The organism is Thermococcus sp. 2319x1 (assembly GCF_001484685.1).
In the GTDB taxonomy this organism is placed as follows: domain Archaea; phylum Methanobacteriota_B; class Thermococci; order Thermococcales; family Thermococcaceae; genus Thermococcus_A.
Window position 1 is genome coordinate 1,557,281 of record NZ_CP012200.1, and the last position, 57,671, is coordinate 1,614,951.

57 protein-coding genes, 1 other RNA gene and 1 pseudogene (2 of these 59 running past the window's edge) are annotated in these 57,671 nt (G+C 43.5%); 25 read left to right on the top strand and 34 right to left on the bottom strand.

Annotated elements, in window-relative coordinates; all coding sequences use genetic code 11:
- From ADU37_RS08715 to ADU37_RS08730, 4 genes and pseudogenes are all read right to left on the bottom strand, one after another.
- Window positions 1–227, bottom strand: a pseudogene (locus ADU37_RS08715) (M24 family metallopeptidase); it reaches 847 nt to the left of the window's first position.
- Between the two features lie 39 nt (window positions 228–266).
- Window positions 267–578, bottom strand: a complete 312-nt coding sequence (locus ADU37_RS08720; protein WP_058947218.1) for a cupin domain-containing protein — start codon at window positions 576–578, stop codon at window positions 267–269.
- Between the two features lies 1 nt (window position 579).
- Entirely contained in the window at window positions 580–1,914 is a 1,335-nt protein-coding gene (locus ADU37_RS08725) for a DUF438 domain-containing protein (RefSeq protein WP_058947219.1), read from the bottom strand.
- A gap of 1 nt (window position 1,915) precedes the next feature.
- Window positions 1,916–3,091: an FprA family A-type flavoprotein gene (locus ADU37_RS08730; RefSeq protein WP_058947220.1), complete on the bottom strand. Its 1,176-nt coding sequence runs from the start codon at window positions 3,089–3,091 to the stop codon at window positions 1,916–1,918.
- Window positions 3,092–3,201: 110 nt separating this feature from the next.
- Here ADU37_RS08730 and ADU37_RS08735 point away from each other — a divergent pair, with 110 nt between their 5' ends.
- Window positions 3,202–3,669: a DUF1858 domain-containing protein gene (locus tag ADU37_RS08735; RefSeq protein WP_058947221.1), complete on the top strand. Its 468-nt coding sequence runs from the start codon at window positions 3,202–3,204 to the stop codon at window positions 3,667–3,669.
- 123 nt (window positions 3,670–3,792) lie between these two features.
- Here ADU37_RS08735 and ADU37_RS08740 read toward each other — a convergent pair whose 3' ends face one another.
- The 8 genes from ADU37_RS08740 to hcp all read right to left on the bottom strand — a co-directional run bounded on the left by ADU37_RS08740 (window position 3,793) and on the right by hcp (window position 9,592).
- Entirely contained in the window at window positions 3,793–4,587 is a 795-nt protein-coding gene (locus ADU37_RS08740; RefSeq protein WP_042699773.1) for a hypothetical protein, read from the bottom strand.
- A 50-nt stretch (window positions 4,588–4,637) separates the two neighbouring features.
- On the bottom strand, window positions 4,638–5,000 hold the full coding sequence (locus ADU37_RS08745; protein ID WP_042699777.1) for a hypothetical protein: 363 nt from the start codon (window positions 4,998–5,000) through the stop codon (window positions 4,638–4,640).
- Window positions 5,001–5,004: 4 nt separating this feature from the next.
- Window positions 5,005–5,811: a hypothetical protein gene (locus tag ADU37_RS08750; RefSeq protein WP_232054796.1), complete on the bottom strand. Its 807-nt coding sequence runs from the start codon at window positions 5,809–5,811 to the stop codon at window positions 5,005–5,007.
- A gap of 64 nt (window positions 5,812–5,875) precedes the next feature.
- Window positions 5,876–6,121, bottom strand: coding sequence for a hypothetical protein (locus tag ADU37_RS08755; protein ID WP_042699782.1), 246 nt, complete (start codon window positions 6,119–6,121; stop codon window positions 5,876–5,878).
- A 167-nt stretch (window positions 6,122–6,288) separates the two neighbouring features.
- Window positions 6,289–7,026 carry a hypothetical protein gene (locus ADU37_RS08760; RefSeq protein WP_042699785.1) on the bottom strand — a complete coding sequence of 246 codons (738 nt, stop codon included), beginning with the start codon at window positions 7,024–7,026 and terminating at the stop codon, window positions 6,289–6,291.
- Window positions 7,027–7,056: 30 nt separating this feature from the next.
- Window positions 7,057–7,692 carry a hypothetical protein gene (locus ADU37_RS08765; protein WP_058947222.1) on the bottom strand — a complete coding sequence of 212 codons (636 nt, stop codon included), beginning with the start codon at window positions 7,690–7,692 and terminating at the stop codon, window positions 7,057–7,059.
- Window positions 7,676–8,041: a hypothetical protein gene (locus tag ADU37_RS08770; protein ID WP_144433246.1), complete on the bottom strand. Its 366-nt coding sequence runs from the start codon at window positions 8,039–8,041 to the stop codon at window positions 7,676–7,678. The genes ADU37_RS08765 and ADU37_RS08770 overlap by 17 nt, the downstream gene beginning before the upstream one ends.
- Before the next feature lie 180 nt (window positions 8,042–8,221).
- Complete coding sequence (gene hcp / locus ADU37_RS08775) at window positions 8,222–9,592, bottom strand: hydroxylamine reductase (protein WP_058947224.1); 1,371 nt, start codon at window positions 9,590–9,592, stop codon at window positions 8,222–8,224.
- 173 nt (window positions 9,593–9,765) lie between these two features.
- Here hcp and ADU37_RS08780 point away from each other — a divergent pair, with 173 nt between their 5' ends.
- Window positions 9,766–10,152 (top strand): transcriptional regulator, encoded by a 387-nt coding sequence (locus ADU37_RS08780; protein WP_058947225.1) that lies wholly within the window; start codon window positions 9,766–9,768, stop codon window positions 10,150–10,152.
- A 2-nt stretch (window positions 10,153–10,154) separates the two neighbouring features.
- Here the strand turns inward: ADU37_RS08780 and ADU37_RS08785 are convergent, their stop codons facing one another.
- Window positions 10,155–10,595: a DUF998 domain-containing protein gene (locus ADU37_RS08785; RefSeq protein WP_238981956.1), complete on the bottom strand. Its 441-nt coding sequence runs from the start codon at window positions 10,593–10,595 to the stop codon at window positions 10,155–10,157.
- 130 nt (window positions 10,596–10,725) lie between these two features.
- Between ADU37_RS08785 and ADU37_RS08790 the strand changes: the two genes are divergently transcribed.
- The gene (locus tag ADU37_RS08790) at window positions 10,726–11,073 is read left to right on the top strand and encodes a thioredoxin family protein (protein WP_058947226.1); all 348 of its coding nucleotides are present in this window, start codon (window positions 10,726–10,728) and stop codon (window positions 11,071–11,073) included.
- A 31-nt stretch (window positions 11,074–11,104) separates the two neighbouring features.
- Window positions 11,105–11,698 (top strand): hypothetical protein, encoded by a 594-nt coding sequence (locus tag ADU37_RS08795; RefSeq protein ID WP_058947227.1) that lies wholly within the window; start codon window positions 11,105–11,107, stop codon window positions 11,696–11,698.
- Window positions 11,699–11,709: 11 nt separating this feature from the next.
- Here the strand turns inward: ADU37_RS08795 and thsB are convergent, their stop codons facing one another.
- The gene (gene thsB / locus ADU37_RS08800) at window positions 11,710–13,347 is read right to left on the bottom strand and encodes a thermosome subunit beta (RefSeq protein ID WP_058947228.1); all 1,638 of its coding nucleotides are present in this window, start codon (window positions 13,345–13,347) and stop codon (window positions 11,710–11,712) included.
- A gap of 153 nt (window positions 13,348–13,500) precedes the next feature.
- Between thsB and ADU37_RS08805 the strand changes: the two genes are divergently transcribed.
- Window positions 13,501–14,520, top strand: coding sequence for a lipopolysaccharide assembly protein LapB (locus tag ADU37_RS08805; RefSeq protein WP_058947229.1), 1,020 nt, complete (start codon window positions 13,501–13,503; stop codon window positions 14,518–14,520).
- A gap of 53 nt (window positions 14,521–14,573) precedes the next feature.
- On the opposite strand, the gene ADU37_RS08810 is transcribed toward ADU37_RS08805, so the two are convergent.
- From ADU37_RS08810 to ADU37_RS08820, 3 genes are all read right to left on the bottom strand, one after another.
- Window positions 14,574–14,861 (bottom strand): elongation factor 1-beta, encoded by a 288-nt coding sequence (locus tag ADU37_RS08810; protein ID WP_058947230.1) that lies wholly within the window; start codon window positions 14,859–14,861, stop codon window positions 14,574–14,576.
- A gap of 10 nt (window positions 14,862–14,871) precedes the next feature.
- Window positions 14,872–15,045 (bottom strand): zinc finger domain-containing protein, encoded by a 174-nt coding sequence (locus tag ADU37_RS08815; RefSeq protein ID WP_042699814.1) that lies wholly within the window; start codon window positions 15,043–15,045, stop codon window positions 14,872–14,874.
- A gap of 160 nt (window positions 15,046–15,205) precedes the next feature.
- On the bottom strand, window positions 15,206–15,421 hold the full coding sequence (locus ADU37_RS08820) for a hypothetical protein (protein WP_238981957.1): 216 nt from the start codon (window positions 15,419–15,421) through the stop codon (window positions 15,206–15,208).
- 610 nt (window positions 15,422–16,031) lie between these two features.
- Here ADU37_RS08820 and ADU37_RS08825 point away from each other — a divergent pair.
- The 8 genes from ADU37_RS08825 (at window position 16,032) to ADU37_RS08860 (ending at window position 25,655) form a co-directional block, all read left to right on the top strand.
- Window positions 16,032–18,746, top strand: a complete 2,715-nt coding sequence (locus ADU37_RS08825; protein ID WP_238981958.1) for an ABC transporter substrate-binding protein — start codon at window positions 16,032–16,034, stop codon at window positions 18,744–18,746.
- 245 nt (window positions 18,747–18,991) lie between these two features.
- A complete protein-coding gene (locus tag ADU37_RS08830; protein WP_058947233.1) occupies window positions 18,992–20,053 on the top strand; it encodes an ABC transporter permease in 1,062 nt (353 codons plus the stop codon).
- 11 nt (window positions 20,054–20,064) lie between these two features.
- Window positions 20,065–21,507, top strand: a complete 1,443-nt coding sequence (locus tag ADU37_RS08835; RefSeq protein WP_058947234.1) for an ABC transporter permease — start codon at window positions 20,065–20,067, stop codon at window positions 21,505–21,507.
- Window positions 21,508–21,517: 10 nt separating this feature from the next.
- A complete protein-coding gene (locus ADU37_RS08840) occupies window positions 21,518–22,477 on the top strand; it encodes an ABC transporter ATP-binding protein (RefSeq protein WP_058947235.1) in 960 nt (319 codons plus the stop codon).
- 10 nt (window positions 22,478–22,487) lie between these two features.
- A complete protein-coding gene (locus ADU37_RS08845; RefSeq protein WP_058947236.1) occupies window positions 22,488–23,495 on the top strand; it encodes an ABC transporter ATP-binding protein in 1,008 nt (335 codons plus the stop codon).
- A 57-nt stretch (window positions 23,496–23,552) separates the two neighbouring features.
- Entirely contained in the window at window positions 23,553–24,023 is a 471-nt protein-coding gene (locus ADU37_RS08850) for a hypothetical protein (protein WP_058947237.1), read from the top strand.
- A 3-nt stretch (window positions 24,024–24,026) separates the two neighbouring features.
- Entirely contained in the window at window positions 24,027–24,791 is a 765-nt protein-coding gene (locus ADU37_RS08855) for an NAD+ synthase (protein WP_058947238.1), read from the top strand.
- A gap of 12 nt (window positions 24,792–24,803) precedes the next feature.
- Complete coding sequence (locus ADU37_RS08860) at window positions 24,804–25,655, top strand: DMT family transporter (RefSeq protein WP_058947239.1); 852 nt, start codon at window positions 24,804–24,806, stop codon at window positions 25,653–25,655.
- Here the strand turns inward: ADU37_RS08860 and glnA are convergent.
- Complete coding sequence (gene glnA / locus ADU37_RS08865) at window positions 25,646–26,968, bottom strand: type I glutamate--ammonia ligase (protein ID WP_058947240.1); 1,323 nt, start codon at window positions 26,966–26,968, stop codon at window positions 25,646–25,648. The two genes, ADU37_RS08860 and glnA, sit on opposite strands and share 10 nt — an antisense overlap.
- Before the next feature lie 222 nt (window positions 26,969–27,190).
- Here glnA and ADU37_RS08870 point away from each other — a divergent pair, with 222 nt between their 5' ends.
- The 4 genes from ADU37_RS08870 (at window position 27,191) to rnpB (ending at window position 29,934) form a co-directional block, all read left to right on the top strand.
- Complete coding sequence (locus tag ADU37_RS08870) at window positions 27,191–27,598, top strand: DUF61 family protein (protein WP_058947241.1); 408 nt, start codon at window positions 27,191–27,193, stop codon at window positions 27,596–27,598.
- Between the two features lie 13 nt (window positions 27,599–27,611).
- The gene (locus ADU37_RS08875) at window positions 27,612–27,878 is read left to right on the top strand and encodes a hypothetical protein (RefSeq protein WP_058947242.1); all 267 of its coding nucleotides are present in this window, start codon (window positions 27,612–27,614) and stop codon (window positions 27,876–27,878) included.
- Window positions 27,879–27,921: 43 nt separating this feature from the next.
- Window positions 27,922–29,574, top strand: coding sequence for a hypothetical protein (locus ADU37_RS08880; protein ID WP_058947243.1), 1,653 nt, complete (start codon window positions 27,922–27,924; stop codon window positions 29,572–29,574).
- Between the two features lie 37 nt (window positions 29,575–29,611).
- Window positions 29,612–29,934, top strand: an RNA gene (gene rnpB, locus ADU37_RS10860) — RNase P RNA component.
- Here the strand turns inward: rnpB and ADU37_RS08885 are convergent.
- Genes ADU37_RS08885 through priL form a run of 3 tightly spaced genes read right to left on the bottom strand, consistent with a single transcriptional unit; the run spans window position 29,931 to window position 32,999 of the window.
- Entirely contained in the window at window positions 29,931–30,788 is an 858-nt protein-coding gene (locus ADU37_RS08885) for a DMT family transporter (protein WP_058947244.1), read from the bottom strand. The two genes, rnpB and ADU37_RS08885, sit on opposite strands and share 4 nt — an antisense overlap.
- On the bottom strand, window positions 30,785–31,819 hold the full coding sequence (priS, locus tag ADU37_RS08890; protein WP_058947245.1) for a DNA primase catalytic subunit PriS: 1,035 nt from the start codon (window positions 31,817–31,819) through the stop codon (window positions 30,785–30,787). The genes ADU37_RS08885 and priS overlap by 4 nt, the downstream gene beginning before the upstream one ends.
- Window positions 31,803–32,999 carry a DNA primase large subunit PriL gene (gene priL, locus ADU37_RS08895; RefSeq protein WP_058947246.1) on the bottom strand — a complete coding sequence of 399 codons (1,197 nt, stop codon included), beginning with the start codon at window positions 32,997–32,999 and terminating at the stop codon, window positions 31,803–31,805. Before priL ends, priS begins: the two co-directional genes overlap by 17 nt.
- A 201-nt stretch (window positions 33,000–33,200) precedes the next feature.
- On the opposite strand from priL, the gene ADU37_RS08900 reads away from it, so the two are divergent.
- From ADU37_RS08900 to ADU37_RS08915, 4 genes are all read left to right on the top strand, one after another.
- Window positions 33,201–33,950 (top strand): ATPase domain-containing protein, encoded by a 750-nt coding sequence (locus ADU37_RS08900; RefSeq protein ID WP_058947247.1) that lies wholly within the window; start codon window positions 33,201–33,203, stop codon window positions 33,948–33,950.
- A gap of 13 nt (window positions 33,951–33,963) precedes the next feature.
- The gene (locus tag ADU37_RS08905; RefSeq protein ID WP_058947248.1) at window positions 33,964–34,752 is read left to right on the top strand and encodes an RAD55 family ATPase; all 789 of its coding nucleotides are present in this window, start codon (window positions 33,964–33,966) and stop codon (window positions 34,750–34,752) included.
- Window positions 34,753–34,813: 61 nt separating this feature from the next.
- Window positions 34,814–36,016, top strand: coding sequence for a hypothetical protein (locus ADU37_RS08910; protein ID WP_058947667.1), 1,203 nt, complete (start codon window positions 34,814–34,816; stop codon window positions 36,014–36,016).
- Window positions 35,995–37,146 carry a tripartite tricarboxylate transporter permease gene (locus ADU37_RS08915; protein ID WP_058947249.1) on the top strand — a complete coding sequence of 384 codons (1,152 nt, stop codon included), beginning with the start codon at window positions 35,995–35,997 and terminating at the stop codon, window positions 37,144–37,146. The genes ADU37_RS08910 and ADU37_RS08915 overlap by 22 nt, the downstream gene beginning before the upstream one ends.
- 20 nt (window positions 37,147–37,166) lie before the next feature.
- On the opposite strand, the gene ADU37_RS08920 is transcribed toward ADU37_RS08915, so the two are convergent.
- Window positions 37,167–37,481, bottom strand: a complete 315-nt coding sequence (locus ADU37_RS08920) for a DUF5748 family protein (RefSeq protein ID WP_058947250.1) — start codon at window positions 37,479–37,481, stop codon at window positions 37,167–37,169.
- Between the two features lie 74 nt (window positions 37,482–37,555).
- Between ADU37_RS08920 and ADU37_RS08925 the strand changes: the two genes are divergently transcribed.
- Entirely contained in the window at window positions 37,556–38,746 is a 1,191-nt protein-coding gene (locus ADU37_RS08925) for a class I SAM-dependent rRNA methyltransferase (protein WP_058947251.1), read from the top strand.
- 187 nt (window positions 38,747–38,933) lie between these two features.
- Here ADU37_RS08925 and ADU37_RS08930 read toward each other — a convergent pair whose 3' ends face one another.
- The 4 genes from ADU37_RS08930 to ADU37_RS08940 all read right to left on the bottom strand — a co-directional run bounded on the left by ADU37_RS08930 (window position 38,934) and on the right by ADU37_RS08940 (window position 43,082).
- A complete protein-coding gene (locus tag ADU37_RS08930) occupies window positions 38,934–39,680 on the bottom strand; it encodes an RlmF-related methyltransferase (RefSeq protein WP_058947252.1) in 747 nt (248 codons plus the stop codon).
- Window positions 39,681–39,710: 30 nt separating this feature from the next.
- Complete coding sequence (locus ADU37_RS11355; RefSeq protein ID WP_238981959.1) at window positions 39,711–39,827, bottom strand: serpin family protein; 117 nt, start codon at window positions 39,825–39,827, stop codon at window positions 39,711–39,713.
- Between the two features lie 26 nt (window positions 39,828–39,853).
- On the bottom strand, window positions 39,854–41,116 hold the full coding sequence (locus ADU37_RS08935) for a M20 family metallo-hydrolase (protein WP_394325712.1): 1,263 nt from the start codon (window positions 41,114–41,116) through the stop codon (window positions 39,854–39,856).
- A 79-nt stretch (window positions 41,117–41,195) separates the two neighbouring features.
- The gene (locus ADU37_RS08940; RefSeq protein WP_058947253.1) at window positions 41,196–43,082 is read right to left on the bottom strand and encodes an OPT family oligopeptide transporter; all 1,887 of its coding nucleotides are present in this window, start codon (window positions 43,080–43,082) and stop codon (window positions 41,196–41,198) included.
- 230 nt (window positions 43,083–43,312) lie between these two features.
- Here ADU37_RS08940 and ADU37_RS08945 point away from each other — a divergent pair, with 230 nt between their 5' ends.
- Window positions 43,313–44,128 carry an MBL fold metallo-hydrolase gene (locus ADU37_RS08945; protein WP_058947254.1) on the top strand — a complete coding sequence of 272 codons (816 nt, stop codon included), beginning with the start codon at window positions 43,313–43,315 and terminating at the stop codon, window positions 44,126–44,128.
- On the opposite strand, the gene glmM is transcribed toward ADU37_RS08945, so the two are convergent.
- The 8 genes from glmM to ADU37_RS08985 form a co-directional block, all read right to left on the bottom strand.
- The gene (gene glmM, locus ADU37_RS08950; protein ID WP_058947255.1) at window positions 44,096–45,466 is read right to left on the bottom strand and encodes a phosphoglucosamine mutase; all 1,371 of its coding nucleotides are present in this window, start codon (window positions 45,464–45,466) and stop codon (window positions 44,096–44,098) included. The genes ADU37_RS08945 and glmM overlap by 33 nt on opposite strands.
- 30 nt (window positions 45,467–45,496) lie before the next feature.
- Complete coding sequence (locus ADU37_RS08955; protein ID WP_058947669.1) at window positions 45,497–45,913, bottom strand: UPF0146 family protein; 417 nt, start codon at window positions 45,911–45,913, stop codon at window positions 45,497–45,499.
- Between the two features lie 35 nt (window positions 45,914–45,948).
- Window positions 45,949–47,067, bottom strand: coding sequence for an ABC transporter ATP-binding protein (locus tag ADU37_RS08960; RefSeq protein WP_144433250.1), 1,119 nt, complete (start codon window positions 47,065–47,067; stop codon window positions 45,949–45,951).
- Between the two features lie 57 nt (window positions 47,068–47,124).
- A complete protein-coding gene (locus ADU37_RS08965) occupies window positions 47,125–50,433 on the bottom strand; it encodes a glucodextranase DOMON-like domain-containing protein (RefSeq protein ID WP_058947257.1) in 3,309 nt (1,102 codons plus the stop codon).
- A gap of 10 nt (window positions 50,434–50,443) precedes the next feature.
- On the bottom strand, window positions 50,444–51,784 hold the full coding sequence (locus ADU37_RS08970) for an ABC transporter permease subunit (RefSeq protein WP_058947258.1): 1,341 nt from the start codon (window positions 51,782–51,784) through the stop codon (window positions 50,444–50,446).
- A complete protein-coding gene (locus ADU37_RS08975) occupies window positions 51,781–52,683 on the bottom strand; it encodes a carbohydrate ABC transporter permease (protein ID WP_058947259.1) in 903 nt (300 codons plus the stop codon). The genes ADU37_RS08970 and ADU37_RS08975 overlap by 4 nt, the downstream gene beginning before the upstream one ends.
- 46 nt (window positions 52,684–52,729) lie before the next feature.
- Window positions 52,730–54,013, bottom strand: a complete 1,284-nt coding sequence (locus ADU37_RS08980) for an extracellular solute-binding protein (RefSeq protein WP_058947260.1) — start codon at window positions 54,011–54,013, stop codon at window positions 52,730–52,732.
- Between the two features lie 124 nt (window positions 54,014–54,137).
- Window positions 54,138–56,105, bottom strand: a complete 1,968-nt coding sequence (locus ADU37_RS08985; RefSeq protein WP_058947261.1) for an alpha amylase N-terminal ig-like domain-containing protein — start codon at window positions 56,103–56,105, stop codon at window positions 54,138–54,140.
- An 84-nt stretch (window positions 56,106–56,189) separates the two neighbouring features.
- Here ADU37_RS08985 and trmBL1 point away from each other — a divergent pair, with 84 nt between their 5' ends.
- Window positions 56,190–57,215: an HTH-type sugar sensing transcriptional regulator TrmBL1 gene (gene trmBL1 / locus ADU37_RS08990; protein ID WP_058947262.1), complete on the top strand. Its 1,026-nt coding sequence runs from the start codon at window positions 56,190–56,192 to the stop codon at window positions 57,213–57,215.
- 16 nt (window positions 57,216–57,231) lie between these two features.
- A protein-coding gene (locus tag ADU37_RS08995) for a glycogen synthase (protein WP_058947263.1) crosses the window boundary here: on the top strand, window positions 57,232–57,671 show its 5' end (the start). The gene runs 928 nt beyond the window's last position; only the first 440 of its 1,368 coding nucleotides appear in the window; the start codon lies at window positions 57,232–57,234; its stop codon lies beyond the right edge, outside the window.

Genomic DNA, 57,671 nt, shown 5'->3' on the forward strand with positions numbered 1-57,671 from the left:
ACAACGTTCTCAATCCAGCTTCTCTGTTTAAAGAGCCCGGCTTCTCCTTTGGCCACTATGACGGTAGGCTCACCATCCTGAGGAACCAAAAGGGCTGGCCTGAGCCACTTCGTGCCGGTGAAGTAGACAAAAGTCGAGAGGGTTCTTATTACGGCACCATCGATGCCTTCTCTTCTCAAGAGCTCTTGGAATCTCTCCACCCGTCTCTCAAAAATTCTTCTTTCCATAAAATCACCACCTATCCACAGTTAAAGAGTCAAAAAAATTTAACCGAGCTTGACGACCAGAAACTTCAGGGGCAAGTTCCCTGAGTTTCTGACGGCGTGCGGAATATCCTTGGGCAGGAAGACGAGGGTGTCCTTCCTCACTTCCTCGCCCTCTTCCCCAACCTCCACGAGGGCTTTCCCCTTTATGACGTAGATGAAGGCATCAGCTGATGCCGTGTGTCTCTCTAAAGCTTCCCCCGGGTTTAAAGTGACAAGCATTACCTTTGCATTTTCCCTCTTGAGCAGGGCTCTGACGTCGACCCCGTAGGGGTTCTCCATCTTCTCGGCTTCTTCGGCTTTAGCCACAAACATCTCAATCCCTCCAGTCGAGGAGTCTCTTCTCGCCCTCTATTTTTTTATAAGGCGCGATGTCCATCGTCATCTCAAGGGTCCCGATGTAGTCACCCTTTTCGTTGAACAGGGGAACGTACTTGATGTAGACGTACTTTCCCCCAAGCTTAAGCCAGAAAGTTGCTTCTTTCTTCCTTCCCTCCTTGAAGGCCCTGAGGATTTTGTTAACAACGTAAACGCTCTTCGGCGGGTGGCAGAGCTGAACGGGCCTTCCGAGCACCGATGGTGTTCTCGCGAAAATCCTCTCGCCGGGGGAGAAGAACCTCAGGCGGTCGTCCCTGTCTATGAAGGTGATGTCAACGGGTAAAGCCTCGAAGATGGCCTTGAGCTCCTCAACGCTTACGTAGCCCGTTCCGAGGTCTATGTCCCCCTCCCTCCTCAGCTCGCTCTTATCAAACTCCAGAGGCTGGCCCTTTAGAGCTTGCTGGACTTCCTTGGGGAGCCCTAAAAGCTGTTCAACGCTCAGCTCGGGGTTTATTTCCCATGGGTGGAGCGGCTTAACCTCCGGATTCCAGGCCGGCGGGTTTACCTTGTAGTAGCCCATTTCACCTTCCTGCATCCTTATGGCCTTCCACTCGCCCTCGCTTAAGAGGGCCCTGAGCGTTGGGTAAAAGATGTTGTTCTCCCTGAAAACCATGTCGCTCAAAGCGAAGGCCGCTTCACCGGCTTTGGCCTTAAAGCGCTCCACGAACTCTTCCCATGGCATCTCATCCCTCTTCCCCAAAAGCTCTGCAAGTTGCTTTATCATAGCCCTTATCTCGTCGTGCTTCGTCCAGAGGACTGTGGCCATGGCAGTCAGGCCTCTCCTCTCGATGTAAGGAAAGATCAGCATCTCCTCGCGGTTGTAGTGGGTGAAGCCGACCATTCTGAGGCTGCTCACTATCTCCTCCAGAACTCCGAGGATTTCCTCCCTCATGCGCTCGTCCTTTGTTGTTGCCAAAGTTCTCGCGTAGAGGTTGAGCATTTCGGCATCCTTCATTATCTCCTTGTTCTCCTGATAGAGGGTCTTGAGCGGATGACCATCGGGTAAATCCCTCTCTTCAAGCTCCTCCGTGCCCTTAACTGCCTCACGGAACAGCTCGACGTGGAGGTCGCACATCTTGGCTATATCTCTGGCGGAAATTCCCTCCTTCACGAGCTCCTGCTCGATGAGGGGTATCTCAAGCGGAGAGATGTTGCTCAAAACTGCTCTAAACTCTTCCTTGAGCTTCTCAACACTCTCTCCTTCGTGTATCCTTAGGAGGAGCTTCTTGAGCTGTTCCTTCTTGTACTCGCGGGTGTTCAAAAGTTCGGTCATTTCACTCACCCCTAACCTTTTTCGCCAGGAGGTCGGCCAAGCTGTGGAGGGCTTTGTAGTCCTCTTCCTTCGGCCTCGCGTGGACATCTATCGTCCCGAGCAGTTCAAGGCTTGCACCTTTCAGAATCTCCAGTATTGCGTCTATGCTCCTCCCGTGCCACCCGTGGGAGCCTATTAAGACGGCATATTTCGCTGGGGGCCTCAGGGCCTTCACGAGGTAGGCGGCATAAACGGCGAGCGGATGGGCGCTCCCGAGCACTGTAGGAGCCGCCAGAACTATGGCCCTTGAGTCAACGAGGTCCTTTGCAAGCTCCCCGATGTCGGCGCTCACGAGGTCGTGAACCTTAACGTCAATCCCTTTGGCCACAAGTAAATCAGCCAGCTCCTTCGCCATCTCCCTGTTGGAGCCCCACATGCTCACATAAGCTACAAGCACCTTCTCCCTAGTCTCTCCCTTCACCCAGCTTTCGTAGGCTTTTAGAATCCTCTCCGGGTTTCTGTAGATGGGACCGTGGCTCGGGGCTATCATTTTGATCTCCAGCCCTTTGAGCTTTTCCATGGCTCTTTTGGCCATGCCTGCGAAGGGCATCATGATCTCACCGAAGTACCTCTGGGCGTACTCGATTATGGAGGGAACCTCGTCATCGTAAAGGCCGTGGGCAGTGTGAGCACCGAAGAAGTCACATGGGAACAGCACTTTGTCCTCAACGAGATATGTGAACATCGTCTCCGGCCAGTGGAGCCATGGAGCTTCTATAAAGCGGAGCGTTTTGCCTCCGAGGTCTACCTCATCCCCGTCCTTTACGACCATTATCCTCTCATCGGGGACATTGTAGTATGCTTTTGCGAGCTCTTTTCCCTTTTCCGTTGTGATGAGGAGGGCCTTCCCGTTACGCTCCATTATGTAGGGTATTGCACCCGCGTGATCAGGCTCAGCGTGGTTCATGACCACGTAGTCTATCTCCTCAAAAGGGAGTATCTCACTGACCTTTTCCTCAAGTTCTCTCTCGAAACCCGGGTTCACCGTGTCTATGAGGGCGCTCTTTTCGTTGCCGACCACGAGGTAGGCGTTGTAAGAGGTCCCTTCCGGGAGGGGGATCAGGGAGTCAAATATCCTCCTGCTCCAGTCCTTAACACCGACCCAGTAGACTCCATCCAAGAGTTTCACACTTTTCATATTACCACCTTCATGACATCTGTCATATCAAATGCTTTTAAGCCTTTCTGGACATAGTTGTCCAACAAAGTTTATATGCCAAATGTCATAAATGGGGGCGGTGATGGAAAATGATGCTGGATGTGAGGGGTTTGAAACCTCCACAGCCTGCCCTCATGATACTGGAAAACCTTGAGAGGCTCAAAACCGGGGAGACCCTTGAGGTACTTGGCGACAAACCCTTTGTAGATATAATACCCAAGCTTGAGGAAGCGGGCTATCAAGTGGAGCTGAACAAAGTGGGAGAGTTCTTCGTGCTGAAGGTCACAAAGACAGAGGGGTCAAAAGAGCTGAAAATGGAGGTTGAAGAGTGCGATGAGGAGCTGAAGGAGATAACGGAAGACACCAACGTGGCGAAACTCCTCAAAGCTTACCCTGAATCCCTCGATATACTCGTCAAGTACGGCTTTTCACCGCTCCAGAACCCTGTGCTCAGAAAAACCCTCGCAAGGACGGTAACGCTGAGACAGGCCAAGAAGCTCATCGGCATGAGCGATGAGAAGTTCAAAGAGATGATGGAAGAACTGAAAAGGCTGTAAGAAGGTAGATAGTTCAGTTCAAAACATTTCCATTGAGGTTTGTTTTTAGTAATCTCAACCTACGAGGGATTTATTTTTGTTAATCATTAAAGCCACCGAACTTTGGCGGGGGCCATCACCCGCTCAATATAGTTCAGCCCCTGTTTGAGCTTTAAAGTATTCCTCGGCCCTCTTGATTAAGAATTCGTTTTTAATTTTCTTTCCAATACGCTTGAAGATCAACGTGGTTATGTCTCCGCTGAGCCATGTTTTGTCTTCAATTAGCTCTCGGTAGCTCTCTTCATCAGTTAAATCGCTTTCTCTTACTGAAACAAGTATTTTATAACTATCCAATCTCTTGATTAGGACATAATCTTCCTCCTCCCGTCCGGGTCTTTCAATCAGCTCGTAGAGACCGTCCTCCAAGTCTAAGAGTTCTTTCTTCACTATGGTAACGCCCGAAGGAACGATTTCAAGCTTTTTCCTTTTCACAGTCTCAACTAACCATTCGTAGAAAAGAAACTGGTTGTTTTCTTCAAAGCCTGCATCTCTGAGGTCGTGATCGTCCGTGTAACCACAGATGAGGACCGCCCCAACCCCCATCAGCTTTCCGAGGAACTTCATAAGTTCGGGACTCAGGACGAACAGCCACCTGCCGGTGGAGACTCCAATCTGGAGGAGCGTCATGTTCTCCTTTGAGTACGTTTCAACCTCAAGCCAGTCAAAGGAATCTTCCTCGGTGGTTTTCAGCTCGTAGTGCAGTTCTCCCACTGCAACCAGCCTAAATCCCCTCATATCAAAGATGAACTTCAGGTGCTCTTCTCGTCTTTCCCGCTGGTACGCGAGTTCGCGAGTGTACTTGAACTCGCGCGAGAGCTTCTCAAGCACTTCTCCCCAAGGCTTATCAAACACGGCGACAACATAATACGTGGTTCCCATACCACTCCCCCCCAGGATTCATTACATAATTGAGAAATAAAGAAACATGTTCAGTCGAATTCTGAAGCTAGGTAACGCACTTCAACGTCCACACCAAACCTGGACTTTATCTCCTTTGGCAGGTACTGGGTGTAGTAATAGTAGCCCCTTATGTTCTCAATGCCTCCAGCATAGTACACCTCAATCTTTCTGATTCCCTTATTGATGGCGTACTCAGCGTACTTTGCAAGCTGTTCCTCGCTTATTTTATGTGCGTTTCTCTTGCACTCTATCACCACTCTCTCAGAACCTTTCCTGGCAATTGTGCCAATTTCTGTTTTCATCCCGTGTTTGATGGCAATGGTCAGGGTATCCGCAGGCACCTCACCCCTGAGAGCCTCCTCAAAGCCAAAGAAGATAAAGGAGAAGGACATGAGCTCACCTCCCAGATAGCTTTACCCTTTTAAGTTCCTTTTCTGCATCTTTGATGGCCTCATCGATGGCCCTCAGGAGAGCGTTCTTTGGGACTTTGACTGCCATACCGGAATACAGGACGAATGCCAGCAAAAATTCTCCCTTTCCAGAGTCTGCCGCATAGAGAACTTCAAAGGGGTCATAGGTTGAAAGGGTAAAGCGAACGAAAGGAGGAGCCGCTCCTGCTGAGAGCTTTTTAAGGCCCGCCAGTTCGCGGAGAAGGCCCCTATCCTCCGGCTTTTTTACCCCTTTGGAAGACAGCCTCTTGATTTCACCATCAACGTTCCACTTTACCCGCCACTCCTCCGCAGGCAGTTTGCCATCCGCCACAAACGCCCTGAGAAGTTTAAGCTCCTCAACGTACCCCTCGAGATTAACAAACGCCTCCAGTACGTACGTGCTCCCGTAAACTTGAACTTCGTACTCGTCCATGATATCCTCAGGTTCACTGAACATCTCAAGAACTTCATGCGAAGGCGGCTTTAGTTTGAACCTGAGCCACTCCATCCGCACGGGTTTATTATTGAGAACCGCTTTCAGGTTCTGGATGGAAGTTCGGATTGCCTCGATGAAGTTGTCACGGGTGAGCTGTACTTCCCCACCATCCCAAAGGGTCAGGTGAACCCATCCACCCTCAGCCATTATCTTCAAGTCCCAGAGCTTTTTCGGGAGAGCATCCATCGAGTGGAGTGCCTTTAGGGAGCTTATGAATTCATCCAGCGTCACTGGGTCTTCACTGATGAAAACTGGCCCCTCTTCGAGCACCAGCACTGGAAATCCCCTATCTCCATCTCGAGGGGAAAATGAAAAGGCAAAGATTGAAATCACCTCCCTGTCAATATCTCCTTGAAGATGGTGGGAATGCCGTAACTATCCGGTACATCCCCCATTTGATTCTCTCAATCACTACCACCACTTTCTTTCCCAGCTTTGGGGAATATTTAACAAGTACTATTCTCTGTTTTCCATTGACAATGTCTCCGCATTCAATTTTGTCTGGGTTTTCTATAACCTTGCCCATTTCGTTTAAAAGATCCACGGCGGAAATGTGAGTGAACTGATCTTTTCCAGGCTTTTTCATGAGGTGGTTAAAAATAATATGTTTTGCCCCTTTTGCATCAATGATAACATCTCCTCCTTCGAATACTCCACAATCAAGGTTTGCCCCATTGAAGTGTGCCCTGAAACCCCTGTACCCCTCGTCAAAATCCTCTGCAAGCTTTTTAGCATCGTTGGCATCCCAGCCGTTTAAGTACGCTTGCCTCTTACCAGACTAAGACTAAACTTTCTGAAAGTGTTAAGAACTTCAATGTATTCCGCCAATGGCTCTTTCCACGCTCCCGGAGGTAGCAGTTCACCTAGTTCAACTAGACTCTTTAAAGTCTCTTCTCCCATTTTCAGGAAAGCTCTCGACAATGAGCCAGCATCACCCTCTATCACTACCCTTTTGGGGTTAAGGATGTTGCCTTTATCCGCAAAGTAAAGTTCCGAGCATATAAACACTTTTTCTCCTTTGAGTTTAAACACCACCGGGCTCAAAATCTTTCCGAATGTAACGTCAAAAACGTATCCTTTAACATCTGGACACTCTAACAAGTATTCTCGTCTTAGTTCTTCTATAGGAACCTCTCTTAGCCGTGGATCTGGAATTCTTCTGATTTCAGGAGGATAAACGTATTTTCGTAAAAATTCAACAAACCAGGTCTTTGTAGCAATCTCTTGGTTAAACTTCTCTAAAGCTCCCCGGAGATAGATGCTCACAAGAAACGCATCCTGGGGAACGCTGGGGAAGTATATCGCTTCACCGGAATCATCTGCAAGCACTTCTTTTCCCAATATTTTTAATGAGTACCTCCCTGCGGGCAAACGAAACAACTTCAATATTGTTGAAAGCTGCATGGGAGTTTTACCTTGAGTTGTTATCTCCTCAATTTCCAGATTTTTTCTCAAATACTCAACATCAAAGTACCAAGTTATCAAGTTCATCACCCCTGATAAACTAAAGAAAAATTAAAATTAACTCTCTGGGAATGCCGTCCATACTTTCCATTTTCCTTTTATCTTCTTTATCACGACCCTATACCATATCCCACCCTTATTTTTCTTAAGTACTGCCGTTTTTCCATTATCATAACAACGTGATGCGCTTTTGTCAAACGATTCAATTACTTCTTTTATAATGTTAGCAACGTCTTCACCGGAGTTAACCTGCCACTGACTATTTTCCAATTTCTTCCAGTTAGCTGCTTCCATTGTTATGTGGGCCTCGATAATGTGTTCTCTCCGCTCTGGATCCATCGTAACATCTCCCGCTTTACACATGTTGAGTCCTTTAAATTCTGCATGGAAATTCTGAGTCGCTTTTCTAAATTCTCGGGCTATTGTATAAGCATCCTTTGCGTTCCATCCGTTTAAGTATGCTTTTGCAAGTACTCTCCCAAGGTCTTTAGGGCTAAATAGATCCTCCACAGCTTTAACTTCGTCCCTGTTTATCTTTATTACGGACTTTACAATCACTGCTTCCTTTTTAAGTCCGCCCCATTCCTTTTTGACATAACCATAACCAATCTCTACCTCCGTCCCCCAGAAGTTCGTCTTAACGCCCTTTGCAAGCTCCTGCCCATTGTAAGTAATCCTATTCTGGAATCTCACTTACAAAGCCTTCTGTGAATTCTTTAACTGGTTTTGAGTACAAGTATTGGGCAATTAACGCCACGAGGGTGAGGCTTCCAACCGCTACTACCCATCCAACTCCTGGAACAAAGGCACTTACAAAAGGTTTCAAAACAACTGTAGCACCCCCAGAATGCGGCTGAACTTTGTTTCCAGGCTTCTTCTCAAGAGTTAACTCTGACGGAACCGTTACGGTGCCGTTCACTGTGCTGTTGACGAGGCTCGCCGTTGCACTCGCACCGCTGAACGCCAATCCCAAAATCAAAAAGCTGAAGAGTAGGGCGAGGGTTTTTCTTCCACATCCCGGAGCACCTCCAGATACGTACACTGGATAATCAAGCCAGAACTTTAAAAAGATTACTATGGTAGAGTTTAACAAGTTCGTAATGGTAGAATTTAAATCAAACTCTCAAAAGTTCAGAAAATACAACTCTGACAAATAGAGCGCCCGAGAGACTAAGTCCTTTTCAGGCTTTCAAGAAAAAGACAAAGCAAAAGTGAAGAGAGCTCAATCCAGCTCCTCCGCGAGCGGGGCGTTCTCATCAACGCTTACGCCCCTGTTTAGCATGTCTCTGAGGTCCTTCTCGGGGTCGCCTGTGAGCCTCAGGTCGAACTGCCTTCTGAGCACTTCAAAGACGTTCGGCGTTAGGAACTCCGGCGGCTTGGGGCCGAGATAGATGCCCTTCACGCCCAGGTATAGGAGAGTGTAGAGTATTCCTATGGCTTTCTGCTCCATCCAGCTCAAAACGATGCTCACCGGGAGTGAGTTCACATCAGTTCCAAGCTCGTTCGCTAAGGCTATCGCTATCTCTATTATGGAGTAGACGTTGTTGCACTGGCCGAAGTCGAGGAAGCGTGGAATGCCATCAATTGTTCCATAGTTCCTCGCGTTGTAGCGGAACTTGCCGCAGGCGGCTGAGAGTATTATCGCGTCCTCTGGAATGAGCTCGGTAAGCCTCTCATAGTAGCCCATGCCCTTGTGCGGTGTATCACACCCGCCAACGACAAAGATGTGCCTTATCTTGCCCTCGTTGATGAGCTCTATCAGCTTGTCTTTCATAGCCAAGACGTTCGTATGGTGGAAGCCCGTGAGGAGCTTTCCACCGTCATAGGCCTTCATTCTTGGAGTCTCAAGGGCCCTTTCTATGAGCGGCTCGAAGTTGTAGTCCTCTATGTGGGGCACTCCCTCAAGGCCCGCTATTCCGGTGGTGAAGATTCTATCTTGATAGGCCTTGGTCGGCTGCTGGACACAGTTGCTCGTGCCCACTATAACCCCCGGGAATTCGGAGAACTCCTTCCTCTGGTAGAGCCACGAGCCGCCCCAGTTGCCGTAAAGCGCTTTAAACTTCCTGAGCTCGGGATATGCGTGAGCTGGGAACATCTCGGCGTGAGTGTAGACCTTTATCTCATCCTCAAGACCTTTCTCCTCTATCTGCCTCAGGAGTTCATAGAGGGCCTTGTAGCTGTGACCGGTGACGAGTATGCCGTGTCCCTCAAAGCTTCCCGTGGGTACTTCAACGGGCTCGGGCCTTCCAAAGGTCTCAACGTAGGCCTTATCGAGAAGCTTCATTGCCTCAAGGTGAACCCTTCCGTTCTCAAGGATCAGCTCAAGGAAGCGGTTCTTGTCGAAGTTGACGTTGGTTAGGGTTGAGTAGAGGGCCTTGCTCAGAAAGTGGCCGATTCTTGGATCGTCGTAGCCCACCTCAAGGGCGTGATAGTAGTAAGCCGATGTTCCCTTGATCCCGTAGAGGAGGGCTTCCTGAAGGGAGTTAAGGTCTGGATCCTTGCCGCAGACTCCTTGAATCGTGCATCCTCCTGCTAAACTCATAGAGCACTGGTTGCATAACATCTCATATTCTTTTGGAAGCCGTATTGCCATGCTTAACCACCTCCATTTTTATGACACATGTCATATTCGATTTATTATTGAAAGGTCCTTCATAAAAGCTTTGCGGTTTATTAACCTAAAAGAGCTTTATGACTCATGTCATGACAAAAAGTTGGAGAAGTTGACGGAAAGGTTTAAATATTCCGCTCGTCATAAAAGCTACCATGAAGACCAACGCCTTTGAAGCCGTTGCAAGGTACGTCTACCCTTCCCTCCGCAGAAGATTAGTGGAGATTTTGAGGGAGAAAGGGCTTAACCAGATGCAGATAGCGGAGCTTTTGCACATAACTCAATCAGCCGTTTCAAGGTATCTAGGGATGAACCGGGGGGCTCTCATAGAGGTGGAAAAATTTCAGGACATCGATGAGAAGCTGAAGGGGCTCGCAGAGACCATAGTGGGGAAAAAACCCGACGAGTACTACATCCACGGGGAACTCGTGAAAATTGCAATTGAGATGCTTGGAAAGGGCTACGTCTGCTCCTTCCATTCAACGGTTGACCCTGAGATAGACCCAAAGCTCTGCCGGATATGTATAGAGACCTTTGGTTAGACTCATTGCGAGGCTATCAACAGTGTGAAAACCAGTATCAACACTATTTCGTAAGTTTCTATTAAAGCCACAGAGGGCCATTCAATAAGAGTTCCAATAACTGCGAGAATAAAAAGCAGCGTCGAAATGGTTCTAACCATTTTCTCGCTCCCTGACCCATAAAGAAACATTCCGAGGAAGAACTGAACAAAAAAGTAGGTGGAAACAAAGACATGGGGTCTAGTCCCACCAGGATAGAGCCCTATAAGTGCACGGAATATTGCGGCCACGCTTATATAAGCACCTCCAACGGTCTGGAGTTTTGTTTGAGAAATGAGAACCAGATATACCGCAAAAAGCATTACAAATATTGAAGAAACTATCAGCCCATAATTGTAAATCCAAGGTGAGTTAGCTTCTCCTGTCCCAAGATCGCTGAGTGCATGTTCAAAAACGAGAACCATCTGTTCCTTGAGATTGCCCAAAAAGTAAAAAGCCAATAAACTATCCCTCCCGTTATCCCGGAATTCTTGAAAATTTCTTCATAAATTCATTTTTAAATCCCTTCACATGAATTTCCCTTGGGGTGAGAGGATGGACGAGCTGGAGATGATTAGAAGAAAAAAGATGCTCGAGCTAATGAAAAGAGCCGGAATGATAGAGGAGAGGCCCAAAAAGCCAAAAGTCGTCATCGAGGTCATAACATCCCCCACATGTCCTTACTGTCCGATAGCCTGGGCAATGGCCCAAGAAATAGCGAGAAAGTATGAGGGCGTGATAGCGAAGGAAGTGAGCGTCGCGACTCCTGAGGGGCAGAGGAAGGCCATGGAGCACAACATCATGGGTACGCCAACGATTTTAATAAACAACCGCGTTGAATTCATAGGCGTGCCGAACTTTGCTGAATTTGAGAGAAGGGTCAGGCAATATCTTTCCACATAAACTTTAAAAATCGCCCTCTTTAATTTCTCCCATGTTTTTGTATGAAAAAAATTTTGAGCTGCAGAAAGTGAAAGCCCTCGAAAGCCTGGAGGAAGCTCTTGAAAAAGATCTGGTGGACAAGGACATCATTCCCCTTTTAGAGAAGATCAACTCCTTCGAAAACTACTTCACAACTTCCAGCTGCTCCGGCAGAATAAGTGTGATGCAAATCCCGGATTTTGGGGACAAGGTTAACGCAGTATGGCTAGGCAAGTGGCACAGGGAAGTGGGATTGGAAGAGGTGCTTGAAGCCATAGGGAAGCACAGCGAAGGCATGCTCTGGTTCATGCTTCACAGCCCGATACTCCACGTTTCTGCAAAGACCCTAAAAGATGCCGTGGAACTGCTCAACTTAGCTATCTCCTGCGGCTTCAAGCATTCAAACATCAAAAGCATAAGTCACAAAAAACTCGTGGTGGAGATTCGCTCAACCGAGAGAATGGACGTTCCCATAGGTAGAGATGGAGAATTCTGGGTAAGTGAAGATTATCTTAGGAGGATAGTTGAAATTGCAAATCTTCAGCTCAGAAGAGCCAAGGAAAAGCTCAAAACACTTGAAAATGAAATTGAAAGATTTAAGAAATAGGGAAAGAGTCTTCAGAACTCACTCTCTTCTTCTCCCCCTGTTTCTTTTCCACTTTCTTTCTCTTTCTCAAGCTTGCTTGCGGCAATGACGTCATCAATTCTGAGTATCATTATTGCAGCTTCGCTTGCGCTCTTTATAGCCTGCCTCTTGACTCTCAATGGCTCAATGACCCCCCTCTCGAGCATGTCGGCTGGTTCTCCGGCAAAGACGTCAACACCAATTGTTGCACCCTTGTCCTTGTGAGCCGCAGTTACTTTCACTAAGACGTCAACTGGATCAAGTCCAGCGTTCTCTGCAAGGGTTCTTGGAATTACCTTCAATGCATCGGCGAAGGCTTCAATAGCAAGCTGCTCCTTGCCACCAACTTCTTTTGCATATTCGTCAAGCTTGATGGCAAGTTCGATCTCTGGAGCACCGCCACCAGCGACGATCTTTCCGTCCTCAACGATATCCTTGACGACTTTGAGGGCATCTTCAAGGGCTCTCTCGACTTCATCTACAACGTGCTCTGTTCCACCCCTGATGAGGATTGTAACTGCCTTTGGATTCTTGCAGCCCTCAACGAACACCATGTTCTCTCCTGCAACCTTCCTCTCCTCAACGAGCTCAGCATAACCTAAGTCCTCTGGTGTAAGGTCTCTTACGTTTGTGACAATCTTCGCACCTGTTGCTTTGGCGAGCTTTTCCATGTCGCTCTTCTTGACCCTTCTAACGGCGAGGATTCCTGCCTTTGCAAGGTAGTGTTGTGCTAAGTCGTCAATTCCCTTCTGGCAGAAGACAACGTTAGCCCCTGTGGCAATGATCTTGTCGACCATGTCCTTGATCATCTTCTCCTCTTGCTCAAGGAATGCCTGGAGTTGCTCTGGGCTTGTGATTCTAATCTCAGCGTCTGTTTCAGTCTCTTTGACTTCAAGTGCTTCATTGATAAGTGCGATCTTGGCGTTTTCGACCTTCTTTGGCATTCCTGGGTGGACTCTTTCCTTGTCGATAACGACACCCTTGATGAGCTGGGTGTCTCTTACACTTCCACCCTCCTTCTTCTCAAGCTTGATGTTATCAATGTCCACCACGTACTTGCCATCAACTTCCTCCGCAACTAGTTTTACAGCATCAACAGCAAGCTTTGCAAGGTATTCCCTCTCTTCCTCTGCCGCTTTTCCGGTTATGGCGGTTGTTGCTGCCTTCATTAGGATTTCTTCATCCATCGGGCTGACATCCTTTGCAATGCTCTCAAGTATCTCCTGAGCCTTTTCAGCTGCAAGGGTGTAACCCTTAACGATTATCGTTGGATGAATGTTCTGGTTGAGCAACTCCTCGGCTTTTCTTAAGAGCTCACCGGCGATGACCACAGCTGTTGTGGTTCCATCGCCAGCTTCCTTGTCTTGGGTCTTTGCAACTTCGACCATCATTTTGGCAGCTGGGTGCTGTATATCCATCTCGTCAAGAATAGTTGCACCGTCGTTTGTGATGACTATGTCACCAAGGCTGTCAACGAGCATTTTGTCCATACCCTTGGGACCAAGGGTGGTTCTTACGGTTTCAGCAACGATTCTTGCTGCAAGAATGTTCAATCTCTGGGCATCTCTTCCAACGTATCTCTGGGTTCCTTCGGGAAGAATCAATATTGGCTGGCCTGCAAGTTGGGCCATCTCCACCCACCTCCGACTTTTTTATTTCTTATCTGCAGGGAATTTTTAGTTACAATGTGTGTTCATCTCGATTATCCATTCCTTTGTGCTATTTATAAATTTTTCGGTCAACCTTTTTAAGCTACTCCTCAAACAACACATGGTGAAAAGGAGATGGAAGAGTTTAAAAAAGCACTAAAAAGTAAGGACTGCCAAAAAGTCCTCGAGTACCTTGATGATTACCTAGAAATTATTGAAAGTGAAAAGGAGCTCAGAGATCTCCTCCAAGAACTTGAGGAACTTGCCCCAGAATGTGAGGAAGAGGCTTATGAGCTCGCCCATGAAATAGCCCACGTCTATGCCCACTTAGATGAACTTGAGAAAGGATTGGAGGTTTACAAGAGATTAGTGGAGAAGTATAAAGGGCAAGGAGAAAAATACCTAGATGCCCTCTACCATCTTGCAGATGCCTATGAGCATTTTGGAATGCCAGATAAAGCTATAGAGACATATGAAAAACTTTTGGAACTTGAAAGGAAACTTGGAAATAAAAGAGAAGAAGCACTAACGCTGGCACACATTGCCATAAACTACGATGAACTTGAAGAAACAGAAAAAGCAATAGAATTAATGGAAAAAGCAAGTGCAATGTTTAGAGAGCTTGGCGATGAGAAGAACTACTTGGTAAGTTTGCTCGATTTAGCCCACTTTTTCTATGAGCTTGGCGACCATAAACGTGCTGAGGAGCTTGTCTCAGAAATCTTAAAAACTCCCAGAGATGTGGAGATTGAAATTAATGCACGGATAGTTGAGGCAGAAATAAAAGCCGCACAAGAGGACTTCAAAGGGGCATTTCAATCCCTTAAACTAGCTCTCCTAAAAGCCTTAGAAGTTGACGATGAAGAGCTTTTCAGCATTGCATTTGATGCACTGTACAATTTTATAACAGAGCTCTTCGAGGAAAAAATGTACAAAGAAGTTTATGAAAATATGGACAGCTTGGCAGATGCTTTTGAAGGGATAAATAAGGAATACGAAAAGTTCTTCAAGGCTGTAAAAGAGCTTGCAAAACTTAAAGAGGGCTTGGAAAATGAGTACACTAGAGCGTATGAAAGCATAGCTATAGAAGAGTTCAAAGAGCTGCTTGATGAACTCAAGAAGATTGGAACAAGCGTCTTAAGTATCAACCCTTAGCTCCTTGCTATTTTTTGTTAAAAATTTTTGAAAATACAAAAACTAAAAATCATTCAAAATCTGGAAACGGTCTCAACTTCAGCGCTTTCAACGTTTTCCACTTGAGTAAATGCTTCTGCAACTTCGTCGAAGGAGTATCCTTCAGCATCTTTTCCAAGCACATAAACCTTGAGGGCAACTAAACCAAATGCGATTGGCTCTCTGTCAATCTTGGAGATTCCATATTTGCCCCCAAATTTCTCCTCGAGTGTCTTTCTGATTGCTGCTTCTAATTCATCAAGGTTTACATCTGGATCGGTTGGCATAACCCTAATAACTCCTACCAGATTGAAATCGCTCATCTTCTTCACCTCAAGGTCCTTCCCATCCGCATTTGGGGCACTTGTAGGTTACCCCAAGGACACGACAGCTTTCACATCTCCATATAACTTCTTCCCCACAGTTTGGGCATATGAAGTGGGTAGCGTGCTCTCTTGGCGTTATCTCTTTTCCACATGATGTACACACGGGAATTGTCTCGGCCATTTCAAACCACCTCCTTAGAAATGAGGTTTTTATTATCGTGACTCCTAACGCAATAAAGGAAGCCTATTTATAAAACTTTCGAGGGGTCAGACCATGCGAGTCTCCTCATCCTTCGGTCGAAATCTCCCTCATCATCCCTAACAAAAATAAAAGAGAGGGCTTATAAACCTTCCCCAAAAGCTAAAAATCGTGCAAATTTCTGTTTGTATGCCAACACTTCCCTTATTTGCTTTTCATCCACACTCTCTGAGACGCTGATCTGCTTGTAAAGCATTTCAAGTTCTTTTAGTGCTCTTTCAAGTTCCATCTCTTTGTCTTTATAGCTTCTATTGGAACTCTTTATCTTGGCCAAAAGTTTGCCCCTCAGAAACGGCAACACCTCAAACGGCCGACCCATATAGGCCCAGTATATACCTTCCCTTAAAATTTCACCTAGAATTTCAATTTCAGAATAGTCCACCCTATTTTTCTTACCGATTGGTTTCCCACTCCCCCCTCACAGGTATCACCATCTTTAAGCAAACTTTATTGTTGATTAAATTTTTGGCTAGTTATTTGCCAAAATGTCGATGATTTAAAAGATATAGCTAATATTTTGCCAATTTAATGCCCAATCTTCTTGCACTATTTGTCATCGATCCAAATAAAGCAACGGAAGGGGGAAAGTTTATGGTGTTAAACTTTAATGAAACACTTTTCTCAGATTTCTGCAGCTTTCTCCATCGTGCTTAATCAAAATATTAATGCAATTTCTCGCAGTATTTACATAGAGACTCCATTTGTATCACAACCATGCCAAGGTATTTGTTAAGAGCCCCGCTGGAGATAGAGAAGCGTTATATCCCTTTATCCCACGCCCAAGTTTTACAGAAACGTAACTCTTAAATAGGTCTTTTGATGTATATCCTTATGCCATCATACACTAAGGCATGCAATACTGAAGAAAAAAATGAAGGAGGCCGAAATATATGAAGAGGTCCGGAATTTTGGCATTGCTGTTTGTGTTTGTTATGGCACTAAGCCCATTAGCTGCAGCACAAAAGGGTCCAGCAGCTGACGTTCTATACATTGGAATTAGAACCAACGAAGAAACCGGTATAACAGATGTTGCAAAAGGAGATCTAGATATCTTTCTCTGGGCTGTAGGAGGAGCATCATTCCAAAACTTGCCATCAGATGTCCTCAACAACTTAGAATTGATTAAAACCGCAAGCGGTTACAACGACATTGAAGTCAACCCCGTCCACGACGATGGCAACCCATACCTCATCACAGTTGGCGAGAAGAAATACTTCAACCCATTTGCAATTAGGGACATAAGGTACGCATTGAACTTCCTCATAAGTAGACAATACATAGTCCAAAACATCCTCCAAGGATCAGGACAACCAATGCTCGGCGGTATAAGACCAAGCACCGGTGCAAACGCATACTTCGAACCAGTATACAAGGCCATGGGAATTACAGCGGTTGCAGACATTGCCAAGTCACAACAGCTAGTTGAGAACGCAATGAAAAAGGCCGCAGATGAGTTAGCAAAACAAGGTTATGAACTTAAAAAAGGCAACGACGGATTCTGGTACTTCAACGGTGAGCCCGTCACGCTCAAATTCATCATCAGAATTGAAGACCACAGAAAAGACCTCGGTCTTTACGTTGCTGACTTGATTGAGAAATTCTGGGGCTTCAAGGTTGAAAGACTTCTCTGGGACAGAAGAAAGGCTTCAAGCACCGTATATGCCAGCGATCCAAAGAACTACCAGTGGAACATGTACACTGCTGGTTGGGTTTCAACAGTTAACATCAAGTGGCCAGACGATTATACTGCATGGTGGTACACAAGCTGGTATGGATGGCTCCCATCATCGGTAGGGTGGGAGATGCCAAGAGAAGAATTAATAACAGTAAAAGAACTTGTTGACGAGCTTGGAGGACCCGAGGCTGTTATCGAGAGCTTCCAGCTCAAGTACTACAACACCCCCGACAAGCTTGCTGAGCTCTACGACATGACAGAAGAGGAGATCACCAAGATTCTCGTTCTCGGTAGCGTTGACTTTAACGGCAAGACTTATGAGATGAAAGAGGGCAACGTTGACCAGTACTGGGACCTCCAGAAGATCTCAATGGCACTCGGTGTTAGAGACTCCCAAAAAGTATTCCTCATCGAAAGCTGGGAGTACTTCCCAGTCAACAAAGAGAGAGTTAAGGCAATCGCAAGAGACGTTTCCTCAGGATTGTGGACAAGATGGAGCCTAATCACAGCAGAAACCCCAGACAAAGTAGTAAAAGTCGCTGAATTCTCAGCAACAGGAGCACTCTTCATGAGCGCATTCAACCCAGTCGGCGGTATCGACGACGTTTACAGCTCAGCAATCTGGAGAGTAGTATATGATTACGCAATCTACACCGACCTCTCAACCGGAACCTACATCCCAGTCAGATGTGACTACAAAGTCGAGAGAGGGCCAGTTACAGTACCAGATGACGCTGTAGTTTACGACACTGTCCAAGACAAGTGGGTTGTTGCCCACGCTGGCGAAGAAGCAAAGGCAAAGATTACCTACGACTGTAAGTTCGGCAACTGGCACGATGGTCACCCAATGACCATGGCTGACATCAAGTACGCTGCCGCCTTCAGCTGGGAGTGGTCCACCAAAGATGGAGACGAGGACATTTACTACGATGACAAGCTTGCATCTGCCGCAGAGAGCCTTGCAAAGATCAAGGGTATCCAGTGGGTTGACGAGGACACTTATGTCGTCTATACTGACTTAACACACCCAGTTGCTGACGATGTAATGGCCAACATGAACGTCTTCTGGGCTTCACAACCATGGCAACTCCTCTATGCAGAAAGCGAACTCGTCGCCAAGGGAGAAGAATACGGAGTATCACAGAAGTACTCCTTCAGTGAGGAAGCAGAGGGTGTTGCACAGCTCGACCTCCTCGTGAAGGATCACGTTGCCGACTTGAAGAAGGTTCTCGAGGCCTTGAAGGCTAAAAAGGCCGTGCCAGCTGCAATTGCCAATGACATAAGCGACCCAACTGCCGGTTACAATGCAATAATCAACTGGATCAACAGCAAGGGACATGCCGTGATAAGCAATGGTCCATTCTACATTGAGAGCTATGATCCAGATAAGATCTTCCTCGAGTTAAGGGCATTCAGAGACCCAACATATCCGTTCGACCTTGACTACTGGAAGCAGAGATTAGTACTCGCAAAGCTCGAGCTCGCTGGAATTGAAGTCCCAACCAGAATATTCACTGGCGATGACTTAAAGGTTGCAGTTAAGGCCAACTTGCTTGAAGAGTACCCAGAGACCGGTAAAAAGCTTGCCGACAAGGGATTCGTCTTTGTTGAAGTGAAGAACGAGAAGGGACAAACAGTGTTCAGCGGTGAGGCTAAGCTCGCCACAGCTGGAAGCTTCGAAGTAACAATACCTGGTTCAGAGACTGCCAAGTGGGAGGCTGGAAGATACGAAGTTTACGTCAAAGGTGGACTAGAAGAGGGCGTTGTTTCATTCACCGACAAGAAGGCCCTGGTTGTCATCAAGAAAGAAGAAACAACATCACCATCACCAACGTCAAGCCCAAGCCCAACAAGCTCTCCGAGCCCAACGGCAACCGGAGGAATCTGCGGACCAGCGGCACTCGTAGGACTAACACTAATCCCGCTCCTACTAAGAAGAAAGAAGTGATTCCACCTCTTTAAATTTTTAATTTTGCAATTGTTTTTCTCTTCTTTTAATCGTGCATGCATATCCAGCCAGTAATGTAAAAGTGTCGTTTTGATAGCCATTTAAGCGTGTTTCTATGTCTCTGTTTGTGCTCATAAGCCCCTTACCGCAGACTGAATAGAAAAATATATAAAGTTTTACAAACTTGAAAATGTTGATGGATGATAAAAAGCCTCAATGTACACATTTGAATGGAGGTGTGTAAGTTGGGATATGGGAAATACATTGCTATTAGGCTCCTTAACGCGGTGCTGGTTCTTGCTCTAGTTACACTATTAGTTTCAGTGCTCTTTACGAAAGTTGCAGAGGAAGACATAAAATCCAGTATCCAAGAGCAAATAAACCTCAAACTTAGATCGAATCCTGAACTTCAAAAACAATTAGCCGCAGATCCAGAAAAGCTCCAAGAATGGTATCAAAGAGAATATAACAGACTTATTCGTGTGTATGAATTAGACAAGCCGTTTTGGGTCAGAGTAATAGAAAGAACAAAAGACACATTAACCCTCAATTTTGGAAATACAAAATCGCCAATCTTTGGTGAAACTGCAGTTAGTAAGATAATTGCAAAGGCGATCCCAAGAACCGTCATTTTGTTCACAACAGCAGAAATCTTTGTTATCTTAATAGGTCTCCTCTTGGGTGTAAAAGCAGCACAGATGGCAGGAAGCATATTGGACAGGGGAGTATCCATAATAGCAATGGTCACAAGCAGTATCCCAATGTGGTGGTTCGGAATGATGATGATTCTAATATTCTCATTCAAGATGGGCTGGTTCCCAAGTGGTGGAATGACTTCAATGCCACCCAAGGAAGGCTTTGCATATTACCTTGACGTCCTTTACCATATGATTCTTCCAGTGACCACAATAATCTTCGTTCTGTTTGGTGGATGGGCCTGGACAACAAGAAATATCATGATTGGTACAATGCAGGAAGACTTCATCATGGCAGCAAGAGCAAAGGGTGTTCCTGAAAGAAAAGTCATTTACGGTCACGCCCTCAGAGCTTCAGCTCCGCCAATAGTAACAATGACAATATTCAGCCTTCTTGGTTCAATAGGTGGTGCCATTATTACCGAGAGCGTTTTCAACTGGCCAGGAATGGGAAGATTGTATTGGACCGCTTTGCAGCAAAACGAGACTAGATTGTTAATGGGTGTAACTTTCGTTACAGTGGCATTATATTTGATAGCAATGATCATTGCAGATTTGGCTTATGGATATCTAGACCCAAGAGTCAAAGTTGGTGCATCCCAGCAAACATGAGGTGAAGAACCATGAGATGGGTTGATGTAAAGGAGAGCTTAAAGGATTTCTGGCTTGAATTTAGAAGACAAAAAGGTGGATTATTTGGACTAGCATTGCTTTTCCTGTTGATACTCACCGCCCTTGCAGCTCCATACATAACCGAGCCAGACATCCCCCAGAAGTGGACACAATACTGGGAAGGAAACCCCGTAACAGTGCCCCCTGTTTGGTATAACTACTTCACAACAAAAGAGCTTGCCCCTCACGAAGTTTTAACGGCAAATGACCTCAAGATAACCGCCAATGGGCAAGACATTGGTGGAGGAATGAAGTACTGTAGCTTTGAATTCACTTACGAGAACAATTACGACATACCTCCATCAGACATCATAATAAAAGACATTGGAGTTAAGCTGGCAAACATAAACTCCCCTGCTCAGATCGTTGTTACGGTGATGAGACCCGACGGAAACAAGATAGAGCTCCTAAACACTGACCTAAGAGAGGGCTCCATATATCAATTAGCAAAAGATGGAAAAGTTAAAGCCGCGGTATTCCAATGGGCATCTCAATTTGAAAACCCTGAGACGATCGCAGAAGGTGGGGAGACTCTAAAGAACACGATGGATACCATGAAAGTAATATTTGCCAAAGCCCAAGAGGGCATTCTAACAAACCCCGAAGCTCTTGAGGGAACATATACCTTCCAAGTAGAAATCTTTACATTCACAGAAGGAGATCAAATAGATTTAAGCACCACGCAGGTCATCCTCTCAGGAAGAACTTATGGGTTAATGGGAACCGATTATAAGGCTAGAGACCTCTGGGCAGGCCTTGTGTGGGGAACAAGAGTATCCCTCACGGTAGGTGTTACAGTAGCAGTTCTTACGGTCCTCATAGGTATCTTTTATGGAGTTACAAGTGCTTATCTCGGTGGATGGAAAGATGAGTTCATGCAGAGAGTTAACGAATTCTGGGCCTCAATTCCAACACTACCAATACTTATCCTCCTCGGCGCTGCGTTCAAGGGGCACGTTAGCCTTTGGACAATAGTCTTTCTAATGGTTGCATTCTACTGGACGGGAATTGCAAAGGTCGCCAGAAGTATGGCACTGCAGATTAAAGAACAAACTTATGTGGAAGCCGCAATTGCCCTCGGTGCCGGTACTGGAAGAATTATCTTCAAACACATAATGCCCCAGATTATGCCATATGCATTTGCAGCAATGGCCCTTAACGTTCCCGGTGCAGTTTTAACTGAAGCATCACTCAGCTTCCTTGGATTAGGTGATCCAACTGCAGTTACGTGGGGACAAATACTCTACGATGCGCAGACCCAGAGTGCTACAATTAACGGGTACTGGTGGTGGGTTATTCCACCAGGACTGGCAATTACATTAGTGGCATTCACCTTCGTGTTGATTGGTATCTCACTCGATAGAGTACTCAACCCAAGACTGAAGAGGCTGTGAGGTGGATAAAATGGCCAAGAATGTAATTGAAGTTAAGGATCTTAAAATGTACTATTTCACTTCAAGAGGACCTGTGAGAGCAGTTGACAACATCTCATTTGAGCTCAAAAAGGGTGAAGTTTTGGGCCTAGCAGGCGAAAGTGGATGTGGGAAATCTTCTCTTGGATTTACTTTAATGGGAATGCCAACACCTCCAGGAAAAATTGTTGGCGGAAGCATAAAAATAGATGGCAGAGAGATCGTTGGATTGCCTGAGGAAGTTCTCAGGAGAGAGATTAGATGGCAGAAAATCTCAATGATATTCCAGGGTGCCATGAACGCCCTAAATCCAGTTTACACTGTCGGATATCAAATGATAGAACCATTAATATACCACAAAGGTATGACGAAGGAAGAAGCCTTGGATAGGGCTATGAAATACCTAGAGCTGGTTGGACTTGCTCCCGAAATAGTTTATAGATATCCACACGAGCTCAGTGGTGGAATGAAGCAGAGAGTTGTTATTGCTACTTCACTGCTCCTCGAACCAGAAGTCATCATTGCGGATGAGCCAACGACAGCTTTAGATGTGGTTGTCCAAGCTCAGATCATAAACCTCATGAAGAGGCTGAAAAAAGAACTGGGTCTATCGATGATATTCATCACACACGATTTGAGCATTCTTGCAGAGATAAGCGATAGAGTAGCAATAATGTATGCAGGAAAAATAGTAGAAATTGGAGACAGCGAAAAGATATACTATGAGCCAGCTCATCCCTACACTCAAAAACTCCTAGCTGCAATCCCAAGGTTACATGAGGACGTCGAGAGGCTCGAGTTTATACCCGGACAACCACCCAACCTAATAAACCCACCCAGTGGATGTCGCTTCCACCCAAGATGTCCATACGCAATGCAACAATGTAAGGAACAAATCCCAGAACTGAAAGAGATTGAGAAAGATCACTATGCTGCATGCTGGTTGTTGTGAGGGATGAAAAATGGCGGAACCAATATTAAAGGTTGAGAACCTCAAGAAGTACTTCCCAATTAAGAGAGGCCTACTAGCGGGACTTAGAGGAGAGCCCCCCAGGTTCGTCAGAGCGGTAGATGGCGTTAGCTTTGAGGTTTATAAGCAAGAAGTCTTTGCACTGGTAGGAGAGAGCGGATGTGGAAAAACTACCACTGGAAAACTAGTAATGAAGCTATTAGAACCAACAGATGGAAAAATTTATCTTGAAGGGCAGGATGTGACAGAACTCAAAACTCAAGAGGAGATTAAGGCGTATAGAAGAAAAGTCCAGATGGTCTTTCAGGATCCGTTCTCCTCAATGAACCCGAGATTCAGAATATACGACGTATTAGAAGAACCACTCTTAATTCACGGAATCGGTGAGACAAAAGCAGAAAGAGAAGAACTTATTTACAAGGCACTTGAGATGGTTAAAATCGTTCCCCCTGAAGATTACGTGGGCAGACACCCGCACATGCTCTCTGGAGGACAGAGACAGAGAGTAGCTATTGCAAGAGCTTTGATACTTAACCCAACGTTCATAGTGGCAGATGAGCCAGTCTCGATGCTTGACGTCTCAATTAGAGCAGAAATCCTTGAATTGATGAAAGAGCTCAAAGAAAAGATGGGTGTTACGTACCTCTACATCACCCACGATCTATCAACAGCCAGATACTTTGCAGACCACATTGCGGTCATGTACCTAGGAAGAATTATTGAGATGGGGCCTGCAAAGGTGGTAATTGACAATCCTATACACCCCTATACAAGAGCATTACTTGCAGCAGTGCCGGAGCCAATCCCAGAGAGAAGAAACATAATCAAGGAGGTACCAATTAAAGGTGAAGTTCCAAATGCTGCAAATATCCCACCAGGCTGTAGGTTCCATCCGAGATGTCTGTACATGGAGAAAGGACTCTGCGATGTCAAGCACCCACAATTAATAGAATACGAGCACAACCACTGGGTAGAATGCTGGCTGGCTGGGAAGATCTAATCTGTTCTTAACCCAATCTTTTTATTTTTGTTTCTGAAAATCCTTGTGGGTGATGTGATGGCAACTTTTAAAGACGCACTTAGATATCCCCTAATAAAAGCAGGGTTGCTTTTTTTATTCTTGGCTATAATACTCGCTTTCATCTCTATGTATGGAGTCCCAAAGAGTGGTAATTGGCATGGAAACTTACAACAGGGCCAGTATTTAATCGGAGATTCCCAATTTGAAAAAGAGTATTTCATAAACAATAGAACCCTCATGTTGTATTCCCAAAACGCATCGGTGATCATTGTTCATGGGAACAAGGTTGATGCATATAGGCTAAACAATAATTCTGTAACGTTAAATCCCCTTTCTCAGCCACAGATAAATGTAGAGAGCGGAAATGTTTCTTATGTGTACGATGTGGAAGGGGTTCAATACCCCTATTCTTCTTTAGCATGGATAGCTTTTATCTCAATGCTGGTGGGGAGTGTCTTAAGTCTTATAGGATACGTAAGGTTCATGGAAGACTTAAAAGGAGGTTAAAAAATGAGAGAACTAAATTTTGAAGAGGTCATCAATAGGCTCGTCTCATTTATAAAAGAGAAGACAGAAGAAGCGAAAGCTAAGGGAGTGGTAATCGGGATTAGCGGTGGTGTAGACAGTGCAACTGTAGCATATCTTGCAGCAAAAGCCCTTGGAAATGGGAAGGTACTTGGCCTTATAATGCCCTACTACATGAACCAAGACGTTGAAGATGCCCTATTGGTCTGCAAAAAACTTGAAATTGAGCATAAACTCATCAGCATAAAAGAAATCGTGGATGCGTTTGAAAAAAGCATTGGCTTTGAGCTTGACAAAGTTTCCAGGGGTAATTTAATGGCAAGGACCAGAATGATACTCTTATATGCCCATGCAAACTCAAGAAACTACCTTGTTTTAGGAACCTCCAATAAAAGCGAATTTTTGACGGGATACTTTACAAAATGGGGAGATGGGGCAAGTGATTATGCCCCCCTAATCAACCTATACAAAACAGAAGTTTGGGAAATTGCCAAAAGGCTTGGCGTTCCAGAGAGAATAATAACCAAAAAACCAAGTGCCGGCCTATGGGAAGGACAAAGCGATGAAGATGAATTGGGAATTAGCTATAAACTTTTAGACGAAATCCTCTATAGATTGGTAGATTTAAAAATGGAAAAGAACAAAATCGCCGAAGAGCTAAATCTCCCAATAGACAAAGTTGAGCATGTAGAATATTTAGTCAAAAAAAGCGAACACAAGAGAAGACTTCCCGTGGGACCAAAAATCTAACGGTGAAATACATTGAAAAAGGGATACATACTCGTCTTTTTAGCCGCGAGTATGTGGGGAACCCTTGGGATTTTCGCTAAATTGCTCTATGGCTTCGGATTAGATCCCTTTACAATAACTTTCTATAGGGCATCGATAGCGTTTGCCCTTCTCTTTGTTTATAATCTCTCCAAAGGCCTTCAGATTAAAAAGAACAGATTGCCTTTTTATGCGTTTTATGGTTTTTTTGCAGTGTTCTTGTTTTACATACTGTATTTTTACACTGTTAAAATTTCATCAGTATCGTTGGCAGTCCTTTTACTGTATTCCGCCCCGGTTTATTCCACGATACTGGGATACTTCATCTTTGGTGAAAAAATCACCTCCACAAAGCTCGCAGCACTTGTAATGGCAATAATAGGAGTTCTCCTGGTTGTTAATCCCAACGAAGGAAGTTTGAGTAAGCTAGCTGTAGTATTAGGACTTCTATCTGGACTTACATACGCCTTATATGGAATTTTAGCAAAACTCGCCGTAAAAAATGAAAAACCAGAAGAAGCCCTTCTTTACACAATAGGTTTTGGAGCACTTTTCCTATCGCCGTTCTCGAATTTTGAAATCCCTATTTCCTCTTTGCCATACCTTTTTGGACTGGCGTTTTTTCCAACATTTTTAGCATACATTTTATATAACACCGCGCTTAGGGAGATAGAAGTCAGCAGAGCATCGATAATCGCCACAGTAGAACCGGTAGTTGCTTTGGTCCTTGCTTACCTCATATTCCATGAGACTCTAATGGCCAAACAAATGATTGGAGCTGCATTAATAATCCTAGGCTCTTTTATACTACAAGTGGAGGAGAGAAAAGAGAAAAGTCAGATGTAGAAGTAGCGCTCAAGTTCCCATTCTGTGACTTTTATTGTTTTTCTTTCGAGCCCTTTTTTCTCCAGATATTCCAGATAGTCCTTCCATTCCTTTATTTTGTATTCCACAAAGTTGTGGTAAGCCTTTCCAAGGGCATCTTTGACTACTTTGTCCCTCTTTAGTTCTTCGAGGGCTTCTTCCAAAGTAGTGGGCAAAACATCTATTCCTAGGGAATCCCTTTCTTTTTCTCCCATCTCATATACGTTCTCTTCCACATAAGCAAACGGTTCGATTTTATGCTTTATTCCATCAATACCTGCCATTAAGATAACCGCAAACGCAAGATACGGATTAGCACTTGGGTCAGGACAGCGGTATTCTATTCTTGCCCCATTGCCCACATACGCAGGAACCCTTATCAGAGCACTCCTGTTTTTGTACCCCCAAGAGATGTATACCGGAGCCTCATATCCAGGCACAAGACGTTTATATGAGTTAACAGTGGGATTAGTTACTGCCGTTAAAGCTTTTGCATGCTTTAAAATGCCCCCAATGAAGTAAAGGGCATCGTCACTTAACCCTTTTTCTCCCACGAAGATGTTCTCCCCATCTTTCCAAAGACTTATGTGAAGATGCATCCCATTGCCGGGCTTGCCAAAAAGGGGTTTTGGCATAAAGGTAGCATAAAGACCATAGCTTTCTGCAACCGCTTTGACCAAATACTTGAACCTGACTATATTGTCGGCAGTTGTTAATGCATCTGCAAAGCGAAAATCTATTTCATGCTGTCCCGGACCAACTTCATGGTGTAGAACTTCGGGGATTAACTTGAATGCAGGCATATAATGGGCTATGACTCTCTTCATTTCCCTCGCTTTGTCCAGATTAACAAGATCGAAATACCCTCCCCCATCAGGAAGCTTGAGCTCCCACGAGCCGTTCTTTTCAAAGAGGTAAAATTCCGGTTCGGGACCTATATAAGCTGTTATCCCCCTCTTCTTCAGTTCTTCCACTACTGAGCTCAATATCTTCCTGGGATCAGCATGGTAAGGTTTGCCGTCTTTGTATATATACCCAAATACCTTTGCAACTCCCTCCCAAGGAACTTCAACATAGGTGGTTGGATCTGCTTTGAAAAGAAGGTCACTGTCCTCTATTCCTTGGAAACCCGGAATTGAAGAGCCGTCAAAGGATATTCCATCAGTAATCGCTTCTTCATACCTCTCAATTGGAACTTCCATTCCTTTTGGAACTCCATTTATGTCAACGAAAATTAGCTGTAAGAATTTAGGTTTGTTTGAATCACGTTGGATAAGGGATTTAATCTCGTTCATTTTCATCTCACCTTTTTGGTGATATTTTCAGTATTAAACACACAAATCTATACAATGTTTATAATATAAGCTTTTCTACTGAACTATTGGCAAAATGTCAAATGATCGCAGTTTTATCACATATATGTCTAAAAATCGCTGTATTTAATGAAAAATTTGACTTATTATTGTCAAAAACGTCCCGAAGAAAGTTTTTTATTCTCCTTCAAAAAGAATACCAACATGTCTAAAGAAGACGAGATAATCCAAAAAGAACTTTCCCGGCTAAATTTCCACTTACCCAAAAGCAGAAAGAACCTCAAAACTCTCCTCGAAGAAGACGAGCCCAAAGTACAGCTTAGAGATGGCCAGTTCCATTTTTTTAAAAAGGACGAATTAAAGTATCTTAGCACTTTACTTGATAGCAATGAATATGGATCCCTTTACCTGCCAATAATACTTGAAATTGCCCCTACATGGCACGGCTACTTTAGGGTTAGGGAGAAAACTGCAGTCAAGGTTATTGAGAAAATACTCGGGACGTATGACATCTTGGAGGAAAAAAATGAGGTGATGCTTCCTCGTTACCTCATCCCAGAAATTAGAAAAAAGTTACCCACGACAACAACGTATGCGTTTATAATTGAGTAAGGGGAGAAGGGAAATGGACGAAAACAAAATCTTACTTCACTATTACATGTTCACGATTCCCCAAATAACAGTCTTTGCTGGAGCAATACTGGGCATCCTTCTCATTTTACACGTTGACATGAAGAAAGCACTCGGAATATTTGCTACTTTTTACGGGGTTTTACTTATCATGATAGCCGCACTAGTTAGAAACCAGTTTTCGAAATTGCCGTTATACCGAATAAGTTTGTTGTTTTTTACAATATTCACACTCTTAGGCATCTTATTGCTTATAATGTGAAGCTTTATATTTATCTAATTACAAGTTATCTAGGGGAAGAGCTATGAAGAAGGTTATCCTAACTATCATAGCACTATTGATTATTTCCTCGTTGGTGTCTTCCCAATACTTGTTTTTCTCAACGCTGGAAGGCAACATCATTGTAGTCTCAGGGGACTATAGGGAAGGAACCCTTACCATTGTAAACAATGGAGACCGAGAGTTTCAAGTAGTAAGTTATAGTAGATATTACACAGTAGATGAAAACAATAGAGAAGTTTCCGGAATTAAACTTGAAATCTACAAATCGACAGGGGAAATTGTATCTCCCGGAGTTCTATATACGTATTGGAAACCAGGCGAAACAAGAACTTTAAGATACAAGGTATATGTCAATGAAAGTGTAAAATCTGGCAAATATAACCTCTTCGTGGTCCTTTGGGGATTTTCGAATTCAGGGGAGATAAGCATTATCACGGTTCCCATTTCACTTGAGGTTACGGACAGCCCACTGATATTCAAAGAAACCACTGTACAAATAAAAGAGCGCGGTGCCCCAGTTCTCCACGTATTAAATGGAGAGACTTTGGAAATACGTTCAACGGTTTATAACCTCAAAAATTCCCCTGTGTTTGTAAAAGGAAGTGTATACTTAGAAAAGGATGGGAATCAGTACCTCAAAAAGGACATGGAGGTAAGCTTAACTCCGGGAGAAAACTTAGTTCAAGTAAACATCCCAATCTCATACGAGTTTCCTTCCGGCCACTACAAACTAACATACACCCTTACGTATCCAAAAGGAACGTATTTGTTCTCAAAAGATTTTCATATATCCTTTGGAGTTGATCTGGTGGAAATTTCCCTAGAAAAAACCCAGACAATGGAAGATGAGCCCAATACTGTGTATTTTACTATATTATCTGAGAGGTCTATTCTTGTAAATCTCAGCATTGAAGTGTATGGAGCCAACAATGAGCATATATACAACCAAACCAAAGAGATCACACTCAATAAAGGCAGTAACATTGCAAAAATACCCCTACCTCCGCTATCCCCAGGTAACAAGAAAATAATAGGAAGGGTCTCTTTTGGAAGAATAGAACTCGACCAAGGCTCCTCCAGCTACGATATATTGGCATACCCAAAGATTGATAAGGTCTCCTACAAGATGATCTCCCCAGCTCCAGATAAAGGACAGGTTAAGTTTTTAGTAGAAATTAGCAACAAAAACCCCGACGAGATAAGAGGAATCCTATCCTACAGCTTTTTTGGCACTAACGGTACGATAGTAAAAGGCTCCAAAGATCTTGTATTACTCCCATGGGATAATGAAATAGAGTTTACCGTAGAAGTTCCTCTGGGAGAAATAGGCTACGAAATTTCTCTGGAAAGTATGGGGAAAGAGCAGAAGGTTAATGGAAAATTAAAACTGGAGCTTCCAAGCTCTACAACCACCTCTTCAACCCAAAGCTCTTCTTCATTAACAAGCTCTTCCACCAGCTCCATTCCCCCCAAAGAAACTTCAACAAAATACTATGTTATTGCAATAGCATTGCCTATACTGCTTTTCCTGCTTCTGTTTGGCTACTACTCAAAATCCAGAAAGCCGAGAAGAAAAAGAGAGCGATCCAAACCTAAGAGGAAATCCCCATTAGGCAAGTTCAAAAAGCCAAAAAAGCCGGAGATTAAAGAGTACAGGGAGCTACCCAAAAAATGACCAAATCTTTATAATTTCTTTCTTTAATTTTAACACGGTGAGGGGGCAGGGACTGTCGGGTATTAAACCCGAGGAAGTTCCGCCCACCGCACCGGGACCGCGGTGCCGCAAGGCACCTCCCGGAAGGGAGGGCAACGGCGCAGAAACGACACGCCCTTCGGGAGATGTGGATGAAAGCGGTGAAGGTTCCCGGCGACGGGAGCCGAGTTAACCCGCAGACAATCCCGGGGGGAACGGTGAAACGGCCGTCCCGCGGGGTGCAAGGCCGAGAGAGGGGCAATGAGTTCCCGGTGTGAGCCCCGTGGTAGGCCGCTCAGTCGAATGTCCCTTACTACAGAAGGCGGGCTATAGCCCCCTCACCTCATTTTTAAATCCAAAATAGAAGCCATCAAAATTAGGATTCCTCCGATTATTGTTCTTAAAGTGGGCACTTCCCCAAGGATTAGCAGTGCATAGACAATCGCACTAAGAGGATCGATATAGCCCAAAAGAGCCGCTTCATTTGCTTCCACTTCCTTAAGACCATCCATGTAAATTAGAAGAGCAAATGCAGTATGAACTATCGCAATAATCCCAACAACAGATAAGGAGTAAGTAGAGGCCTCTAATCCATCAAAAACCACTACTAAAGGAAAAAGAACTAACATAGAAAAAAAGAGCTGAAAAAACGTTAAATACGAGCTTTCGATGTCCCTTAAGTATCTGCCCAAGATGGTTACACCGGCATAAAATAAAGCTCCTAAAAATGCAAAAGTTATTCCCAGAAAATCTTTACTTTTGAGGGAAATCTCTCCCTGAGTTCCTATTACAAAGGCTCCTAAAAAGGCTATTAAAATAAGAATAGCTCTTTTTATTGTTATCTCCTCTTTAAGAAATGTTGCGGACAGCATAACAACTATTACTGGAGCTAAATAATAAATGAGTGTTGCCTTCGCTATATCCGTGTACAAAACGGCCGAAAAGAAAAACACCCAGTTTAATCCGAGCACAGCTCCTAATAAAAATACCAAATGCACTTTGGGTTTTATTCTCGAGAACGCCTTTTTGATCCATCCAGAGTCATTAAGAGTATAGAAAAACAAAAAGATAATGCTACCTAGGAGCACTCTATAAAATGCCAACTTTAAGCCGCTCAGATTTGAATACCTAGCAAAAATTCCCACACTTCCCCATATAGCCATAGAGACTATTATTTTAACCCGTCCGGAGATCATAAATTGTCCTCCATACTCTCCTTCCATGCCTCGTAGGCTTCTTTGACTTCTTTTTCTCTAAACTTAGGAACGGCGTTTTTAAAGGGATCAAAGGACTCTAGATCTCTCTCACGGTTACCTATATATGTGGCAATGAGACCTACCTTTGAATGAAGAGAAGAAGGCAAACGAAAAATCCTCTTTACATCAACAGTTACCCTCCCATCAAAGTATGCTTTTGAAAATGTTGTAGATAAGCTAAACAATCTTAAAAGGGTCTTGTATCCAATTCCCTGTGGGAAGGCCGTCAATAGAGCTTTTCTTGCAAAATTCTCATAAATCTCATCCCTGTTCTCCATTATCATGCTGATTTGTTTCTTATTCAAACCAATGTTCCTCAAGTGATATTCAGAGATTCTCTTAATAAAATAACCGAACCTCAATCTAAAAACCCTATAATAACCCGAAGACAACAATATTTTTCTTTCCTGAATATCTTCGAAAGTAACTTCTTCAGCACTGGAAATATAGCTCAAAATCCTTTCTCTAGCTTTTGAATCTAACTCAAGTGCCCACTCATCTAAAACCCTAATATGATAACCTCTCCCAGAATAAACAACGTGGATGTTCTCAAATCCAAAGTCTTCTCTTAGAATAACGAGGGTATCTTTGGCTAATTCCTTGGCATCTTCAAGGCATATCGGACATACCATACCTGCTTCATGATTACACCTCTTCAAGGGAAGATCCTTTGCATCTATGTCAAAAACCAGTTCCGCCCCGAGCCAGCCACCCATATTTTTTGGATCACTATACAGTGCCACGCTGGAGTAGATTGAATAGGGAGCTGTAATTCTTACATAATCTTCCAGGTCTTTAACATCTTGAAATACATTTTTTCTGTCATTGGGGCCTTCACCGGTATGATCGAACCCAAACTCTCTACTTTCCAGGGTATCCAAAATAAACTTTGGAATTTTCTTTGAACTCCATTCCTCTGAGTAGTATTTTATCCTCTCCTCTTTGCTGACTTCCCTAAATAGAGTGCTCATTCTCTTCACCTTCACCTTTCTTTTTACTTAAATACAGTTTTCTCAGATAGTAAGTCAATGGATTTTTGATGTACCTGCAGTCTTTATCTGGCTTGCAGAGCTGAGGAGCACTAGAGCGTATTTTTTCACAATTAGGAGGGAAATACCACGTTGAATTTCCACTGTCCTCTAAACTCGGTTCCAGCGTATAGCCAAAACCCAAGTGATACCATATGTTCTTAATCTCATTTGGCTGATCCTGAAAGAGGGGCGGCTTACATCTATTGCCCGCTTGAATTATCAAGGGTAAAATTTCTTCCTTTATTACCTTTAGATCTTTAACGCAGTCTTTCACTTTAACGTCCCTCTTGGGAGGGTTAGGACATATTCGGGCATAGCTTAAGAAAGAGGTCAGTAATACTGTTATGGCATAGTTCCTCAATCCGCTTGGAACTCCACCCAAGGCTATTTTAACACATGGAGGAAAGAGATCAAAATGCAAAGGCTGAGCGGTGGTGTTGAATTTCTCAACCCTTTCTTTAAAGTATTCCCGGGCAAGCTCACTTAGCCTAGAATAAAGTTCCACGTAGTAGTGAGGTAAGTCTTCTCTGATATCATAAAGAATGTTAACAGCTTTTTCAAGGTTTTTCTCAAAGCTCTTCTTCCACAGCTCAATCACTTGCGCTCTGTTTAAATACACATACCCCTTTCTTATGTAAAAATCTTTAAGAGACCCTTCATTCAAGGAAAGGAATTCTTTTAGAGGTATCTTGTATTTGAGGATTATTTTATCCTTTTCTTCGGGGGGCAATTCTTCATGAAGAGTTTTCTCAATTATTGTCTTGTCCCTCTTCGGAATTTCATTCTCCGATGTTTTCTCCAAGGGAAGTGCAAGCTCCTCAAAGCTTTCCGACAATTCTATCTTCCTCAGATATATCTTTAAGTTTGCCTCTCTAACCAGTTCCATCTCCACCCCGTAGGGAGAAAATGCCAAAGCGCCTAAAAGAGCATAAAAGCTTATCAAATCCTTCCAATCATTCAAAGTTAGCAGATAATCTGGGATTCTACCGGTATTCACCCACCGAACTCTTTCTAGAGCCAGTTCCATGTCCAAATAGTTAGGGATAATCTCAAGTAGCTCGTTAATGGTATCAAATTCATTCAACAACTCCTGGGCCCGTCTCCCGAATGGATCCAACATTGGCTCACCTTTTAGAATACTATTCATTTCACAATAAAACTCTTTTGTTGGTAAATTATCGTAAAGGTTTATCAACTTGTTAGAAATTTTACAACATCACAGGCATACCCGGGCATGAATATCCAAAAACCTTATATTTTAAAGGGTAGTAAATTTAGTAGACGAATAAAGAGCGCAAAGTACGCTAAAGGGTGATTCATTATGGTAGACGATTTTTCTAGGAGGAGGGTGAAGAGTGGAATCCCAGGATTCGATGATTTAATTGGAGGGGGATTCCCCGAGGAATCAACCGTCCTTATCACAGGTAGCACTGGAACCGGAAAAACTACTTTTGTGGCCCAATATATATACAAAGGCGCAGAAGAATATGGAGAGCCGGGAGTCTTAGTAACCTTGGAAGAGAGAGCGAAAGACATCAGGAAAGAGATGGCACAGTTCGGATGGGACTTCAAAAAATACGAAAAGGAAGGATTAATAGCAGTTGTAGATGGTGTTAGCGCAATTTCTGGAATACCCTCTGAAGAAAGATTTGTTTTGGAAGATAGGATTAACGTGGATAACTTTTTGAGGTACATATACCGGGTTGTTAAGGCAATAAACGCGAAAAGACTTGCTATCGATTCTATTCCCTCCCTAGCCTTTAGACTTCAAGACGAGAGAGAAATTAGAGGAGTTCTCTTAAAGTTAAACACAATCCTTCTTGAAATGGGCGTCACAACACTCATAACCACAGAGGCTCCAGATCCAAAAGCTGGAAGAATAAGCAGATATGGAATAGAGGAGTATATCGCAAGGGGTGTTGTTATTCTCGATCTTCAAGAGAAAAATATAGAACTTAAACGTTATCTTCTCATCAGAAAGATGAGGGGAACCAGGCATTCTATGAGAAAATATCCCTTTGAGATAACTGATCGCGGAGTTGTTGTATATCCCAGTGGTGAAATTTACTGAAAAGGGAGGGGCCATGTTGAATATAGAGTTAGGTTTTTCCACCCAAGGGGAAATAGAAGAAAGAGTAGAACGAGTTCCCACGGGTATAATCGACCCCCTATTAATGGGGGGAATACCAAGGGGTAGTGTTGTTTTGTTAATTGGAGATCCAAAATCAGGTAAAACCACTTTTATAACCCAGTTTATGTATAATCAGCTTATCTCTGGGGCGAATGTTATAGGACTTCTCGTCGATGTTTCCAGATATGAATTCATAAGCAATGCACTAGATTTTGGATGGGGATTAATGGGATATTTAAACGATAAGCTCTATATCCTCGATGCATATACCCAAAGACTGCGTGGTGGGCCAAAATTCTCATTTACGGAGGAGGTAATACCAGATATTAGGGATACCTCTCAAGTAGTAGATATAATAAAAGATTTAACAACCAAGATAATTTTAGACAATCCCAACGTTGATAATCCCCCGGTAATTGGAACAGTTTCGTCCTTGACCCCCATGTTCTTTGAAGCTGAAAAGAGGCAGATATATAAGTTCCTGGAAGATCTGAAAGCATTCGCCCATAAAAACAAGCAAGTGTGGATAATAGAAATGAATTCAGGAGTGGAAGAACCCCACGTTGAAACAATAATCAAAGCGATAGTGGATGGAATCATAGAGATGAAGTTATTTGAGGAAGAAAAGACTTTGAGAAGGTATTTGAGAGTCTACGGGATGAGAAGAACACGTCATGTTCTTTCTTGGATTCCTTACGAAATAACAGAGAATGGAATCGTACTGCAGAGTCAAAGTTTGTAGGCACGATTTGAATACCCACCCTCCATAAAATTTTTTAACTTAGCATTTATTACTAATAATCATGATTAAACTAACAAAACTTGAAATAGTTTTAATAGCAGCCTCTCTTCTCTCTATCTTGTTACTTTACCTAATAGGAGTAGACGCCAGCGATCCAGTACCATTAGAAAAAGCAGAGAAAGGAAGTCTGGTGAACTTTACTGGTATTTGTGTCTATTCACAAGAGGGCTTTAGCGTTCTATACGATGGAAACGATACGATCATCCTATACGAGACTCTGAAAATTGACAAAAGTTACAGAGTCATAGGTAAACTTCTTGATGAATCAAAACGCACTGTAGAAGTCCTAAGGATAGAGGAATCCTCCAAAAGCACCTTGAAGCTAGAGTCTCTCGAAGGAGCATTCTGGAAAGACTCTTCGTGTTATCTTTTAACACCTCAGAGAATCAAACTAAGCAAGTGCTTAAATGTCACCAAAGGAGAAAAAGTCAAGGTTTATGGGCTTTTCTATGGAGACAGATTCCATGTTGTTGATTACATTCCTAAGGGGCTTTTGAAAATGCCTATAGATGGAATGCCCTTCAGAATTAAAGGAGTTGTAATTAGTAATGTAACCCCTATAACAATATGGAACGGAAGCGAAGAGATTAACGCATACTTGCCCTACAAAACCAAGCTGGAACTTGGCGATGAAGTTGAAATAACGGGAATTGCAAAGCTTTACTCCACACTCACTATCTATGCTAACTCTCCCAGCGATGTAAAAGTCATTGGAAAAGCAAAAACTGTGCCTGTTGGAAAAGAGACAATTGGGGAGATAGCACATGGGGTATGTCAGGTCACAAAAGATGGCATTGCCTTAGGCCTAAACTGTACAGAACTAAAATTGTATGGATTCCCGGCCAACTTTGGAGACATCATAGAGTTCTACAGCATAAGAAGAAAGAATTCCCTATACTGTATTAGGTGTATGATCAGAATTCCGAGAGAAGAACTCCCGAATTCAATCTGCAATCCAATCTCTGGCATTCCATTAAAAATACAGGGAAGAGTGACATGGATAAAAAGATACAAAAACGGATTTGGGCTCGCTAACGTTACCAACGAAAACTGCTGGATACTGGTTAAGTTACCCAAATCTCTCGGAGTCCATCCGGAAGTCAATGAAACACTTACAGCTTTTGGTTTCTATACTACATATCGAGGCGCACCTGCTTTTGAAATACCCTCGAGTGATGACGTATGCTTAGATGGGCCATGTTAGGTATTTTATTTGGTACAATAACAGGAATTACACCGGCTTTGCATGTCAACACCCTAGCTTCTATTGTTGGAAGTTTTCTGATTTCTACAGGAGACTTTTCGTATGTGGTACTCCTCTATTCAATGGGATTAACGCACACGTTCTTGGATGCATTTCCATCAACATTCTTTGGCATTCCAGAAGAAGAAACAGCAATAAGTGTTCTTCCAGCCCACAAACTTGCCCTTCAAGGCCGAGCTCTTGAAGTTATAAACATATCTTTAAAAGCGAGTCTTTTAGCTGCAATATTCTCTGTTATCCTAGCATTTCCCTACGCTTTATTGGCAAAATATTACACAACTTTTCTTGGGAAAGTTGCTGTGTTTTTACTGGCCCTCTTTCTCATAATCACAGAAAAAGGTATGAAACGGATATATGCCCTTCTAATTTTTATCCTTTCTGGAATATTTGGACTCGTTGTTGATAGGATTCCTCTTAGGGAGCCATATTTTCATGTTTTTGTTGGACTATTTGGAGTTCCTGCAATACTATTTTCCCTGAACAACAGTCAAAAGATTGAGATAGGGGATTCAAAAATTCAGATGCCAAAAAAGAAGTTTTTAAAGTTCTCATTTATTGGGACATTTTTTGGAATGCTGGCTTCTCTTCTACCGACCTTCACATCCTCTCAAGCTGCGCTCTTAGGGAGCTTTCTCTCAAAAGATGAACGTACATTTTTAACAATAGCATTCTCAGTCAACACATCAAATTTCATTTTCAGTCTCGTAAATTTTTACGCAACTGGAAAAACCAGAAACGGTATCTTAGTTTTAATTAAAGACCTTTACTATCCCCTAAGCTCTAAAGAGCTACTAATTCTGCTGCTTGTAACTATAATAACCAGCAATATTGCCAATCTCTACGGTGTAAGGCTTTCAAAGGTGCTTGGGAGAGCAATATCAAAAATCGACTACACAACACTAAATCGGGGGGTACTACTTTTTATAATAGCCGCATCTCTTTATTTCGACGGGCTGCTTGGATTAATGGTCCTTTTAACGGCCACACTAATAGGAGCCAGTGCCACCATTCTTAGAATAAAGCGAACAACCTGTATGGGCGTTTTAATGCTTAAAATAATGATAAGTTAAACCACAAAAAAGATAAAAAACTAAAGCTCTTCCCTCTTCCCCTTCAATATCCTCTGGAATTCATTGTAATCAGTAACAACCTTAACTCCTTCAAGTGTCTCGAAATATGCTTTCTTGATTTTAATCCTCCTAACATCAGTGTATTTCATCTCCGGAGGATCGTATGAACCGGGTTCAACAACTTCGTCTTCTATCACATACTTTTTGATGTCAGGTTCTCCTATATACTTCCAAACTTCATAAAAAACCTCTGGGGCTAAATGTATCTCCCCTTCCACCTCTGTATAGTCTGCTCCAATTGCATCCAGAAACTCTTTTATTACCTCTAAGTTCATAGAACTCACCCAATAGAATATATAGGGATCAATGGTTAAATACCTATCGCCTCAACTTTGGAAGGGTGAGAAAAATGGGTAAAGTGTATGTTGATGCTCAAGCCTACAGAGCAATTGAAAAAGGAGCAATGATTGTTTTTAAAAAAGGTGTGATAAGAACAGAAGGCGAGATTAAACCTGGGGACATAGTGGAGGTTTATTCTCGAGGAGGAAAATTCTTAGGAAAAGGATTTGCCAATCCAAACTCAAATATAATGGTTCGGCTAATTACAAAGGAGAGAGATGTAGAGATAAACAAAGACTTGTTCAAAGAACGTATAAGAAAGGCAAACGAGTACAGAAAAAAAGTTTTAGGGTATGACAAGGCATATAGGATGGTTTACGGAGAAGCAGACTATCTGCCGGGTTTGATTGTGGATAGATTTAACGATATAGCATCTCTCCAGATTTCAAGCGCTGGAATGGAACGGTTCAAGCTCGATGTTGCAGAAGCAATTCTTGAAGTAGAACCTGAAATCGAAACGGTTTTTGAGAAAAATACCGGAAGGTCAAGAAGAAGGGAAGGTTTACCGGAGATAGAGCGAGTCTTGCTTGGAAAAGAAAAATACCGCACGATTATTGAGGAAGGAAAGGCCAAGTTCATCGTGGATATGAGGGGTCAAAAAACTGGGTTCTTTTTGGATCAAAGGGAGAATAGAATTGCCTTGGAAAAGTACATCAAAGGCGGAGAGAAGGTGCTCGATGTGTTCACATACACAGGAGGTTTTGCAATTCATGCTGCAGTTGCAGGGGCAGAGAAGGTTATTGCAGTTGATAAGTCCCCATCGGCAATAGAACAAGCAAAAGAGAACGCCAAGCTTAACGGTGTTGAGGATAGGATGGAGTTTATTGTTGGTTCGGCATTTGAGGTTATGGAAAAACTGCAGAAAATGGGAGAAAAATTTGACATTGTAATCTTAGACCCTCCAGCCTTTGTGCAGCACGAGAAAGATCTTAAGAGAGGACTTAGAGCATATTTCAACGTAAACTATCAGGGATTAAAGCTGGTCAAGGATGGTGGTATATTGGTCACTGCCTCATGCTCCCAGCATGTTGATATGCAGATGTTTAAGGACATGATAATAGCCGCTGCAGCAAAAGCAGGGAAGTTTCTAAAACTCCTTGAGCCCTATAGAACCCAAGCACCAGACCATCCAATATTGATGGCCTCAAAAGATACCGAATACCTAAAATGTTTGTTCCTTTACGTGGAAGAAATGAAGTAACCGAAGGGACGATGAGGAGAAAGCACCTCCTCTGAGACCGGCGTGAGTGCTGAGACGCCCACGGTCTGAGTCCCTTCCTTTTGTTCATTTCGTTTACCAAAATTCTTTCATATTTGGTCATTCAAATGACCAAACGGCGCGGGTAATGGTGGAACTATCGAAAAACTCGATAACCCTTAGGGCCTTCTTAGGGCTTGTGTAGTATGAGGCTGTGCCTCCACCTCGTCCCGGCCTTAAATTTAACGTCCCTGACCGAGTAGCCGAGTTCCTCGCCCTTTTTGGCTATGGCATTTATCAATGCTTCCTTGTCCGGAAGGAAGAGGGCTACCTTTCCCCTCGGGTTGAGATATTCGAGTGCCTCCCCAATCAGCCTTACGGAGAAAGCCTCGCCGTGCTTTCCGCCGCCAACGCCTTCCCTCTCTGTTAAAACGCCCCTCGTTGGGGTCTCATAGTAGGGAGGTGCCGAGAATATCACATCGAATTTTTCTCCTTTTGGTATCAAACCCTCAATAATTTCCCCGTTGCTCTTTATCAGTTTTACTTTGGATTTGTTTTGCTCTATATTTCTCTTGGCGTACTCAAAAAACTCATCATCTACTTCAGTTGCCCATACATCACACTTAAAGAGTCTATCTGCCATGATCGCCATTAAGGCAGAATGTCCAGTTCCTATCTCCAGAACTTTTTCTCCACCCCTTAGGAAAGTCTTTAGGAAGATAAAACGAGAAATCGGAGTTGTGATAAGTCCTCTCGTGTGGTATTCGACTTCAATGCCAAAAACTGCCTTTGCAATTGCTTTGTTATATAACATTCTCGCCCTTCTATCCGATAAATCTAACCTGCCCTTTTCATCAAGGTATTTCTCAAGCTCGGGGAAGATTTTAATTGCCTCCCTAACCGGCAGTCCGAGTTTCCCATCTTTCCATGAAGGCATGGAAGAAAGTTGGAAAAAGTATTTAAAAGCTCACCCCTTTGGGTTTGCGAGTCTTCCCATAAAGAGTATTGTATCGCTTTCCCTGTCGTGAATAAGGAAGATGAACGGGTGATCAGCCTTGAAGATCTTCTCAATAGTTTCAACCACGGTTAAAGTTAAATGAAAAAAGAACGTCAGAGAAGCGCCAGAGCCGCCATGATCTTTGCGTCTTCCACCATGTTGTCTATTTTTGCATATTCGTTTGGCTGATGGGCGGTCTCGTCAAGCGTTGCCCATACAACAGCCGGAATACCAAGCTTTCTGAAGTAGGCTGCAAATGTCCCTCCTCCGATGCCTCCAATTTTGGGCTCCTTTCCTCTAAACTCCTTTATGGCCTTTTGCAAGAGCTTAACAATCTCGCTGTCCCTTGGAGTCGGAGCTGGGGCATCAAGCCTCTGCATAACCTCTATCTCAATCTTCGGCAGAACTTCACCATTAACCTCCTTCTTGTATTTCTCTCCAATTTTCCCAGCAAGCTCTTGAGCATCGTTTAGGATGTCATCCAAGTTATATTGGGGCAAGACCCTGCAATCAAAGACAACTTCATGCTCACCCGGAGCTATGTTGGGAGCATCGCTTGGGTTCCCGCCCATAGTTGGTTCGAAAGTGCTCTCCGGAGGATCAAAGAGCTCATCCCTTGCACTGTACTTCTCGTGAAGGAGATCATCAAGAGTTTTTGCGTACTCTAGGGCAACTCTATGAGCGTTTAATCCCAATCCCGGCATGCTCGCGTGGACCTGCTTTCCTTTGACCTTGATTTTCATCCAAAGAATGCTTTTCTCGGCGATTTCTATAAATGTTCCTTCTTCGTTCCCGCCGTCTGGAACTAGTACCAGGTCGTCTTTTCTGAACAGTTCTGGGTGTTCCTTCATTAACCATTCCAAACCGTACTTGCTCCCAGTCTCTTCGTCACTCACAAAGGCAAGGATTATTGTTCTTTTGGGCCTTATCCCAAGGTTCATCAAGGCTCTAACGGCATAGAGAGAAGCAACCAAACTCTGCCCATTATCCTCACTACCCCTGCCATAAACCTTACCATCCTTCACAACTGGCTCGAAAGGCTTCGTCACAGTCCACTTGCTCAAATCCCCTGGGGGAACAACGTCTAAATGAGTTAAAATCCAGAGCCTCGGGCTTTTTTCCCTTTGCTCACCATAATAGTATGCCAGAATGTTTGGCCTTACCCCATTTTTGGCCCTTGGGTCAGGGGCATCATAACGCTCAATCTTATCAAAAGGCCAGTCCTTGATTATCTCCAAGAGTTTTTGAGCCTTATCGTACTCCCCCTCACCCCCACTATCAGGACTAACCGCCGGAATCCTAATAAGCCCAACCAAAGTATCAACCATGTTTTCTCTTAGAGATTCAATCTCCTTAAAAATAACCTCCACATCCATTTGCATCACCATTTTGATTTTTAGTCTCTCCTTAAAGTAATTTTGCTTCAAAAACAATAAGCTAAAAAAAGAAAGAAGGTCATTCAACTTCTTTCTTTCCTGTGAGGTAGAGCCACACTGCTATAAGCACAAGGAAGGCTACTCCAAGGAAGTTACTGCTGAAGCCTATTGATGGTGCTTTGTTTGCAACTATCAGGCCAGCAAAGACTATGCCCATCAAAGCCTCTCCAGCTATCAGTCCAGCCGCTCCAAGTACCCCCGCATCTGTTGGCTTCTCCTCAGCCTTTGCCCCTCTTGTCTTTCCTACAAGCCATCTAAGGAGACCTCCAATGAAGATAGGAACGCCCAAGCTCAACGGGAGGTAGATACCTACTGCCACGGGCATTACCGGTGTTCTGAACTTTGAATTTTTCATTGCCAAAATCTCGTCAAGAATTATTAGGGCTATGGCAATTCCCACACCGATAAAGACCATGTTCCACTCCAGTGTTCCAGTAAATACCCCCTCCGTAACTTTTGCCATAAGAAATGCCTGTGGAGCAGCCAATGCATTCTCCTTAGCCGTTGGTGTTCCGGCAATACCGTAGGCTTTTATGAGTAGATTCAGCACGGGAGCCATTACTAACGCCGCTGCAAAAGTTCCTATTACCTCAAAGACCTGCTGCCTCTTTGGAGTGGCTCCAACAATGTGTCCCGTTGCCAGATCTTGCATTGTGTCTCCAGCAATAGCCGCCGCTGTACAGATAACAGCCGCTACCAATATCGTTGCTGTCATGCCCTCTGTTCCACTGAGTCCAAGGCCTTTAAGAACCAATGCCGTGAAAAGCAGGCTCATGATTGTAATACCCGACACTGGATTGTTTGATGAACCAACAACACCGGCCAAGTAACCAGCAATTGAACTCCCAAAGAAGCCCACGATAAGCATTATTAATGCCATAACTGCCGCTACACCAATGGAGTTAATTATGTGGGCATATAGAAGGAACAATGGAACGACAAAGGCTGCAATAAGCACCAATACTGTGGTCATTGGCATGTCCTCTTCAGTTCTTAGGATTGTTTCACCGCTTTGCTTTCTCTTGGTAGCCTCAAGTCCAGCTTTTATACCCCTCGAAATTGGACCTCTAAGCTTTACAAGGCTCCAGAGACCACCAACGACCATTGCCCCTACTCCCATGTACCTTATTTTTGTACTCCAAGTGACCCACGCAAGGTCTAGAGCGCTGAGCCCATCCGGATTGCCCGTTTTGGCAACGTAGATTGGTATTGCTATAAACCACGCAATTGCACCACCGAGGAACACGAGAAAGGCTATGTTGAGACCAACAATGTAACCAACGCTAAGCAGAGCCGCTGAAAGGTCACTTCCCAAGTAAAGTACCCTTGAACCAACCATCTTGGCTGTCTCAATAGTTCCTGCCCAAAGACCTGAGCTCCCCAAGAGCTTGTAGAGGCCACCGAAGATACCACCCACAAATATAGGTTTTGCGTGAGAACCTCCCTTATCACCGGCAATAAGAACCTCGGCACATGCTGTACCCTCTGGGTATGGAAGTCTCTCTTCAACAATGAAAGCCCTTCTTATCACTATTGTGAAAAGGGCACCCAGTGAACCACCCAATGCCGCTATGATAGTTACAAGCCAGTACGGAAATTCAGTGTAAGTACCTAAAACAACCAAAGCCGGGAGTGTGAATATAACACCTGCCGCTAATGACTCACCTGCAGATGCTGCTGTTTGAACCATATTGTTTTCGAGAATGTTTTTGTCTTTAAATGCCATCAATATAGCCATAGATATGACCGCAGCCGGAATGCTGGCACTAACTGTCATACCGGCATACATACCAAGGTATGCGTTTGCAGCACCCATTATTATTGAGAGCACCACACCTAAAATAAACGCTCTAACAGTATACTCAGGTAAAGATTTTTCCGGCGGGACGTATGGCTTAAACTCCAAATTCAACACCTCCAAGACGTTTTTGGCATTTTAATTCCATTAATTCATAACTAATTCAGTGTTAAGTTTAGTCACAATAATGCTCTAAAAATAGTATAAATGATACTTCAAGTTCATCAACGCCCAGTGTATGGAAATTTGTTCATCAAATTTCTATCGGGATTGTCCATAGAGCTTATATACACATTTACTCCTACTATCAATATCGCTAAAAAGCGGAGGGAGGGAAATTGGTAGAGATAATCTTTTTGGGAAGTGGAGGCGGGAGATTCATCACAATAACACAGTTTCGACCTACCGGCGGTTTTTTTATAAATTCGAGTAAAAGGATATACGTAGACCCAGGGCCTGGAGCGTTGGTTAGAGCATGGAGGTACAAGATAGATCCAAGAAAGATAGACGTACTCTTTGTTTCTCATCGACACACAGACCACTGTAACGATGCCGAAATTATGGTGGAAGGAATGACAGTCGGAGTTACAAAAAAACGGGGCACGCTTATAGCCTCAAAGAGCGTAGTTTACGGAGACGAGAATCACACCCCCGCAGTATCCAAGTATCACTTAGATTCACTAGAAGAAGTTCACATTCCTAATCCGGGAGAAAGGATCCGGCTTGGAGAGGATGAAATGACAATAACCCCCACCGTGCATTCAGACCCTACTGCAATAGGCTTTATATTGGAAACAAGTGTCGGAAAAATAGGGTACATCCCGGACACGGAGTATTTTGAGGAGCTGAAAAAAATATACGATGGCGTTAGGCTATTGATAGCCTCGGTAACAAGGCCAACAAATATGAAAATTCCCTACCATCTCTGCACTGAAGATGTAATCTACATGCTGAAAGATATGAAACAAAAACCAGAAATGCTCATAGTTAGTCATATAGGCATGAAAATGCATTTTGCAAACCCATATAAAGAGGCCAAGTTCATAGAAAACGTGACAGGAGTAAAGACTTTGGTTGCAAAAGAGGGATTTAAAGTTAAAATGGAAAAAGCTGATATAAAGCTAAGAACTCTCAGACCTGCCAGAGAACTCTGAGACTAGTCCAGTAACCAAGTTATAAGCCAAAGTGAACAGCTCTTCCCTCCTTTTTTCTGTGATTCCTTCCACAACGACCCTTATTTTTGGCTCGGTTCCACTTGCTCTTACCAGTACCCAAGAACCATCTCTGAGGTTTAACCTTACACCAGAAATCGTTATAACCTCTTCAATTTGGTCTTTCAAGTATTCTTGCAACTGCTCTTTTGCCTTCTCAACAACTTGATGTTTTATCTCCTCTGGGCACTTCACGTTCTTTTTAATCATGTAATATTTCGGAATGTCCTTGACTATCTCCGAAAGCGGTTTCCCTTCTTGGTCTATTATTTTTACCAACAGCCCAATTGTAACAAAGCTGTCAATCCACAGTCCAAACTTGGGATGGATGAACTTCCATGGTTCTGAGGCAAAGATCGCATTGTATTTCTTTATTCCATCATGAAGTTGTCCCAATGGGACTCTGTATACTTTTCCACCCTCTTCTTCGACAACTTTATCGATTCTGAAGGAGGTATCTATTGAAACTACAACGTTTCCTCCTTTATGTTCTCTGGCATAAAGCCTCGCAAAAAGTGCTATCAAAGTGTCTTCCTCTATATAGTTGCCCTTTTCATCAAACACAGCAATTCTATCGGCATCACCATCTTGAGCTATCGCAATATCAAATCCCAGTTCCCTTACAAGGTTGCTTAAATATGCTATATTCTCATACCTAGGCTCAGATTTTCTGCCCGGAAAGTATCCGTCCGGATGAGAATTTAACGTCACAACTTTCGCTCCCATCTTTCTCAATAGATAGGGAGTTATTAAACTACCAGCACCATTTCCCATATCCAAGAGAATTTTCAGTTTGGTCTCGTGATTTACATAGTCCAATATTTCCTTAATATACTGCTCTCTTAGGTCTAAGTCTTTTACATCCCCAATTTTATCCCACGGGGCAACTTTATAGCTTTTGGAGAAAATTATTTTTTCCAGTTCCTCTTCCTGCTCCAAAAAGAACTCTATTCCTCTCTCATTGAACACCTTGATGCCATTATCACTGGGTGGGTTGTGAGAGGCCGTTATCATCACGCCAGCATCTCCAAGCTTATTTGTAGCCCATGCAAGCATTGGAGTTGGAACAAGCCCAATCCTAACAACATCCACACCACTACTCAGCAAGCCACTTACGACAGCACTTTCGAGCATTACACTTGAGGTTCTTGCATCTCTTCCTACAACAACCGTGCCATGGTCGATATAAGTACCAAGAGCCTTCCCAACATTTAAAGCGAGCTCTGGAGTAACTTTTGAATTAATAGGTCCCCTAATTCCCGCAGTCCCAAACAGTCTCATCCTATCACCACACGAATCTTAGGAGTTAGCTTATATATCTTTTTCATAGGGTCTCCAAGTGTAAATGGGCAATCCCTTATAATTCTCAAGCTTCAAAATTCTAGGCATGGAATCAAGAGAAAACGGTAAGATATACACAGGAATTTTAAGTAATTGGGCTAGTTTTAAAATTGGTTTAACAATCTCCGGGGTTGGACGAACGGAATATATGGCAACGGCACCTCTGTATATCTCCAAATTTGGTGAAAAGACATCATCAACATAAGCTTCCAAGCCAAGTTCTTTAGCCTTTTTAACTGCCTCTGGATTCCAGTCTACAACTAAAACCTCTTTTCCAAGGTCTTTTAACTTTAGGGATACTTTAAAGTTGAACCCAACCCCTATTTCAACTAATTTCCCCTCTGGATGCCTTTCAATTAGAAACATGGCAAGTTTCTCAAAGCTCATGAAAAATACAAGAAAAAGAGAAGTTAAAAAGTTTTTCAAAATATTGCTTTTCCTGTGGTTTTGTTGAAGATGTGGATTTTTTTCATGTCGAATACAACGTCGATTTCTTGGCCTTCTTGGACTTTGGATTCTGGCTTGAAGGAGCCGACGAAAGTCACATCTCCAACGCGCAAATGCACGATTTTTTCGCTTCCAAGATTCTCCACAATCTCGACCATTGCACGAACCATATTCTCCCCAGGAATCTTCACCTGAGCAAACATTGCATCATACAAATCCTCCGGACGAATACCGAAAATCACCTCCCTGCCGACGAGGTTCTTTTCCCTCAACAACTCAAACTGATCCGGAAGAAGCTTCAACCTGAACTCCCCAAAATCCACAAACCCATCCTCAGTAACACTAGCATCCAAAAAATTCATCGGCGGGCTTCCAATAAAACCAGCCACAAAAGTATTCGCAGGCTTATCATAAACCTCATCCGGCGAACCAACCTGCTGCAAAACACCCTGATTCATCACAGCAATCCTATCACCCATCGTCATAGCCTCAACCTGATCATGCGTCACATAAATAGTCGTCACACCAAGCTGCCTCTGCAACTTCTTCAACTCAGCCCTCATCTTAACCCTCAACTTAGCATCCAAATTACTCAACGGCTCATCCATCAAAAACACCTGAGGCCTCCTAACAATAGCCCTACCAAGAGCAACACGCTGCCTCTGACCACCAGACAACTCCCTCGGCTTCCTACCCAAAAGCTCCGTCAAACCGAGAAGCTCAGCAACCTCCCTAACACGCCGATCAATCTCCACCCTCGGAACCCTCCTAAGCTTCAACGGAAAAGCAATATTATCATAAACAGTCATATGCGGGTAAAGAGCATAGCTTTGGAAGACCATCGCAATATCCCTATCCTTCGGAGGCACAAAAACCCCCTTTTCCGGGTCTGCGACAAGCTTATCACCAATATAAATCCGCCCCCTCGTCGGCTCCTCCAAACCAGCAATCATCCTGAGCGTTGTTGTTTTCCCACAACCACTCGGGCCCAAAAGAATCATAAACTCCCCATCCCTAACCTCCAAACTCAACTCCCTAACAGCAACAACATCACCAAACACCTTCCAAACACCCACAAGCCTAACACCAACCACAAAAATCACCCCCATGATTTCAATTTTTATTATCTAATAAATAGAAAAAAGGAAAGCTCACCTCCTCTTTTTTCTCAGGAGTAGTGGGATTAGTGTTAGTCCTACGAGGGCTGCTGGTCCGCAGATTCCTCCGGTTGCCGTCGGGCTCGGAGAGCTTGTTGGACTTGGTGAAGAAGTCGGACTTGGAGAGCTTGTTGAACTTGGAGATACGGTTGAAGAAGTTTCACTTGGTGTTGGACTTTCAGTCTCAGTGGGGGTCTCGGTTTCACTTGGCTTTTCTTCAACTCCGAACAGAGGTATCATCTTTACTATTGCTCTCTTTCCGTTCTCTGAGTCATAACTGCTTAATTGTTCCTCTTGTGTTGGTTTAAAGCCCTCTGGAATTAAGAGATCATAAACCCTTGGCGCTACACCGGCAATAACAGCATCAGCTGGAGCTCCGCCACCCTTCCACTCTTCTGCATCAACTGCAACAGGTCTCCACTTATCAGGTCCATAACCATCTTGGGAGCCCACTAATATCGCTCCATATAGCCCATAGTCTTTGCTAATCTCAAGATACTTCTTTGGAACCTCCACTACAATTGCATTCTTAACAGGATCAGCTGAGATTTTCATTTCTCCCTGATAGCTTGTTCCATCCGGGAGAACAATTATGTTCCCATAGTCCCAACCCGCTATTCTAATCGCCAAATCCCACGGGTGTTCTGGATCAAGGTCTACGTTGCTTCCGGGCCCATCAGGGAACATTTTAATCGCTGATGTATTCCCTCCCTCTTTGAAATCAAAGTATGCCTCAATTATCTGCAAACTGAAGCCATTTGGCCCATTCCATGGGTTATCCCCAAGATCCTTGAAGTAGTACTCAAAGACGTATGAACTTGGCTTTTCGAGGATTCTCACCTTAAGCAAGTCTAGGTGTCCGGGAACGAAAACCTTGTTGGTGGCATAGGTATAAGTTCCGGAACCATGGTCATCCCCTTCAACGTCCTTGATCTCTGCAACAACAATCCCCTCAACCTGCTTTGGAAGTTTTACTTCTATCGGGGTCGTTATTATTTCAAGCTCTCCTTGATCATTGACAGTAGAGACAGCGAAGTAGAAGTCAGAGGGACTGTCCAGGTAGTCAAACGGAACGATAACCTCAACTCCTCCGTTGGTTTCTTTTACATCTACTTCTCCAACTTTTTCGCTGTTTTCATAGTCTGTTGCCTTGTAAACCTCTGCTTTGCCTCCTTTCACAACTATATGTTTGGTTATCATAAGACCAACACTATCTTTGCTGAATGGGAAGATATCGTATCTTAGTTGACTTGGTTTGGTCTGGAGAAGAGTAAATGTGTTGCCCACGACCTTTTCGGGCTCAAAGATGCTTATTTCGAACTCTTTTGTAGTTTTAATGATAAAATGTAATCCCTGCTCATCAAAGTAGAGTTCTATTACTTCAGCAAGGGGTGATAAGCTCGACCAGCTCTTTTTCTCCCCTTCTGGTAATCCTGTGAGCTCTCTTATTGCATACGGCTCTCCATTGGGGAAATAGTTTCCAAAGAGATAGCTCGGAATTTCCAGCCCAGCGAACTTATACATCTCATAGAGGTACGTCTTGAGATAGCGATCAAATGTATAATCCTGCCCGCTGTCCTGATCACTTCCATACCACCAGAACCAGTCGCTTGCCTCTGCCCTTAGGAGATATTCGTATGCAGTGTCCCAGTTAGTAACCTTATCCTTGTTCTCGAATAATGCCTTTCTTCCCAAGTAGAGCCAGTACCATCCCAAGTTCTCTTGGGGCTCACCAATCCATGTCGAAAGTGTTCCATCAATCCAGCTGGATTCTGGCCATTGCATATTCTCTTCAACACCAGCCATGTCATAAAGCTCGCCGAGGCTTTGAGCTTTTAATAGGGCATTAACTCTCTCTTCTTTTGTGAAATCAAGCCTCTTCATAAGCTTTGGAGTGAGTTTGTTGGCTTTATCTCCATACATCTGGATGTATTCACTGGGAGTTACCGTCCTTATCAAGCCCTGCTTTTGAAGTTCGGTAAGCTTCTTGTACAGCTCCTCAAGGAATATCTTACCATCAAACGGGTAGTGTTCCCATGGGTTCTCCCCATCGAGGGTTACCACATAAACAAGGCTTCCATCGTAGTTCTCTCTTTGTATCTTGAGAAGCTCATTAACGAAGTCTTCAACCGCCTCGTACTGGTTCATTCCTGAATACCTAAACCCCACCCTATCGCTCAAGTCGTGATTCCTTGGGAAGAGATAGATTTTCTTGCCGTTAAATTCAGCCACCCAAGGTTTATAGTAATTCTCAACTGTGTTGGGAATTCCAAGAATGTTAAGAACCATCTGATCAGTCATTACCCACTTCCATCCATTGTTAGCTAATATCTCAAGGGTCTTATCGTTTAAAGCACTCTCCGCAGCCCATCCTCCTTGAGGTTCAACTCTGTTATCTCCCAAATACTTTTTGTAGAGCTCGTGGGCTTTCTTTACGTGGGCATCAAAATCCTCGTACCATCCAAAGTCGTTGAGCAGTGGACCAATTGGATGGGCATATGGCACTACGGTAACTTCAACATTTCCGTTTCCAAGGAGGTAGTTTATCTTCTCATGTTCTTCAAACGTGTGATTTAGAAGCCACATCTGGTGTTTTAAGACAATTGCTACATCTTCCCTGGTGTACCCGCCAACATTAACTTTGTCGTAAAGTGCCTTAAGCTCTGGAGTGTTGATTATGTAGTTATAGTCGGTCCAAGCCAAGTTGAACAAGACAGCTAAGTCAATGTAATCCTGCTCCGTGAATTCAGCCGTTATTTTCACTTTCTGCTCATTTAAAGGTAAGTTTGCATACTTTTTAAACGCATTATTCCTCTTCTCCTTGAGCTCTGTATATCTTCCCCATTGTTTCCTGTAAGGGTTGCCGTTTTCATCTGCAACAGGTTCTCCATTCCAAGGTATGGTATGATCAAAAAAGCCTCCTGGAGCCTGAAGCATGAACCATTTGTCTTCGAGTGTTAGCGGTTCCCCGTTTGCTATTTTCTCCGTGACTATCTGATAGGTATCCTTTTTACCGTTCATGTAATCGGCAAGCTGGGCAATCAAAGAACCCGACAAATCTATAGCAACATGAACATCTTGGTATTTGCTGAGATAGTTTGCCATCTTCCAGTAATTGTTGGCTGCATGCAGCCTAACCCAAGGTCTGGTATAAATATCTTGAATTGGATCGTAGTAGTACGGTTGGTGCTGATGCCACACAATAATAACGTTCAATGGCTTTGGCTCTTCTGCCTTAACTCCCACTTCAGCAATGCTCAAGGCAACTAAAAATATGAAAAACATTGCCAAACCTTTTTTCATTTCTATCACCTCATTCCTTTAATCCTCCAAGAGTAAGCCCACTTCTTACATAGTTTTGAGCCAAGAGGAACATTATAAACACGGGTAATGCGAATACCAACGCGGCCGCGGCAAATTGGTTCCATGAGATGGATCTCAGGTTCGCAAGCATTGTGTACAGCCATACAGTTAGAGGATAGTTCTCTTGGTTAAGGAGCAAGTTAGCGAGTATAAGCTCTGTCCAACCTCCGATGAATGCAAATATTGCCACTGTTGCCAATCCGGGAAGAGCCATTGGAATAAGCACGTGCCTTATAATCTGCAAATAGTTTGCCCCATCTACCAACGCCGCTTCATCAAAATCCGGGGGGATTGAATCAAGGTAGGACTTCAAGAGCCATGTGTTAAAGGGCACTCCGCCAGCGGCGTAGATTACTGGCAAAACAAAGATGTTATTGGTCAAGTGGAGTTTCACCAACATACCGTACAATGCAACCAATCCCGCTATCCCCAGTCCTCCAGCGACCTGAGTGAACATCAAGTAAAAGTATAGGACGTGTTCTCTCCCAAAGAACTTAAGTCTTGAAAATGCATACGCAGAGGGTATCACAAACAAGAGCGTCAAGATAACGGTGAGACTGGCTATCAGTAGACTTCTCTTCATGTAATCTGGGACTTCTCCACCTACTTTTGCTAAGCGAATAAATGCAAAGTTAGTCGCGGTGAATGTTGCCTCCTCAGCTGTTATTATTCCCCCCTCTTTTATCTCCATTTCCACGCTCTGGGCTTCATAGGTGTTTTCATTGATTTTGGTGAATTTTGAAAGATCTAAAGGTACTTCATTGGAACTGACAGTTATTATCACCTTTTGTGCAGATACTTTAAGGTTCTTAACACCGCCGGTACTTTCAATCCGATTGGCATTTAGTTTTATCGATTCACCTCCGACAATAATTTGAGTCCCATCGGGTTCTTGTCTCTCCTCCCCACCCTTTCTCTCGAGTATTTCTGTATCTATCAAGGTGAACCTACTCGAATAGCTTCCTACAATCCTGGCCTCATGAAGTTCTATCTCATATCTGTTTAAGGAATCCTTTATAATTCCTTGTTTAGCATTTATCTCAAAGTTTGTTGTTTTTATCAGCCCCTCCGTATGACCAAAAAGCAGATCGCGGTAATTGGAGAAAGTCACTTTATCCGGAATTAGGTCAATTTCAGTAGTGGCAAGAGTTCCCGAAGGCTTAACAGAGAGCATTGCCATATAATAGACTGGGAAGAGCAGAATTGCCAAAACAAAAAGTGCCAGTAAAGTAAGCGCAAATGACTTCAATAGCTCATCTTTCCGTTTGGGTAGTTCAACTTTAAGTTTCATCCCTTAACACCCTCCTGCAGTCTTGTTACCCTCATGTTAACGAACATATAAACTGCAAGGACTATTGTTGCTATAAGCAAAATGGCTGCCGCTCTTCCGTAGTGGGGAACTGAACTGCCGAAAGCTTTTCTATATCCATAAAGGAGCAGAAATCTGTCTTCAAAAAGACCTGCGTTGTAAATGAAGGGGACAAGGAAGTACTGAAAGCTTGCCGCGGAAGTTAGAATTGTGGCAAAAGCAATAGGCTTGCTGACAATCGGGATAACCACCTTTGTCAATCTCTGCCAGTAGCTTGCCCCATCAATAATCGCTGCCTCAATGAGTGTATCCGGAACACTCTGAAGGGCTGAGGTTATTACCGTCATCATAAACGGATATGCAAGCCACACTTCAATTACGTTTAAAGCAACAAAGCCCCAAGTTACACTCGTCATCCAGTCTGGTGGGTTCGTTATCCCCAAGTTCCTCAACATTATGTTAACCGGGCCAACAACAGGATCAAACATAAAGCGCCATACCATCACGGAAAAAAGCAATGGCAGTGCCCATGGAATTATCAAAAGGGCTCTATAAAAGAATTTGCCCTTTACGTACTTGTTATTATACAGAACACTCAAAAGAATTCCAACAACTACCTTCAAAGTAACACTCGTTGCCACAAAAATCCAAGTCCACACAAAAGCGGATCTGAACTTTGGATCACTTAACGCCCATCTAAAGTTTTCCAACCCAACAAACCTCAACGGCTCTGCGGTGGGAGCCTGTATTGGAAAATTACCCAACTTGGCATTTGTGAACGCAATATAAATGGAGTATAAGATTGGATAGATGTTAAAAAACAAGAACGCTACCATGCCGGGTAATATTAAAGCGAGAGCGGCCATTGTTTTTTTGTCCATCTACTCACACCTCCAAGAATTAAAAAGTGTAGAAAGAAAAAGAAAATCAGCTACCACTAATGGCATCAAGTATTTCTTTCTGTGCATCTTGAAGTGCTTGCTCGATTGTTTTCTTCCCGGCAATTATGTCAGTAATGGCCGTTGCAACCGGACCCCAAACCGCACCCATCTCTGGGCTCTTTGGCATTGGAATTGCGTATTGGACCGCTTGACCAAAGCCGTAAAGTACGGGATCATTTTGAATCTCTGGGTCGTTAAGGACTTCGGTAAGTACCGGGATGTAACCGTTTTGGAGGGAGAGAGTCTTTATAACGTCTGGGTTTGTTGTGAACCACTTGAGGAACGTCCATATGGCATCTTTCTTGCTTGGGTCGTTGAGCTTTGCAACATAGATAAGCCTAACACCACCGTATGGGTGAGGCCTGTGCTTATCATCAATAGATGGAAGTGGAACTATGCCAAAGTTGATTCCAGCGTTTCTAACATCTGGAATGCTCCATGGACCATTAATCATCATTGGAGCCTTTCCATCGTGGAAGAGGCTAACCTGAGCGTTATAGTCTTGAGTCTTGGCAACATACGGGAATATCTGCTCAAAGAAGAACTTGAAGCCCTGCAAAGTTTCTGGCTTATCGAGGCCGGGAGCCTTCGTCTTGTCGTCAAAGTAGTAGCCGCCAAAAGCATGTACCCAACCTGAGAGGAAGTACGGATCCATTGGAGTTGCGAGACCGTAAGTACCTTCAGCTTCATTGTAATACTTTTCCATAATTGCCTTCATCTCGTCAAAGGTCTTTGGTGGGTTTGGAACCATGTCCTTGTTGTAAATTAAAGCTACAGTCTCGGCAGCATAAGGCATCGCATAATAATGCCCACCGTACTCAATAGCACTTTGGGCCATTGGACTGAACTTGTTTAGAATTTCGGGGGTTATGTACTCGTCAATTGGCTCTAAAAGGCCAGCTTCAGCAAATTTTCCAATCCAATCGTGAGCCCACATGAAAAGGTCGGGTCCTTGGCCTGCTGGAATAGCGGCCTTAAGGGAAGTCTCCAAATCAGCCTTTTGTTCAAGTTGAATATCGATGTTTGGATACTCAATCTCGAACTCAGCAATCAAATCTTCAAAGGCCTTGAGCTCATTCGGGCCAATTGCATGCCATATAACGATTGTTACTTTCTCCTCTTCTGTTGTTGTAGTCGTTGTTTGGGTTGGAGAACTCGTGGTTGTTTGTGTGGGGCTTGAAGTAGTCCCCCCACCACCAATACACCCACTTGCAACTACCCCAATTGCCAATACTCCGATCAACAATAAAGCAAGTAGTGCCTTCTTCATGCATATTCACCTCTTGAATATTTCAAAGTTAGTATCATTCCCAGTGATATATATACCTTACGCTTTGATGATCACAGAATAGCAGATGCCCTAAAGGGGACATCAATGAAAAAATTTGAAATTCTCAAGGGAGACGACCAACAAAAAATGAGAACGGTTCAAGCTCGATATCATTCAAATTACCCAACAACACTTTATCCGGTAGTTTTTTGATCGAAACAGAATTATCTGAGTAGTTTATTCCAATTAAGAGCCTCTCTTCCTCATGTATTCTCTCATAAAGCAACAATCCCTCTCGAAATTCCACCGGCTCAAATGTCCCCATTTGTAGTGCTTTGCTGGTCTTCCTGAGCTGTATAAGTTTTTTTGTAAGATAAAATATCCTTAGATCCCATCTCTTGCTATCCCATTCCATAGGTGCCCTTGAACTCTCCATAAAAGGAGCCTCCATATTTCTCATCCCAATTTCATCGCCATAGTAAATAGACGGAATCCCCTTGTACGTGAAAAGGAAAACCAAGGCGCAGAGATATTTTCTTTTATCCCCAAGCAGGCTAAGCATCCTGTCTACATCGTGGTTATCTAAGAAATTATACATAACGTACTCAGCAGGGCCATAGTAAAAGCTTAAAAGCTCAAGCCAGTTGAGGAATTCCCTTGCATCAATCTCCCTAGCGACAAAAAATCTCAAAATTGCCTCATACAATGGATAGTTCATGGTTCCATGAAACTTGTTGAATATCCACAACCTGGCATCGTCCATCACCTCTCCAACTAGATAAACATCACTGGGCAACTTTTCCCTAATTTCTTCCCATACTTCAGGTGGAACACCGTGAGCAACATCTAATCTCCACCCATCTGCCCCTTTTCTAACCCAGTACTCCATTACATCCCTGATGAAGTCCCTTGCTTCTTTTTTCTCATGGTTTAAACGAGGCATCAGCCATACGGAATAAAAGCTTTCATAGTTCCATTTGAGGGCCTTAAGTTGACTATATTTTTCATCCCATGGGAGTTTTGAATTCAGAATATCGAGGAACTCCTCTGGAACAACTGGGAAACCTGTTATACGATAAAAATCCCTGTATTTACTGTTTTCTCCGTTCTTCACTACATCCTGAAAGTAGGGATGGAAAAAGCTCGTATGATGAAAGACTCCATCTAAAATAAGCTTTATATCCCGTTTCTTCAGCTTTTGCACCAATTTTTCAAAAGCTTTATCTCCCCCGAATTTCCGAGCAACATGGAAATAGTCAACGATGTCATAACCGTGATATGTCATTGACTCGAAGATCGGGGTTAGGTAAAGTGCATTAACACCGAGTTCCTCAATGTAGTCAAGTTTCTCTATAATGCCCTCAAGATCACCGCCGTGGTGAGTGACAGTTTTAAATTCTATACAATTGTGCGGGTCATTCTCTGGATTCCCATTGGCAAAGCGGTCGGGCATTATTTGATAAAAGACTCTCTCAAAGATCCACGCGGGTGGTTTAAATCTTTCCCTCTGCTCGTTAAAATCCACCTTAAAGTCTCCATAATCGATAATTTCATCTGCTTCATGAATCTCAAAGTAATACTCAAGTTCTTCTTTTCTGGGCAGAACTGCTTCAAAATATTCAAAGAGTTCATCCTGTGCTTTTTTTCTCATTTCATATTTTTGGTCTGAAATTAAAAACACTCCTTCAGCCACTCCCTTCATGGCTCTAAAGCGAATGTACGTTGAGTCCCCCAAAGAATAAGCATATACCAAGGAGGGATAATGGTAAAATTTCTCTCCCGAGAAGATCTTGGCAACATTAACAGTTTTTTCAAATTTATACGAAAGCCTTCTGTACACAGTTTTTTCGTTATTTTCAAAATCCAATGTTAAATTTCCATCGATCGAAAATGCATAGTACCAGATTCCCTCGGGAAGCTCGACTTTTATGTACCATCTATCTCCCTTTTCTTTCATTCTAAAGCTTCCCTCGTTGAATGCATTAAAATTTCCCAAAAGATAGGCATAGGATCCGCGTTTGGGTATGGAGAACTCTACAATTCCAACTTTTCCGAGGTAATCATCGTCTCTAAATCCGAAAATTTTATACATGTTAAACACCTCTCATGATTATGTATCACCTTTGATGTTTAAATTGTCAAAAGTGAATATTAAAAATCTTTAGGAGGAGAAAAAATGAGGGAAGAAGAGATAATTAAAATGCTTCAAAAGCTCGGTCTAACAAAATACGAAAGCTTGGCATATATAACCCTTCTAAAACTGGGAATCAGCAAAGCTACAGACCTTACAAAGGAAAGTGGAATCCCCCACACGAGGATATACGACGTGTTGAGCTCTCTTCACAGAAAGGGATTTGTGGACATTATGCACGGAACCCCGAGGATGTACAAGCCCGTGAATCCGGAAATAGTTTTTGAGAAACTTAAAGAAGAGCTTCTAAGTGATATAGAAGCCGTAAAAAATGCCCTCCTTGAACTCTACAAATCCATACATGGAGAGGACATACCAGAGATATGGACAATTCATGGGTTCGAAAACACTTTGGAAAGGGCGGAATACATAATAAGAAGCGCAAGACAGGAAGTATTGATAAACACCCCTTTTGAGTTTTTACGATTGCTCAAAGACGAAATTAAAAAGAGAAAGGATGTTATATTTGTAATTGTAAGCAACTTTGAAGAAATTCCCGAGTGGCTTAACAAGGAGAACGTGATTTTAGCCAAAAGCGGAGGAGCTCCGTGGCTGATGGCAACCTGGATTATAGGAGATGTGGACTACGCGCTCTTTTTTGGAGCACTTCCAAAGGACAGGAGAAGAGAAAAATTCTATTCCTTCTGGGGCAAATCTCCAAAGTTAATCCAGAATTATATGCACTGGTTCTACACGATGTACTTTGACAACAGTGAAGTCATAAAGCCCGTTGAATATGAAAAACTCAAGAAGCCCTTTGAAATTGCCAATATAAGAACACTCATAACGATCCTTAAACAAGCAGGGCTACCAAGAAAGATAGAGGTCATAGGGCACTTCGTTGATACAAGAGAGGAAGCAACGATAAAAGGTGAGGTTATTGAATATGAGTACACATCCCTCACGGCCAACATAACCATCAAAGACGAAGCAGAAAAAGAGTGGAAAGTTGGAGGACTGGGAAGCTACTTTGAAGACGTTGAGGGAGAAAAGTTCATTGTGTTGGAATAACACGGAGGGAATCGATGTGAAAATACTAATGCTTGGATTCGAGTACTTGCCGGTGAAAGTTGGCGGACTTGCGGAGGCTATCACAAGCATCGCAGAAACTTTAGCAAAGCTCAACAACGAAGTCTGGGTCTTTACGCCTTCTCACGGCCATATCGATGGAAAAAAACTTCTCGAGTTTGATATCAATGTCTACGGGGGCAAAGAAAAGGTAACCATATACGAAAGGGTTCAAAACGGCGTTAGAATATTCGCCCTAAGCAGCAACTTGCTTGACAACAAAGACGTCTACGGTCCAGGATGGGAGGGAATGCTGGGCAAAGCCATGCAGTTTGGAAAGGCAAGTGTTGGTCTGCTGAACTATTTGATAGAGAATGAAGGAAAACCAGATGTGTTGCATTTCCACGACTGGCATACCGTCTTTGCCGGGGCTTTAATTAAAAAGTACTTCCAGATTCC

Excerpts from the sequence above, each read along its gene's own strand:
- ADU37_RS08720 (WP_058947218.1), bottom strand. The coding sequence starts at position 578 with ATGTTTGTGGCTAAAGCCGAAGAAGCCGAGAAGATGGAGAACCCCTAC.
- ADU37_RS08725 (WP_058947219.1), bottom strand. The coding sequence starts at position 1,914 with ATGACCGAACTTTTGAACACCCGCGAGTACAAGAAGGAACAGCTCAAG.
- ADU37_RS08730 (WP_058947220.1), bottom strand. The coding sequence starts at position 3,091 with ATGAAAAGTGTGAAACTCTTGGATGGAGTCTACTGGGTCGGTGTTAAG.
- ADU37_RS08735 (WP_058947221.1), top strand. The coding sequence starts at position 3,202 with ATGATGCTGGATGTGAGGGGTTTGAAACCTCCACAGCCTGCCCTCATG.
- ADU37_RS08740 (WP_042699773.1), bottom strand. The coding sequence starts at position 4,587 with ATGGGAACCACGTATTATGTTGTCGCCGTGTTTGATAAGCCTTGGGGA.
- ADU37_RS08745 (WP_042699777.1), bottom strand. The coding sequence starts at position 5,000 with ATGTCCTTCTCCTTTATCTTCTTTGGCTTTGAGGAGGCTCTCAGGGGT.
- ADU37_RS08755 (WP_042699782.1), bottom strand. The coding sequence starts at position 6,121 with ATGAAAAAGCCTGGAAAAGATCAGTTCACTCACATTTCCGCCGTGGAT.
- ADU37_RS08760 (WP_042699785.1), bottom strand. The coding sequence starts at position 7,026 with ATGAACTTGATAACTTGGTACTTTGATGTTGAGTATTTGAGAAAAAAT.
- hcp (WP_058947224.1), bottom strand. The coding sequence starts at position 9,592 with ATGGCAATACGGCTTCCAAAAGAATATGAGATGTTATGCAACCAGTGC.
- ADU37_RS08780 (WP_058947225.1), top strand. The coding sequence starts at position 9,766 with ATGAAGACCAACGCCTTTGAAGCCGTTGCAAGGTACGTCTACCCTTCC.
- ADU37_RS08785 (WP_238981956.1), bottom strand. The coding sequence starts at position 10,595 with ATGGTTCTCGTTTTTGAACATGCACTCAGCGATCTTGGGACAGGAGAA.
- ADU37_RS08790 (WP_058947226.1), top strand. The coding sequence starts at position 10,726 with ATGGACGAGCTGGAGATGATTAGAAGAAAAAAGATGCTCGAGCTAATG.
- ADU37_RS08795 (WP_058947227.1), top strand. The coding sequence starts at position 11,105 with ATGTTTTTGTATGAAAAAAATTTTGAGCTGCAGAAAGTGAAAGCCCTC.
- thsB (WP_058947228.1), bottom strand. The coding sequence starts at position 13,347 with ATGGCCCAACTTGCAGGCCAGCCAATATTGATTCTTCCCGAAGGAACC.
- ADU37_RS08805 (WP_058947229.1), top strand. The coding sequence starts at position 13,501 with ATGGAAGAGTTTAAAAAAGCACTAAAAAGTAAGGACTGCCAAAAAGTC.
- ADU37_RS08810 (WP_058947230.1), bottom strand. The coding sequence starts at position 14,861 with ATGAGCGATTTCAATCTGGTAGGAGTTATTAGGGTTATGCCAACCGAT.
- ADU37_RS08815 (WP_042699814.1), bottom strand. The coding sequence starts at position 15,045 with ATGGCCGAGACAATTCCCGTGTGTACATCATGTGGAAAAGAGATAACG.
- ADU37_RS08835 (WP_058947234.1), top strand. The coding sequence starts at position 20,065 with ATGAGATGGGTTGATGTAAAGGAGAGCTTAAAGGATTTCTGGCTTGAA.
- ADU37_RS08840 (WP_058947235.1), top strand. The coding sequence starts at position 21,518 with ATGGCCAAGAATGTAATTGAAGTTAAGGATCTTAAAATGTACTATTTC.
- ADU37_RS08845 (WP_058947236.1), top strand. The coding sequence starts at position 22,488 with ATGGCGGAACCAATATTAAAGGTTGAGAACCTCAAGAAGTACTTCCCA.
- ADU37_RS08850 (WP_058947237.1), top strand. The coding sequence starts at position 23,553 with ATGGCAACTTTTAAAGACGCACTTAGATATCCCCTAATAAAAGCAGGG.
- ADU37_RS08855 (WP_058947238.1), top strand. The coding sequence starts at position 24,027 with ATGAGAGAACTAAATTTTGAAGAGGTCATCAATAGGCTCGTCTCATTT.
- glnA (WP_058947240.1), bottom strand. The coding sequence starts at position 26,968 with ATGAACGAGATTAAATCCCTTATCCAACGTGATTCAAACAAACCTAAA.
- ADU37_RS08870 (WP_058947241.1), top strand. The coding sequence starts at position 27,191 with ATGTCTAAAGAAGACGAGATAATCCAAAAAGAACTTTCCCGGCTAAAT.
- ADU37_RS08875 (WP_058947242.1), top strand. The coding sequence starts at position 27,612 with ATGGACGAAAACAAAATCTTACTTCACTATTACATGTTCACGATTCCC.
- ADU37_RS08880 (WP_058947243.1), top strand. The coding sequence starts at position 27,922 with ATGAAGAAGGTTATCCTAACTATCATAGCACTATTGATTATTTCCTCG.
- ADU37_RS08885 (WP_058947244.1), bottom strand. The coding sequence starts at position 30,788 with ATGATCTCCGGACGGGTTAAAATAATAGTCTCTATGGCTATATGGGGA.
- priS (WP_058947245.1), bottom strand. The coding sequence starts at position 31,819 with ATGAGCACTCTATTTAGGGAAGTCAGCAAAGAGGAGAGGATAAAATAC.
- priL (WP_058947246.1), bottom strand. The coding sequence starts at position 32,999 with ATGTTGGATCCATTCGGGAGACGGGCCCAGGAGTTGTTGAATGAATTT.
- ADU37_RS08900 (WP_058947247.1), top strand. The coding sequence starts at position 33,201 with ATGGTAGACGATTTTTCTAGGAGGAGGGTGAAGAGTGGAATCCCAGGA.
- ADU37_RS08905 (WP_058947248.1), top strand. The coding sequence starts at position 33,964 with ATGTTGAATATAGAGTTAGGTTTTTCCACCCAAGGGGAAATAGAAGAA.
- ADU37_RS08910 (WP_058947667.1), top strand. The coding sequence starts at position 34,814 with ATGATTAAACTAACAAAACTTGAAATAGTTTTAATAGCAGCCTCTCTT.
- ADU37_RS08915 (WP_058947249.1), top strand. The coding sequence starts at position 35,995 with ATGCTTAGATGGGCCATGTTAGGTATTTTATTTGGTACAATAACAGGA.
- ADU37_RS08920 (WP_058947250.1), bottom strand. The coding sequence starts at position 37,481 with ATGAACTTAGAGGTAATAAAAGAGTTTCTGGATGCAATTGGAGCAGAC.
- ADU37_RS08925 (WP_058947251.1), top strand. The coding sequence starts at position 37,556 with ATGGGTAAAGTGTATGTTGATGCTCAAGCCTACAGAGCAATTGAAAAA.
- ADU37_RS08930 (WP_058947252.1), bottom strand. The coding sequence starts at position 39,680 with ATGCCTTCATGGAAAGATGGGAAACTCGGACTGCCGGTTAGGGAGGCA.
- ADU37_RS08935 (WP_394325712.1), bottom strand. The coding sequence starts at position 41,116 with ATGGATGTGGAGGTTATTTTTAAGGAGATTGAATCTCTAAGAGAAAAC.
- glmM (WP_058947255.1), bottom strand. The coding sequence starts at position 45,466 with ATGAGACTGTTTGGGACTGCGGGAATTAGGGGACCTATTAATTCAAAA.
- ADU37_RS08955 (WP_058947669.1), bottom strand. The coding sequence starts at position 45,913 with ATGAGCTTTGAGAAACTTGCCATGTTTCTAATTGAAAGGCATCCAGAG.
- ADU37_RS08965 (WP_058947257.1), bottom strand. The coding sequence starts at position 50,433 with ATGAAAAAAGGTTTGGCAATGTTTTTCATATTTTTAGTTGCCTTGAGC.
- ADU37_RS08970 (WP_058947258.1), bottom strand. The coding sequence starts at position 51,784 with ATGAAACTTAAAGTTGAACTACCCAAACGGAAAGATGAGCTATTGAAG.
- ADU37_RS08975 (WP_058947259.1), bottom strand. The coding sequence starts at position 52,683 with ATGGACAAAAAAACAATGGCCGCTCTCGCTTTAATATTACCCGGCATG.
- ADU37_RS08980 (WP_058947260.1), bottom strand. The coding sequence starts at position 54,013 with ATGAAGAAGGCACTACTTGCTTTATTGTTGATCGGAGTATTGGCAATT.
- ADU37_RS08985 (WP_058947261.1), bottom strand. The coding sequence starts at position 56,105 with ATGTATAAAATTTTCGGATTTAGAGACGATGATTACCTCGGAAAAGTT.
- trmBL1 (WP_058947262.1), top strand. The coding sequence starts at position 56,190 with ATGAGGGAAGAAGAGATAATTAAAATGCTTCAAAAGCTCGGTCTAACA.